This is a genomic window from Sphingomonas sanguinis (genome assembly GCF_001476905.1).
GTDB classification, from domain to species: Bacteria; Pseudomonadota; Alphaproteobacteria; order Sphingomonadales; family Sphingomonadaceae; genus Sphingomonas; species Sphingomonas sanguinis_B.
The window spans coordinates 1-57,671 of record NZ_LDTE01000023.1 but is presented as its reverse complement, the minus strand read 5'-3'; the positions used below and the strand labels follow the sequence as shown (position 1 = coordinate 57,671).

Here is a 57,671-nt window from a genome sequence, read left to right as displayed (position 1 = left end):
AACCCTTCGTTCAGCGGCACCGCCTCGTCGACCAGCAGCCGCAGGACATAGAGGACGGCGGCGCGCGTCACCGCCAGCGGCGCATTGAAATTGGTCGGCCGCTGTTCGCTGGTGCCGGTAAAGTCGATGGTCGCATGACCGCGCACCGCATCGATCGTCACCCGCACCGCGACCACCGCGCCGTCGTCTAGCGCATAGCGGAAGGTGCCGTCCGACAGGGTGGCAATCATCCGCCGCGCCATCGCCTCGGCATGGGCCTGGACATGCGCCATGTAGCGCGTGACCACGCCCTGCCCCTGTTGCGCCGCCAGTTGGCGAAGCCCCTCCGCGCCCCGCGCGCACGCCGCGACCTGAGCCGCCAGATCGGCGATATTCTGGTCTATGTTCCGGGCGGGCCAGGGACCGCTGGCGAGGAGGTCGCGGATCGCCGCCTCCCGCATCGCGCCGTCCTCGACGATCAGCACATCGTCGAACACCACGCCTTCATCGGCCAGCGTTTTGCTGTCGGGCGGCATCGAGCCGGGCGTGGTGCCGCCGACGTCGGCATGATGCCCGCGCGCCGCCACGAAGAAGGCGGGCGTCTCACCCCCCGCAAAGACCGGCATGATGACGGTAATGTCGGGCAGGTGCGTGCCGCCGCGATAGGGATCGTTCAGCGCATGGACCTGCCCCTCGCGCATCGCGCCGCTCCGCGCGCGGATGACGGTACGGATGCTCTCGCCCATCGATCCCAGATGCACCGGGATATGCGGCGCATTGGCGACCAGCCCCCCGTCCGCATCGAACAGCGCGCAGGAGAAATCCAGTCGCTCGCGGATGTTGACCGAGGCCGCACTGCGTTGCAGCGCCGCGCCCATCTCCTCGGCGATGCCCATGAACAGACCGGCGAAGATTTCCAGCCGGACGGGATCGACCGCCTCCTCCGCCGCCTGCTCGCGCCGCGCACCGACGCGTTCGAGCAACAGCGTCCCCTCCGCCAGCACCCGCGCCTGCCAGTCGGGCTCGACCACCACGGTCGACACCGGATCGATGATCAGCGCCGGACCCGACAGCACCGTCGCCGCCGCCAGCCCCTCGCGCCGGTAAACGGGCACATCGTGTCGCTCGCCCGCCAGATACATGGCGACCCGGTCGATCGGCTCGGCGGATCGATCGGGCAAAGCGGGCGTGGGAAGCGCCTGTGCCGCATCCCCGGCGATCGCCTCGACGCGAAGCTGCTCGACCACCAGCCTGTCGTCGCCGACAAAGCCAAAGCGCTGGTGATGCGCGGTCGCGAAATCCTGCGCCATCGTCTCCGGGCGCCCCCAAGTGACGGCGATCGTCTGGTCGTTGCGGGCATAGCGCAGCTGCGCCAGCACGGCGAAACGGATCGTGGCCGGGTCGACGCCCTGCTCGGCCAGCCCGGCCTTCGCCTCGTCCTGCAATGTCGCCAGCGCGGGCGTCAGTGCGTCGTCGCCCAGCGGCAGCGCGACCGTCGCCTCGCGCACCACGCTGCGATCCGCCAGGCCGATGCCGACCGCCGACAACACTCCCGCCAGCGGATGGATCAGCACCCGCTCCATGCCCAGCGCATCGGCGACCAGACAGGCATGCTGGCCACCCGCCCCACCGAAACAGGCGAGCGCATAAGAGGCCGGGTCCTCACCCCGTGCGACCGACACCGCGCGGATCGCCCGCGCCATATTGGCGACCGCGATGGCGACCAGCCCCTCGGCCGCCCCCATCGCGTCCAGCCGCTCGCCGCTCGCCGCCGCCACCTCGTCCAGCAGCGCGTCGAGCGCCCGCACCGCCGCCGCGCGGTCAGGCGGCAGGTCGCGATTGGGACCAAACAGCGCGGGAAAATGCTCCGGCTGGATCTTGCCCAGGATCATGTTGCAGTCGGTAACGGTCAGCGGCCCGCCACGCCGATAGCAGGCCGGGCCCGGCTCCGCCCCCGCCGAGGCCGGGCCGACGAGCAACCGCCCGCCATCGAAGTGGCAGATCGATCCGCCGCCCGCCGCCACCGTATCGATCCGCATCATCGGCACCGCGACGCGCACCCCCGCCAGCACCGCGTCGGAGCGCCGGTCATACTGCCCGGCATAGAGCGAGACGTCGGTCGAGGTGCCGCCCATGTCGAACCCGATGATCCGGTCGAACCCGGCCCCGTGCGCCGTCCGGGCCATGCCGACGATCCCGCCTGCCGGGCCGGACAGCAGCGCGTCCTTGCCATGGAAATGCTCGCCCGCGACCAGCCCGCCGCTCGACTGCATGAACAGCAGGCCGCCGTCCGCCGCACCGCCCAGCCCGGCCTCCAGCCCCCGGACATAACGCCGCAACACCGGCGACAGATAGGCGTCCGCCAACGTGGTGTCGCCGCGCGCGACCAGGCGGATCAGCGGCGCGGTGCGGTGGCTGACCGAAATCTGGGTAAAGCCCGCCGCCTCGGCCAGTCCGACCAGGGCCAGCTCGTGCGCCTGATGCTTCCACCCATGCATCAGGACGATCGCGATCGAGCGCAAACCCCGGGCATAGGCTTGGGCAAAGGCCGCCGCAGCGCCGTCGCGGTCTAGCGGGGTCAGGACGCTGCCGTCCTCCGCCACCCGCTCGTCGATCTCGACCACCTCGGCGAACAGCGGCGCCGGGCGGCGGATGTCACGCGCGAAGATGTCGGGTCGGTCCTGATAACCGATGGTCAGCGCATCGCCGAACCCGCGCGTGATCGCCAGCAACACCGGCTCGCCCTGCCGCTCCAGCAGGGCATTGGTCGCAATGGTCGTGCCGATGCGGATCGCACAATGCGGCAACGGCCCGTCGCCCACGCCGGTCAACTGCCGGATCGCCGCCTCGGCCGCGTCATAACGGCGCTCGGGATCTTCGGACAGCAGCTTGGTCGTGACGAGCGTGCCGTCCGGCCGCCGCGCGACGACATCGGTGAAGGTGCCGCCACGGTCGATCCAGAATTGCCACTGCGCCACCGGTTCCTGCATGTCGTTCCTCCGTCGCCGCCGTTCGTACCATCGGAAACGATCTTTGCCACTGACATGCGCCCTACATAATTGCCACCTATCGGCACGGCGGCGGGGACGGACTTTGGTGATGGCGGGGGCAGCAGCGAGCGAATGATTTTCGGCCCACCGGGCGGGTGGTCATGACGATGCTGGTGGCGACGGCGCTGATCGGGGCGCTGATGACGACGCAGGCCGATCCCCTCCTGTCCATCGATCTTCCCCCCGGGCCCGTCGCTGCGGGGCTGGACCGGCTGGCGCGGCAGGCGGGCCAGGCCGTGGTCGCGCGTCCCGGCGATCTGGCGGGACGGACCGCGCCCGCGCTGAAGGGACGGATGCGCCTGTCGAGCGCGCTCGCTCGCTGGTGCCGTCCGGCGGGTCTTTCCTGTCGTCGGATCGCGGGCGGCATCGTGGTGCGCGCCGCCGGGCCGATACCGCGTCGAGACCCGCCCCCGGTGCACCGGCTCGCACCCGCCCCGCCGGTCGATCCCGTGACCGGCCCGGACGTGATCGTCACCGGCCGCCGGGGCACGACCATACAGGGCGAGTTGGAGCGCAGCTATTCCGCCTCGCATCTCGATGGCGTCGAACTCGCCCGGCGACCGCCGCAAAGCCTGGCGGAGCTGCTGTCCGGCCTGCCCGGCCTGTGGGTCGACAGTTCGGCCGGGGCGTCGGCCAATACCATCCGGGTGCGCGGTATTCCACTGGACGGATATCAGGCGATCGCCGTGCAGGAGGACGGGTTGCCGGTGCAGCATGACACGCTGGCCTGGACCGATATCGACCAGTTCGTCCGCCCCGACCTGATGATCGAGAGTGCCGATTATGTGCGCGGCGGCCCCTCCGCCATCTTTGCGAGCAATGCGCCCGGTGGTGTGCTCAACCTGCGCACGCGGGCTCCCGGCGGCCGGTCTGGCGGGGCGATGCGGATGACGACCACCGACTATGGCCTGGCGCGGTGGGAGGGCTACGCGACCGGACCCGTCGCCCCTGGCTGGCGACTGATCGCGGGCGGCGCGGTCGTGCGGGACCCGACGGTGCGGCGCATCGCCTCGACGCTGGGGGGCGGGCAGATGCGGGTGCGGCTCGACCATGATCTGCCCGGTGGCGGTCTGCTGACGCTCGCCATCCACGCGCTGGCCGACGACACGCTCAACGTCTCGTCGGTGCCGATGCGGGTCGCACATGGCCGGATCATGCCGCTGCCCGGCTTCGATCCCCGGCGCGGCAGCTTTTTCGGGCCGGAACTGACCAGCCTGCGCTTCGCCGCGTTGGGCGAGCGACCGCTGGGGCGCAACAACCATAATCGGATGGGCATGCCGTCGCTGGCTTTGAGCCAGCCGATCGCGGACGGCCTGCTGACGGTGCGCGCGCATGTCCGGACCTCGCGGACCGAGCGTTATGCCCTGTCCTCCTCGGGCAATGCCGTCCCCGCCGCGCAGGCACTGGCGGACGCGATGCCCCGCCTGACCGCCGCCTATCCGGACACGGCGCACGTCGTCCTCACCCATGCGAGCGACGGCAGCGCTTTCGCGGCCCTTCCCGGAAATAGCTTGGTCATCGCGCTCAACCCGGTCGCCGCGGACACGCACCTATCCGAAGGGATTGTCGACCTGTCCTATGCACGGCAGCTGGAGGCCGCGGGACGCCATGACCTGACGCTCGGCGTGTATGCCGTCGGCTATCGCTGGGACTTTCGCCGGGCCGTGGCGCGCGTGCTGGTCGAAGCGCGCGAGCAGGGGCGGCGGCTGGACCTGTCGGCGCTGGACGCCGCCGGGCGAATGCTGGGACGACTGACCGATCAAGGCCTGATCAACGGCGGATCGACCTATGAGGCGATGATCGGGCATCAGCATCTGGTCGCGCTTTACGCCGCCGATGAGTGGCAAGTGGCAAGGGATTGGCGGATCGACTGGGGCCTGCGTCACGAACGCGCGCTTCTATCGGCGCAAGTCGAGCGGCCGGCGACGCGCGACGGCGGCGACCCGACGACGTTGGCCGACGATCGGATCATGGTCGGGTCCGGGCAGTGGGACGCCTATCGCCAGCCGATCGCCCGAACCGCTGCCACGCTGGCGCTCCACTGGCGCGCCAGCCCGGAGACCGGGCTGTTCGCGCGCATGACCCACGCGATGCGGCTGCCCGATCCGGGTGTGTTCCGCGTCGGTGGCGGCGACCCGGCGCGCGCGCTGACCATCGAGCAGGCCGAGCTGGGCCTGATCTGGCGACGGGATCGATGGGGCTTGGACGCAACCGTCTTCGCCAGCCGCTTTCCCGATATCGCGCTGCCCGATCTGTCGCTCGATCCCGTCACCGGTGCGGTGCGGGTGGGTGAGCGCAATGCCGTCGCACGCACGCTGGGCCTGGAACTCACCGCCCATGCCGCGCCACTATCCGGCGTATCGCTGCGCGGGACGGTGACCGTACAGGACCCCAGGCTGCAATCCTATCGCGTGACCAGCCTCAGCGGCGGCCTGCCCGTCGTCACCGATCTCAGCGGCAACATGCCCCGTCGCGTGCCCCGGCTGATGGCAAGCCTGTCGGCCAGCGCCGCCCTGCCCGGCACTGACCTCACGATCGACGGCGATGTCTCGGCGATGGGACGACGCTATGCCGACGACGCCAACAGCCTGGCCTTTCCCGGCTTCGCGATAGTCGGGCTGGGCGCGCGCTGGGCCGCGAGCCCGGCCCTGACGGTGCAGTTGCGCGCGACCAACCTGTTCGACCGGATCGCCATCATGCAGGGCGATGCCGTGGGAGGCGAGGTCCGGGCGGGCAACACGGACGGCATCGTCACCGTCCGCGCGCAGCAGGGCCGCGTCGTCAGCCTCAGCGCGGACTGGCGGTTTTAGGAGCGCGGTAACGGGCCAGTTCGTCGGCCGCAGCGGCCATGTCGCGACGGAAGGCGGCATTGCCATGTTCGCGCGCGAAGACCGCGCTGGCCGCCATATAGCCGCCCTCGACCGCGCTCTGGCTGTGCGAGCCGCAGATCCAGCGGCTGTCGCCATAGTCGCGCCCCCGCGCCAGGATCGCGCTCGCCCGGTCGGGCAGCAACTCGGCCATGATCAGCGCAAAACCCCAGCCATGGGCGGTGTGGCCCGAGGGATAATCACCATTGGCGATCAGACCCGGCGTGCGCGGCTCGCAAATGGGCAGGTCGCTGCCGATAAAAGGGCGCGGCGATTGCCAATGCGCCTTGGCCGCGCCGATCGCCGCCGAGCGATCCGCGTCGAACCGCGCCAGCAGTGCGCGGGTCAGCGGCAACTTGGTCCAGTCGGGCCGGAAGCCCAGCGCATCGGCGAAGCGCGCGCCCAGGTCGCTCGACACGTCCGCCGTCGCTTGTTGCCACCGCGCCATGCCGCGCAGGGCCCGGCTGTCGCGAAATGCCCGTGCATCGGCCAGCGCCCGCGGCGAACCCGGCGTCGGCGGACCCGGCAGGATGGTCGCGAGGTTAACGCCCTCGCCAGCGGCCAGATAGCCCTGCCTGTCCTTGCCCATGGCCCCGGAAGGCGACACCACCATCAAGCCGACCGCCGCCGCCAGCCCCCATCCCCGCATCACCCCGGCCATCCTGTTGATCCCACCCAAGAAACGATCGTTCTTAACGAAGACATCATCTGCCCGCTTTCGGGGACAATGTCCTGCGATATTTATGGCGCCGCCGCGACATCGGGGAGACAGTAACAAAAACGCCATAAATGTCTTAAAACTTTTACAAATTTCCTTGTCCCCGTTTGTCGGCCGCGCCCGTCTTCCCCGCAATCGTCCGTTTGGCCGGGCGAGTGACATGTTTTTTGTCGTGGGGGAATTTTCGTGATGGGTATCAAGCGGACGCTCTTGCTGGCGTCGAGCGCGCTGTGTGTTGCGCAACCGGTTTGGGCGCAGGAACAGGACACGAGCGCGGCGGCCGATACGGGCGGCGAAGTCGTCGTGACCGGCTATCGCACCAGTCTGGCGCAGGCGCGCAATTCCAAGCGGGATGCGACGATCATCAAGGACTCGATCGCCGCATCCGACATCGCCGCCTTTCCCGACCTGAACCTGGCCGAAGCGCTGCAGCGCCTGCCCGGCGTCGCGATCAACCGCGAGGCTGGCGAGGGGCGCCGCATCTCCCTGCGCGGTCTGGGCCCCGATTTCACCCGCGTGCAGCTGAACGGCATGGAAGTGCTGGGTAATGTCGATTCGCCGCAGGACAGCCGCGGCCAGACGACGCGTGACCGCGCCTTCGACTTCAACCTGTTCGCCGCCGAACTGTTCAACCATGTCGATGTCGAGAAGTCGTATCAGGCGCAGCAGACCGAAGGCGGTCTGGCGGGCACCGTCGGCCTCTTCACCGCGCGCCCCTTCGATTACAAGGGCACCAAGATCGCGCTGTCCGCGCAGGGCGGCACCAACACGCTGACCCGCGATTTCCAGCCGCGCCTGACCGGCCTGATCTCCAAGAACTGGGGCAATTTCGGCATTTTGGTGTCGGGCGCCTATAGCCGCCGCAACACCCGCGAAGAGGGTTTCGACACCTATCGCTGGCGCCGCAACAAGGCCAATGGCAGCAACATCAGCGCACTGACTGCTGCCGAGCAGGCCAAGATCAACTCCGGCGACCTGCTGTTCGCGCGCGGCAACCGCCTGTCGGTGTGGGACAGCAAGCAGGAGCGGATCGGACTGACGACCTCGGTGCAATGGGCACCGACCGACAAGGTTCATGTGACGCTCGACGGGCTGTACGGCCAGTTCAAGGGCGACCGGTTCGAGACCCACCTCGCCTCGCGCGGCGGCGGCAGCTCGACCTGGCTCGGCGGCGGCGAGACCTTTGCGGGCACCGTCTATCCGAACTCGCGCGTCAACGCGATCCAGTGGAACGACCGTAACGAAGTGACCTATCTCGACGTGTCGGGCGGCAAGGCCTCGACCGAGACGCGTATCCAGAACACCAAGAACGTCTTCAAGCAGGCAGTTCTCAGCGGCGATGCCGAACTCGTCGACGGGCTGACCTTCACCTGGCTGGGCGGGGTCGAGCGGTCGCGCTATGACATGCCGGTCAACGACAAGTTCACGCTGGAAGGGTTCGGCGACGTCATCTCCGACTATCGCGGCGGCACCTATTCACTGGTCAACACCTACAAGTTCAACACCACCGACCCCAATTTCTGGCACGCCAAACGGCTGTACGTGAACAACACGTACCAGGATTCGGCGTTCGACAATGTCAAGGGGCGCTTCGACTATAAGGTCTCGTCCGACGATACGATCAGCGTCGGTGGCGAATGGCGGCGCTTCGCCAATAGCGGCTATTACGCCGAAGCCGACAATATCGGGACCAGCGGCTTCGTATCGGGCAAGGTCAACGCCAACCCCAGCGCCTATGCCAAGACCTATAACGGCTATAGCGGCCAGTCCTGGACGATCGTCGACTTCCCCAAGATGCTCCAGACGCTGGCCATCAACCGGTCGCAATATCTGACTAATCCGCTCGGCGTGTTCGCGGTCGAGGAGCGGACCGGCGCGGCCTTTGCGCAATATGACTGGAACCACATGCTGGGCGGCGTGCCGTTCCGCGGCAATATCGGCGCACGCTATTACCGCACGACCGTGACGTCGCAGGGCACGGCCAATGTCGGCCCCGTCACCGTGCGCGGCGAATATGAAGGCGTGCTGCCCGCCGCCAATTTCATCTTCGAGCTGAACCCCGGCCTGATGGTGCGCTTCGCCGCGTCGAAGAACATCAATCGCCCGGCGCTGGGCGCGCTGGCGGTCAATGGCTCAGTCACCAACGACAATGGCAATGTCACCGTGTCGATCGGCAACCCGAACCTGCGCCCCTACAAATCGACCGACTTCGACATTTCGACCGAATATTATTTCGGCTCGGTCGGCTATGTCGCAGGCGCACTGTTCTACAAGACGCTGGACGGATACATCTCGACCCAGACGATCAACAACGTGCCCTATTCGCAGACGGGCCTGCCTGACAATGTCTATCCGGGCGTCACCGGTTCGACCGTGGTCGACAGCTATTCGCGCCCCGTCAACCTGGCCAAGACCAATTTGTTCGGCATCGAGCTGTCCGGCCAGACCGACTTCAAGTTCCTGCCCGCCCCCTTCGACCGGCTGGGCACGGCGGTGAACTTCACCTATGTCGACTCGCGGCTGGATTATTCCAAGATCTACCAGGGCAGCATCCCGACCACGCTGGAGGGGCTGAGCAAGTATAACGCCAACGCCACCCTCTATTACCAGGACAAGGCGTTCGACGCCCGTGTCTCGGCCAATTACCGCAGCGGCTATATCTTCAGCGCCTCGCCAGTGCTGACCTCGCTGGGTCCGGACCAGGACGTGACCGGGTTCGAGGGCACGGTCTATGTCGATATGTCGGCGCATTATTCGGTCACGAAGAACGTCCAGCTGACGCTCAACGGCATCAACCTGACCAACCAGCGCGAGAAGCAATATTCGAACAGCACCAAGCGGCTCTATGTCGTGACCCGTTCGGGCACGACGCTGCTGGGTGGTGTGCGGGTCACCTTCTGATCCGCACCGTCTGAATGACCTTGATACCTGCTGCCGCCTGAGTATCTGGATCTGCCGCGCCGTACCCCGACGGGTGCGGCGCGGATCTTTTTTACTGAGGATTGTCCCCGGATGCCCTGCAACCGGCTCTTCCTGAACGACACCGAATGAGCGATCCGATCGCCTGGGCGGTCGAGGGGCGGACGCGCCTGCTGACCTATGTCCGCAAACGCATTCGCGAACCCGAACAGGCGGAGGATATCGTGCAGGAAGCGATCATGCGAGTGATCGAGCAGGAAGGCAGACAGGTGATCGAACAACCGCTCGCCTATGCCTTTCGCGTGGCGGACTCGGTCATCCACAATCGCGGGCGGCGGACAGCCGAGGAAGTCGGCCCGGTCGATCCCGAGATCGCCTGCGCGCTGCCATTGGCCGACCAGATCCTCGACTATCGCCAGCGGTTCGACCGGTTCCAGACCGCCCTGTCCCGCCTGCCCGCCCAGCGCCGCGCTGTCTTTGTCGAGCGGCATATCGAGGGCAAGTCCCGCCAGCAGATCGCCGAGGAAATGGGCCTGAGCATCGAGGCGGTGAAGAAACATCTGGTCCGCGCGATGATCGACCTGGATGGATGCATCGACGACTTGCCTATACGCGGAGCGCGTCGCCATGACTGATCCCGCCGCGTTGCTGGAAGAAGCCGCCGACTGGGCCGACCGCCTCGACACGCTGTCACCCGAAGCGCGCGAGGAGTTGCGCGAATGGCTGAACCGCTCGCCCGCGCACCGGGACGCGTTGTCACGCATGGTGCGACTGCTCGGCGACCCGGCGCTGTTTGCAGCGGTCGAGCAAGCGGAACGGCCCCCTGCGGTCGCTCTGCCACGGCATCAATCGCGTCGCTGGACGCGTGCGATCGCCGGGCCGACCCGGCGGCGTATCGCGGTGGGTCTGGCGGCGGCGCTGGCAGCGGGTGTCGCGACGCCGTTCGTCTGGCACCTCGCCACGACCGGCGAGCCGTCCGTCGAGCGTGTCTATGCCTCAACCACCGGCCAGCAGCGCCAAGTCGCACTGCCCGATGGGTCGGCCATGACGCTGGACGCCGCCTCTCGCGTCGCCATCGCCTTTTCGGGCCACGCTCGCGAGTTGACGCTCCAAAGTGGTGCGGCGCGATTCGAGGTACGGCACGACACCACTCGCCCCTTCGCCGTGTCGACGCCGGAGGGTCAGATGGTCGCGCTCGGCACCAATTTCAGCGTCGATCGCGGCGCGGACCACAGCGAGTTGCGTGTCTATCGTGGCCGGGTGCGCCTGACCGTTCCGGGTCAGCCCGCCGTCGTCGTCACCGCCGGGCATTGGGCGGAGTCGGGTGCGGGACACATCTCCGTCCATGCCTTCGATATCGCTTCCTATCAGGGATGGCAGGACCGCTGGCTGAGCGGCGATTCCATTCGCCTTGGTGATGCCGTTGCTCGACTGGGTCGCTACAGTGCGCGACCGATCCGGTTGACCGACCCCGCCCTTGCACAGCAGAGCTTCAACGGGCGTTTTCGACTGGATCGCCCTGTCGAAAGCCTGACGCTCATTGGCGCGCTGTTCGATCTGCCCGTAACCGATGATGGCATGACCATTTGGCTGGGGCGCCCCAGCGGAATGACCCAGCGCATCCGATAAACTCGGTCTGGGCTGAGAAATTGGCTTAGCCAATTCCCGCAATACCAATTCGGACTCGTCTTTTCCGCGATCGATTCCGCCGAGTTTGGATATTTGTATGCCCTCTGGTCGAGGGGATCGGGGCACCCTTCCGACAATGTGACATAAAGTTCATCACGCTAAGACATTGGAATTGCGTCGCCTTTCCCCGACAGCAAGAGGCCCGACCAATTTTTCAACAAAACCCTTTTTGCGGCCATTGACAGGCATGACCATTCCATGTCACCGATAAGACCATAAGATTACAACACGGCGATGCAGGACGACATTTTCGGTCCTTTGCACCTCTTTGCCGAACACGGGCCAAAGCCCGGGCGGTCAGATGGTCGAGGGATCAGGAAAAGGCTCCGCGTGCCGGCGCAGCAAATGGTCCGGTCCCGACCCGGTCCGTGAACGGCCTGTCCGTTCCGGCCAACGGCGCCCCTTTGCTTCCGCGCCGATCACGCAAGCCCTTTCCGGCAAGTCTTGGGGAAGCCCGGTGCGATGTGCCCGCGCCGGAATGAGAGGGAGGGAAACAACATGATCAAGTCTCCGCGTTGCGGCGCGTCGAATCCTCGGCGCAAAAGCCTGCTTCACACGACGGCCTTCACCACCGCCTGGCTGGCCATGACGATCGGCGCGGCGCCGGCTCTGGCCCAGAGCGTGACCGCAAGCGTGACGGGGGCGGCGACCACCGGACAGGCCACGCCGCAGGCCGACACGGCGGGCGATACCGGCCAGAGCGAGATCACCGTCACCGGCTATCGCCAGAGCATCGCCTCCGCTCTTGCCGCCAAGCGCAACGACATCCGCATCACCGACGGCATCTCGTCGGAGGATATCGGCAAGTTCCCCGCCCAGAACGTGACCGAAGCGATCCAGCGGATCGCGGGCGTCCAGATGTCCAACATCAACGGTCGCGGCTCGACGATCAGCATCCGGGGCCTGGGCCCGCAATATGCGCGCACCACGATCAACGGCCAGACCTTTGCCAGCGCCGACTTCAAGGACGGCTTCCGCTACGACATCATCCAGACCGATCTGGCGAGCGCGATCCAGGTCATCAAGTCGCCGACCGCCGACATGGACACCGGCGGCCTGGCAGGCACCGTCAACATCGATACGGTCAAGCCGCTCGCCTATAAGGGTCCCAGCTTCATCGCCGGGATCAAGGGCTATTATTCCGACTATCGCAAGGACGCGACGCCCAAGGTCAACGCTGCCTATATCAAGCGCTTCGCCGATGACACGATCGGCGTCATGCTCGACCTGGGCTATCAGAAGCTGAAGGATCGCGGCGACTATCTGTTCATCAAGAACTGGTATCAGCCGGGCGCCGTCGCCGGGGCCGCCAATGTCCAGGTGCCGGGCAATCTGCGCTATCGCCGGATCGACCGCGACACCGAACAGCTGATGGGCAGCGGCGCGATCCAGTGGAAGCCGCAGGACAATTTCGAGGTCCTGCTGCAGGGCGAATATTCGCGCGACCATACCCGCTACGACACGCGCCAGATGGTCTTCGGCCGCTGGGCCGCCTCGGCGGTGACGGTCAACAACACCGCCAACGGCATCGCCGACAAGATTTCGATCAGCAACTTCAACGTCGACAACAACGACCAGCCCGAACTGCGCAATCTCCAGACCCAGGCCTATACCGGCACGGTCAACTGGAGCCCGACCGACACCACCCATATCCGCGCGATCGGCCATTATACCCAGGGCGATGCCAAGCTGTACGAATGGGCGACGATCGACGAGGTGCGCTTCGCCAATGGCGGCCAGCTCGACATTTCCGATCCGTTCAACGTCAAGTGGAACACCGCCAGCCTGACCGACGGGTCGATCTACAACATGGCGAACCGCACCTGGTACGCATTCGTCGACGGCGCGACGCATATCCAGTCCGCCCGCGACCGGGCGATCCAGACCGACCTGACCCAGGATCTCGACTGGCACGGGATCAAGGCGCTGGTCATCGGCGCGAAATATCACCACGAAAGCTTCGACACCAAGGCGTATCGCCACGACCGCGACGCCGATGTCAGCGATCCCGTGACCTATCCCGAATTCGCCTGGATTCCCGACCTGTCGAAGACGGGCGTGCTGGTGAACAATTTCCTGGGCGGGTCGATGGGCATCCCCAGCTCGTTCCTATCGGTCAATGCGCCGCTGTGGCAGCAGATCCTGCGCGACAAGGGCATTTCCGTGCCCGACACGCCCGACTGGCCCAATACCTATAAAGTCGACCGCTATATCCCGGCCGTCTACGCGATGGCGAATATCGACGGCACGATCTTCAACATGGCCGTGCGCGGCAATGTCGGCGTCCGCTACGAACATACGCACCAGAACGTCACCAGCAGCCTGACCAACGGCACCGGCAGCGACGCCACCCTGCTCGGCCAGCAGCATGTCGTGCAGGATTATGGCAATGTCCTGCCCAGCGCCAGCTTCGCGCTGGACCTGACGCCGCAGCTCGTCGCGCGTATCGCCGCCGCCAAGGTGCTGGTCCGTCCGCTGCTCAACAGCCAGACGCAGATGGCCGACACCATCACCCGAGTCACCACCAGCCTGCGCCCCAGCGTGTCGGTCGCGCAGGGCGAGAGCCGGTTGAAGCCGCTGACCGCCAACCAGCTGGACATCAGCCTGGAATATTATCACGGCAAGGGGAATTCGATCAGCATCGCCGGTTTCTACAAGGCGGTGAAGAACGGCACATTCACGCAATTCTACTGCCCCAGCTCGTTCGACGGCGTGGCGCTGAACGGCGTGGTCAGCGATTGCCAGTCGGCGGACCTCAAGACCGATTACAGCTTCAGCCGGGTGCTGAACGACAACCGGGTCATCCATATCAAGGGCCTGGAACTCTCGGCGTCGCAGAATTTCGACATGATCCTGCCGGTCAAGGGCTTCGGCGCGGTCGGCAACGTCACCGTGGTCGATACCGATGCCAGCGCGATCGGCACTGGCTTCAACCTGCGCGACCTGTCGAAGCTGACCTGGAACCTGACGCCCTATTGGGAAAACGAGATGTTCAGCGTGCGGTTGTCGGTCAACCACCGCAGCTCCTACGTGCAGGATGCGGCATCGAGCTTCTTCGTCAATGGCGGCCTGACCCATGTCGTACGCCCGCGCACCCAAATGGACCTGGCGCTGGGCTTCAATCCGCTGAGCTATCTCAGCTTCACGGCGGGGATCATCAACCTGAACAACACGCACGAAGACGCCTATCAGACCAACGCGAACACCTTCCAGCTCGCCAGCCGGACGGGTCGCACCGTCTATCTCTCGGCGTCGACGCGCTTTTAAACCTCCCCCCTGAAGGGCGGACGGCCGTGCGGGCCGGTCCGCCCTTCCCTTTTGCCATTTTGCCGGGGACAATGCCGTCCGTGATGACCTCTTCCAAAGCGCTCGGCCTGATCGGCACTCTGTTTTTTGTCGCCCCGGCGGTGCATGCCCAGAGCGATGGCGGGCAGGCGGCGCGGGCCGCGCTCCAGCGGCTGGGCGTGCCCGAGCGGCAGGTGGCGGTGACGATCCGTCCCGCCGCCGATCCGCGCTACCGGGTCCGGGTGGATCATGATCGGCTGAACGTCGAAGCCTCCTCGCCCGTCGCGGCAGTACGCGGGGCGGCGGCGATGCTAAACGCGCAAGGGCGACTATCGGTCAGTTGGGAGGGCAATCGCGTCGGCCCGATGACCCGGCTGACGCCCGACGACAGTGGCTGGGTGTCGTCGCCCTTCAACATCCGCGCTTACCTCAACACCTGTACCTTCGGCTATACCACGCCCTGGTGGAACTGGGCCCGCTGGGAGCGCGAGATCGACGCGATGGCGGTACACGGCGTCGACATGCCGCTGGCCATGGAGGGACAGGATTATGTGTGGCGCCAGCTATGGCGCGAGCAGGGTCTGACCGAGGCGCAACTGGCGCAGCATTTCTCCGGCCCCGCCTTTCTGCCATGGCAGCGCATGGGCAATATCGAGGGCTATCGCGCGCCCCTGCCACAGGGATGGATCGACAAGAAGCATGACCTGCAAAAGCGTATCCTGACCCGGATGCGCGATCTTGGCATGACGCCGATCCTGCCCGCCTTTGCGGGATACGTGCCCAAGGCCTTTGCCGAGGCGCATCCCAAGGCGCGCATCTACAAGATGCGATCCTGGGAAGGGTTCGAGGGGACCTATTGGCTCGACCCGTCCGATCCCCTCTTTGCCCCGCTCGCCAAGCGTTTCCTGCAACTCTACACCGCCGAATATGGGCCAGGGCAATATTACCTGGCCGACGCCTTTAACGAGATGGTGCCGCCCATCGCCGAGGATGGCAGCGACACCGCGAACGCCGCTTACGGCGACGCGACCGCCAACACGCCCGCGCTGGACGCGGCAACGAAGGCGGCGGCCTTGCCCCGTGAGGTCCGCGACGCAAGGCTGGCGGCCTATGGCCAGCGGCTCTACGCCTCGATCGCCGCCGCCGCGCCGGGCGCGACCTGGGTGATGCAGGGCTGGTTGTTCGGGGCCGACAAGAAATTCTGGACGCCCGACGCCATCGCCGCCTTCCTGCGCGACGTGCCGGATGAGAAGATGCTGATCCTCGACATCGGCAATGACCGCTATCCCGGCATCTGGAAGACCACGAACGGCTTCGACGGCAAGAGCTGGGTATACGGCTATGTCCATAATTATGGCGGCAGCAACCCGGCGTACGGCGCGCCGGATTTCTACCGTCGCGACGTCGCCGCGATGTTCACCGACCAGGGGCGCGGGAATGTGCGCGGCTTCGGCATGTTCCCGGAGGGGTTGCACAGTAACAGCCTGATCTACGACTATGCCTATGATGTAGCCTGGCCGGGCGGCGACATGGCGATGGGCCCGTGGCTGATCCGCTATACCGCCGCCCGCTATGGCCGGAGCGATCCGGCGATGGTCGCCGCATGGCAGGATGTGGTCGCGGGTGCCTATGACGTGCGCTACTGGACGCCGCGCTGGTGGAACGAGCGGGCGGGCGCATATCTCTTCTTCAAGCGCCCCGCCGCCGATGCACCGACCTATCCCGCCGAGCCGGGCGACCGGGCGAAGCTGCGCGCCGGGATCGCGGCGATGCTCAAGCTCGCGCCAGCTTACGGCAAGAGCCCGCTCTACCGCTATGATCTGGTCGACCTGACCCGACACACCGCCAGCCTGTCGCTGGACGACAGCGTGAAGGCCGCCGTCGCCGCCTATCAGAAGGGCGATATTGCGACCGGCGACCGAGAGACGGCGCGGGTCAAGGCGCTGGCGCTGGCCATCGACCATCTGATCGGCGGGCAGCAGGAAAGCCTAGCCAGCTGGATCGCCGATGCGCGGGCCTATGGCGACACGCCCGCCGAAAAGACCGCCTACGAACAGAATGCCAAGGCGCAGGTGACGATCTGGGGCGGCCGCGGCCATCTGGGCGATTATGCGTCCAAGGCCTGGGCGGGCATGTATGCCGATTACTACCTGCCGCGCTGGACCGCCTATCTGACCGGGGCGCGGGCCGCCGCCCTCGCCAAGCGGCCGGTCGACGATGCCGCCTTTACCGCCCGGCTGCTCGATTGGGAAAAGGCCTGGGTCGCCGATCCCCGCCCCTACAAGGCCAGCGCCCCCGCCGATCCGGTGGCCGAGGCCAGCGCGCTGATGACGGAGACCGCCCGGTGACGACCATGACCGCCAGACCCGAGCGCTTCGCCTCGCTCGACATGTTCCGGGGCGCGACCATTTTCCTGATGATCGTGGTCAACACGGCGGGCGCGGGCGGGGCCTTCACCCAGTTGCAGCACGCGCCGTGGTTCGGCTTCACGCTGGCCGACCTGATCTATCCCAGCTTCCTGTTTGCGGTCGGCAACGCGATGAGCTTCGCACTGACCCGGCCGATGCCCGAACATGTCTTCCTGCGCCGGGTGTTCAAGCGGGCCGCGCTGATCTTCCTGCTCGGCGTGCTGATGTACTGGTTCCCCTTCGTCACGCATCAGGCGGACGGGAGCTGGGTCGCCAAGCCTTTTGCCGACACGCGACTGACCGGCGTGCTGCAACGCATCGCGCTCTGCTATCTGCTGGGGGCGCTGTGTGCGCGCTATCTGAAGCCCAGCCATCTGGTCGTAGTCGCCATCGGCCTGGTCGTCGCGCACTGGGCGATCCTGGTCGGGCTCAGCCCGGCGGGCGAGGCGTTCGGGCGGTACAAGAATGCGGGTACACTGTTCGACCTATGGCTGATCGGACCGGAGCATCTGTATAAAAAGGACCATGGCTTCGATCCCGAGGGACTGCTCGGCACCCTGCCCGCCACCGCCAATGTCATTGCGGGCTATCTCACGGGGCTGGCCATCCAGCGTTGGGGCAAGCACGCCGCAACGGTCGGACGGCTCGCGGCGATCGGGGCCGGGCTAGTCGTCGTGGCGCTGCTGCTGTCGCCGATGCTGCCGATCGGCAAGAAATTGTGGACCGGCTCGTTCGTCGCGCTGACGGTCGGCATCGACCTGATCCTGCTAGGCGCGGCACTGTGGTTGGTCGAGATACGCGGCGTGAAGGTCGGGCGATCCTTCCTCCAGATGCTCGGGCGCAATCCGCTCGCCATCTACCTGTTCTCCGAGCTGCTCGTCGTGGTGCTGGAGCTGATCCATGTCGATGGTGAGGGACTGTACACCTGGGTCGGCCTCAATGCGTTCCAGCCGATCGCGCCGGGGCCGGTCGGGTCGCTGCTCTGCGCGCTCGCCTATACGCTGATCTGTTGCGCCTTCGGCTGGGTGCTGGATCGCAAGGGGATCATCCTCAAGGTCTGAGACGTCATCGGGTCACCGCTCCCGAACCGAAATCGTCCGGCCCAGGCCGGACGCCTTGCCCGGCACCGCCTCCACGACCAGCACGACCTGCCGCTCGCTCGCCCCGGCGGGGAACGGCACCTCCAGCGGCGCGCCCGCGAAGTCGGTCTTCTCTGCCCGCTTCACCCCGTCGACCCAGGCCTCGGCCCGGCCGACGACCTCGGCAAAGACCACCGCACCACCCTGCTCCGCCACCCGGCGGCGCGGCTTGAAGCTGGTGCGATAAGTCGACCAGACGCCCTCGCCCGGTCCCTCCAGTCGTCCGGGCCGCGCATAGACCAGGCTGTTCATGTCGTTGCCAGCATAACGGCGCAGCGGATCGGGCCGGGTCGCGGTGAAGTCGCTGCGCTTCCAGTCGGTCAGCATCGCCACCGGCCGGGTGGCAGGGAGCGCGGGCAAAGGCTCGGCGGCGATCACGCGCACCGTGGCGCGCGCGGGTTTCAACCCCGGCGCGGTCGCCTCGACGGTCAGCGTCCCCGCCCCCGCCTCGGCACGAACCAGCGCTTGGGCCAGCCCGTGGAACAGGCGACGCGCGGGCACCACCTCGGAATCATGATCATTGGGGTCGCCATTGCCTACCCCGATCACCGCGCCCCGCGTCACCCGGAAACTCACCGGCATATCCGCATCCGGCACCACCCGCCCGCGCGCATCCACCGCCATCACGGTGAAGGGCTGGATGTCGCTTCCCGTGCCCAGCATCCCGCCACGATCCGCCACCAGCTTCAACGCGACCGGCTGCCCCGCCGTCTCGACCGAGGTTCGCGACACCTCGCGCCCGGCGCGATAGCCGACCGCCTCCAGCCGTCCGGGGCTATAGGGCACCTGCCATTCGGGCATCGCCAGCCGGTCGACCGTCTTCACACCCAGGCTCTTGTCGTTCAGGCGCAACTCGACCGTCTCGGCATTGGTCAGCGCCAATACCCGGATCGCCTGCCCCTCACGCCCCGGCCAGGTCCAGTGCGGCGCGATGGCGAGCGCAGGTGCATCGTCCACCCATTGCGCGCGGCGCAGATGGAAGGCCATCTTGGCAAAGCCGCACAAATCCATGATGCCGAACACGCTGCTGGTCGTCGGCCATTCGAACGGCGTCGGCTCGCCATGATAGTCGAAGCCCGTCCACACGAACGTCCCCGCGACGAAGGGCCGCGTGTCGATCATCCGCCAGCTTTCGTGATGGGTCAGCCCCCATTCGGCGGCGTCGGTGTCGTAGGAACTCACTTCGTGCGCGGCCATGTCGGTCTTCCACACACCGCGAGTCATGAACGCGCTGGTATCCTCCGAGCTGGTCATCGGCTTGGTCGGATGCGCCGCATGGAAGCTGTCGTAGCGGCGATGCTGGTAGTTGAAGCCCATCACATCGACCGCATCCGACACATTCAGGGGCGAGAACATTCCGTCGTTCATCGCCGCCGTGACGGGACGCGACGTGTCGAGTTCCTTCACCGCCTCGGCCATGCGGCGGACCATCTCATAGCCCTGCTCGGTGCCCTGCATCGGTTCCTCGTTGAAGACCGACCAGAGGAACACGCTCGGGTGATTGCGGTCACGGCGGACCAGCCACTCCAGCTGGCGCAGATAGTCCGGGCTGGGGTTGAAGTTCCGGTTCTCGTCCATGACCAGCAACCCCAGCCGGTCGCACGCGTCGAGCAGTTCGGGCGCGGGCGCATGGTGCGAGCAGCGCAGCGCGTTGCAGCCCATCGCCTTCAGCCGCCGGATGCGCCAGTCCCACATCGCATCGGGCATGGCGACGCCGACCCCGGCATGGTCCTGATGGACGCAGACGCCCTTGATCTTGGTCGCCACGCCGTTGAGGTAGAAGCCGGTCGCCGCATCAAACCGGATCTCGCGAAAACCGATCCGGGTAGCGCGGGCGTCGATGGGCTTGCCGTCGCGCAGCAGCCGCGTCTCCACCCGGTAGAGCGTCGGCTGGTCGACCGACCAAAGCTGCGGCGCGGCGATCGGGATGGTCATCCGGGCCTCGGCGGTCTTGAGCGGATCGACGGTCACGTCTGTCTCCGCCCGGCCGATGGTGCGGCCCGCCGGGTCGATCAGCACGACCTCGGCCCGCACGGTCGCCGCCGTCTTCTGAATGTTGGAGACGGTCAGCGCGACCGGCACCGTCCAGCCCGTACCCTCGCGACGCGGATCGGCGTGAAGGCCATCGGTGACGATGCTCACCCCGTCGCGCACCGCCAGCCAGTTGTGGCGGTACAGCCCCGCGCCCTCATACCACCAGCCCTCCATCGTGTCGGCATCGACGCGGACGGCCAGCGTGTTCACCTCCTCACCGAACCGGGCATAGGGGGTGATGTCGATCAGGATCGCGGTATAGCCGCTGAAGCTGTGCGCGACGAGAATGCCGTTGAACCAGACGGTGGCGTTGGTCGCCGCCGCGCCCAGCTGTACTTCCAGATAGCGTCCGCGCCATTCGGTCGGCAGCTTCAGCGTGCGGCGATACCAGCCGATCCCGCGCCGCCGATACCCTTGCGCGACATTGGCCTTGGGGTCGACCACCTCCTCCATTGCCCAGTCATGCGGCAGCTCGACGCTACGCCAGTCGCTGTCGTCATAGCTGACGGCGGCGGCCCCTTGTGCGATTCCGGCCTTGGCGTTCTGGTAGCTTTCCTCATGCCCCAGGATCGGCGGCACGGCGATGTCGCCCTTGTTGAACAGCCAGCCGCTATCGAGCCGAAGCAGGCTCGGATCGGAGACGAAGGGCGGTTCGGGCATCGCATCGAAAGGCGCGGGCGCATCGCCGCTGTCGAGTATCACGGGGCGGTTCGCCGCCAGAACGGGCGTGCCCAACGCCGGGGCGGCCAGCCCGCTGGCGAGCAAGGTGCGGCGGGTCACAGTCATCGGGCAGTCTCCGGCGAAGAATCAGAGGGGAGCGGCGCGTAAAGCGGGCGGGCACCGTCGAGCACCAGCTCGACACGATCCAGGATCAGGCCGGGATCGAGCGGCACGATCGCCACCCGGTGATGCCCGGCGGCAAAGCTCTTCAGCGGCAGGTTCGCGACGGCGGTGTTGGTCAGGACATTCTGCCGCCACTGGTCGCTGCGCCCCACGGTCGCGAAATCGACCGTCTGCCACGCGCCATCGTCCAGCTTCACCGCGGCGCGCAGGCCGTGTGCCGGATCGCGCGGATGGGTCGGCAAGGCGACGACGCGCAAATTCGCTCCCGCCTCGGTCATGGTGGCGAAGCGCCAGGTGGCAGGGGTGCCCTGTTCGGCCGATTGGCGGGTGGGCAGGGCCAGCCTGGAGCGAAGCGCGCCCCGCTGGCTGCCAAGGTCCGGGATCGTTTCCCAGTCCGCGCCAAACGTGGCCGACAGCGCGGGCATGGTGACGCGCCGCTCATCCTCCAGCGCCTCGCCGGGATCGAGCTTGGGAGGGGTCAAGGCGGTCGCGTGGATCGTCATCACTTGGTCGTTGCAGTGAAGCGTCACCGGCGCGACCTCGCCCTTGCCGTCATAGGACAGGGTCAGCCGCTGCTCATAACCATTGTCGACGTTCAGCCGCCCCCGCTCCCCCGACAGGGTCAGCCCGTCCGGCCGCTTCGTGACGGCCCAACCGGCAAATTTCGGCTGACGGGTGTAGAGCGTCACCCGCCTTGTCGCGGGCACCCCCCTGGTGAAGGTCAGGACATTCTCGTCCCCGATCCAGGAGCCCCAAAGGCCGAGGCCGCAACCGCTTTGCAGCCCCCATCCGGTACTTGGCCACAGGGGCTCGTCGAAGACCGGCAGGCGGCGCGGCGCGGCATCCATCATCTCGCGCCACTTGCCCCCGGCGGCCGCGTTATACTGGGCGGTCGCCTCGGCGAGCCGCATATAGGCCGTGCGTGCGGCAAAGACATAGGTCTCCGCGCTTGCCCGGTGATCGCGCGCATAGAGTTCGCCGAGATCGAGCGACAGGATACGCCAGTTGAGCAGCGTCGCGCCCTGTATGGGATAGAGCACCAGTTCGTAAAAGGCGTCCTGCCGGTCCTTCGGCATACGCCCCTGTATCGCCGATGCCTGGTTCATCAGCGCGCTGTACGCCGCCAGTCGGGCCTGCGCTTCCTCGCCATCGGACTGGACATAGGCGCTCGGCCGGTTGGGCGTGACCCATTCGGTCTGGCCGAAGCCCATGAACTCCGGCTTCCGCGGCCACGCCAAGTCATAGAAGCGCATCATCAGATCAGCGATCGCGCCCGCCTCCGCCTCGCCGAACTGCTCGGCCATAAAACGGCGCAGATGCTCGCGCGGCGACTGGTCCAGCAGCTTGGCGTCAAAGGCGAGATCGAGGAAATATTGCGAGAGATATTCGATCGGCTTGATGTCGCCGACATTGACCATCCAGATGCGCCGTGCATCCGTGGCCCAGGCGCGCCCCATCTCTTCGCGGATCAGCGCCGGGTGGGTGGTGCCCAGCCACAAATAGTCGTGCGGCCGCCCCCAATAGGACAGGTGGTAATAGACCCCCGCTCCGCCCGGCCGCTTCTGCTCCTCGGGCGTGCTGAGCCGTCGCAGATAGCCGTAATTGTCGTCGGTCCACATCAGCGTCACGTCGCCCGGAAGGGTCAGCCCGGCGTCATAGGCCTCCTGCAATTCGTGATAGGCGACATAAAGCTGCGGAACCTGCGCCGCCGGTTTGCCCAGCGTGTCGGCCAGAAGCCCACGCTGTCGCCCGACCACATCCTCCAGGATGCCGCGCCGCGCCGCCGTGGTCGTCACCCCCTGCATCGGCCCGTCATGCAGGCCGCGCAGGCCGACCGTATAGAACGCCTCCTGCCCCCTGGTCTCGCCCACCCGCTCGCGCCAGTAATCCAGGATCGCCTGAGGCCGCCGGGTGAAGTCGAACCCGCCGCGCTTCCCCTCGTCCCACTCGCGCAAATTGTTGCGGAGCATCGGCTCGGCATGGGAACTGCCGATGACGATCGCATAGCGTTTTGCGAGCGGGGCATTACCCGGATCGCCGAAGAACGGTGTCGAGACCGAGTGCATCGCCGGCCACAGCGTGTTGGCCTTCAACCGCCACATCAGCTCGAAGACCCGCTGATAGGTCTTGGGGCCGATATTGCCCTTGTCCGGGTCGAAGGTCTTGGCAGCCCATGGCTGCAGCCCCCAATCCTCGTCGTTCAGAAAGATGCCGCGATACTTCACCGACGGCTCGCGCGAGACGAAGGTGCGGTCGGAAACGGCAATCCGGTCGGGACGACGCGGCGTGACATCCGCCCACCATTCCCAAGGCGACACGCCCAGCGCGCGCGACAGGTCGGTCACGCCGTACACCGCCCCGCGCGCATCCGATCCGGCGATCAACAGATAGCGCCGCCCGGCGCCCCTCACCCCCGCGCGGACATAGCGTTCCCAGCCGCCCCGCAGCGGCGACAGATCGACACCCCCTGCCCGCGCCAGCCGCTGCACGATGGGCGAGTCCGCCGTGCCGATCACGATACAGGTCGCCGCGCACGTCGCTTGACCCTCGACTATACCGGACGGCTTGCCGCCCAGACTGACCAGATCGCGCACCAGCAATTCGCCGGCGACCCGGCTGGTCCCCTGCCCATCGGCGACAGCCAGGATTCCGGCGCGGGACAGGTCCCAATCCGCCGCGTGAGCGGGCGTCGCGGCAACCGCCCCCGTCAGCATGACCGCGCCGATCAGGGACGACAGCCGACAGGCCCTATGGTGCAATGCCCTACCGCCGATATCCATCTGCTCGCCCGCTCCCCATTTCGGACGGCCAGCTTAGCGAGCGTCATAAGGCTGTAAAGCGAATTTGCCTGACCAATTCAAAACCGATCTCAGACTTTATGACAGCCGTCCGTCCCAGCGGCCGGGGCATCTCATGCGGCGTTCGGGCGTGTGCCGATATAGGTCGCACAACCGATCATCACGAATGCCACGACGATGGCCAGGACGGTATTCGGACGGGCGGTCAAGAGGAAGATCGCATAGCCGATCGCCATGCCGCCACAGGCCATCCCCTTGGCCCGGCGGCTCATGGCGCCGTCACGCCGCCACGCGCGCAAGGTCGGGCCGAAGCGCGGATGATCGAGCAGCCACGCCTCCAGCCGGGGCGACGAACGGGCAAAGCATCCCGCCGCCAGGATCAGAAAGATCGTGGTCGGCATCAGCGGCAACAACGCGCCGACGATGCCCAACCCGACGCAGAATATCCCCAGCGCCAGCCAGCCGAACCGGATCGCCCGCCTCACCCGGCGCGCTTCACGCAAAGCTGTCATCGGCCAGTTTCCGCACATAGAGGAAGGCGTCGCGCGCGCCGTTGAGCATCAGCGCGTCACCCACCTGATCCAGGTCCAGCGCATCGACCGCCGCCGTGAAGCTTTTCCAGGATTTGGCGCGCCCGTCCGGGTGCCCGGCCAGGTGACGCGCTCCGAAGGTTTCGTCGAGCCCCAGGGCCGCCGCGCGCTTCAACAGCGACGCCGCGCCCAGCGTCGATCCCTCGGCGACCCACAGCCAGCCGATCGCCGTGGCGGCGTCGACCCGGGCGATGTGGAGCGGCCGAGCCCCTTTATTCTCCGGCGGCGACCGACCCAGATCCTCCAGATCCTGTCTTACGCGGTCCAGCCGCCGCCGGGCGGGCAAATCCAGCGTCGCCGGGAGCGGCAGTGACCGCGAGTAGAGCCCCTCAATGGCGCGATGAAAGCGATACTGCATCTCCAAAAGCCGGACATAATGATCGCGGTCCTGAAAGGGCTCGGCCGAGATGATCCGGTTGTCCAGCCCGTCATGCGCACTCCGCGTGGCCTGCATCAGCCGCTGCGAACGGGATATCGGCCGGGCGGGCGCGGCCATCGGGACGCTCGGCTGGGATGGGGACGCGATCGGGGTCATGGCGATACTCCTGGAAGAACGGGAAAGGGTCAGCGGTGCAGGGCGAATTCGATCGGCACCTCGACGGTGACCGGATCGCCGGGAACGGCGTCATCGACCGCGGGCAAGGGCGCGGCACGGCGCACCGTGGTCCGCGCCTCCATGTCGAGCAGCGGGTAGCCGCTGCCATGGACGAGTTCGACGGCGATCACCTCGCCCGAACGGTGCAGGGTGATGGCGATGCGGGCGACGCCCTGTTGCCGCGCGGCCTCCGCCTGGCGCGGATAGCGACGATAGCGTTTGAGATGGCCGAGCAGCCGTGCCCGCCAGTCCGCCGCTGCGGCCGCCGCCGAAGCGGCCGGGGCGGTCGTCGCAGGGCTTTCGACCGGCTTCGTCCCGGATGAGGGCGAGGAAGGCAGCGCAACCGCATCCGCCGGCTGAGCCAGCGGCGCGGCGGAAGGCGGTCCGACCGATGACGGGGCGGCGATCACGGATACCGCCGGAGCCATGGTGGACGGGAGTGCCGCCGTCGGACGGGGTGGCGTGGCATCGGGCGGCGGCGGCGCGGGCGGCGGCTCCGCTGGATCGAGCACAGGCCGATCGAGCGGGATCGCCTCCGCGACGAACACCGCCGTCGACCCGGCGTCGGCTACCGGGGTCGGCGGCGCGATCACCCGGACGCTGAGCAACACGATCCCCAGCAGCCCGGTGGCCACCATCGCCCCGGTTCCGAACGCGCGCGCCTGCACCGGCTGGCGATAGCCGCTGGGCCCGGCCTCAGAAGGCATGTTCCAACCTGATGCTCGCGGCGGTGCGATGAAAGGAATAGAGCCAGTCGACATTGCTCTTCACCCGATTGTGCTGGAGAAGGATGTTGGGCGTCAGCCCGGCGAGACGCAGCTTGGGGAGGCGGAGGACGGCGGTCAGGTTCGCCTCTCGGTCGTGGCGGACGGCCTCCAGCAATTCGCTATAGGCCCCGTAATCGCGCTGCCGCACCGACCCGATCAGCGTCAGTTCGGCCCAGTCGGCAAAGCCGTGCACCACCCCCAGTCGCGCCCCGACATGGCGATAGGCATTGGCGCGTTCACCCGCCTGCTTGTCGCCCGCCTCGATACCGGCAAACAGCGTCCAGCCGCGCGGGCGTGACCACCAGCCGGTCAAGGACGCCTCGGTCAGCGCTCCGTCGAGATCGTCGAAGCTCCGGCGATAATCGAAGACCCGGCGCGCGACCTCCAGCCGCAGGGCGGTGTCGGGCGACGGGGTGACCATCGCCTCGGCGCGAAGGCCGGGCGCTGTATAGAGCAGCCGACCACCCAGGCTCGCCAAGTCGATGGTCGGCGACAGGGTCAGGCTCCGCCGGGCAGTCTGACGATCATAGCCGATCTGCGCGGTCAACGTCGCTTGATCGAATGCGCCATGCTCAGGCCAGAGATCGCCATAGACGAAGGCCCGGGCCAACAGCCCGCCCTGCCCCTTCAGCGCGAACCGGCGACTGACGCTCCCCTCGATATTGAGGCCGACGGAGGCGATCGCCGGTGGCAGGGTGCGGTCGATCAGGCAGGTGCCGTCCGCGCCGACCAGCAGGCAGGTCTGGCTGGCGGAGGTCTGGTTGAGGTTGCTGCTATAGCCCGGCCCCGCCGCGATCATGCCCTGCCAGCCACCCCGCCGGTCTAGCGCGGCGAGGAAGGTGTCGACCGTCCGGCGAACCCCGGCGGCCTGCTCGCCCTGACCCGCCAGTTCGTCGCGGATCGCGCGGAACAGGTCCCGGGCCTCCCGGTCCTTCCGGTTCTCGAACAGCACGCGCCCGAGCTCCAGCCGCCCCGGCAGGAAGTCGGGCTGGATCGCCAGCAGGGCGCGGTACTGGCGCTCGGCCTCGCCCAGCCGCCCGTCACTGCGCGCGAGGCCGCCGCGCGCCCAGGCGACCAGCATCGGATCATGGCGGGCCAGTGCCAGATACGGTGGCAGGAAACGGCGGACATCCGCCCAATTCTTGCGCGCTACCGACAGGTACAGCGCCCGGCCCAGATCGTCCGGGTTATGGCCGACCGAATAGACTTGGCCATCTATGGTGATGCGATCCGGCGAACTGCCCCCCTCGATCGCCTCGCGGTCCTGGGCCGTGGTCCGGCGATCGATACCGGGGTCGAGACGCAGGCGGTTATCCTCGCTCCGCGCACTCTGGCCGGAAGCGGGCGCGGCCAGCCACAGCGTGGCGAGCGTCAGGAGATAGGGGGAGACGGCGTGGCGCATCGGATCGGCACGAAGCCGGGGCTCCCGCAAGGGAGAGACGGAAGCCCCGACCCTTCGCGTCAGTTCTTCGTGCCGCCGAAGGCGGTGTCGTGCTGACGCGCACCGTCGAACTTGACGGTCCCGGCCAGCGCCGCGGCACTGGCGCCGAAGAAGCGACCGCTCACCGCGCCGCCCGACGCGACGGTGGCACCCGACTGGGTGGCGACGGCATTACTGCCCGCGAACTCGGCCCCGTTGATCCGCGCCGTACCGATATTGACGCCCGCCCCGGTCGAGGCGTTGGACAGGCTGCCACGCAGCGTACCCGACGAACCCGACGCGAAATTGGCGGTCAGCGTGCCGGTCAGCACGCCCTTGTTGGCATAGTCGCTGATGCCCTTGACCGAATAGGTCGCGGTCCCGCTGGTCGGAACCGTCGTGCCACTGGTGTCTCCGACATAATAGACGGTGTGATCGCCAGCCGAGGCATTGCCGGTCTGCGACCATTCGCCGAACCACAGATCCGTCGACCCGACCTGCGCGAAACGGAAGTCGCCGTAGCTGCTGTGGTCGTTGACGTCGCTGCTTGCCATGTTGAGGTGCCGGACGCCGTTCAGGTCGGGCAGCGCGTACGCGCTGAGACCTTGGAAATCGACCAGCTTCCCATTGGTCCCCGGCACGCCGATTCCCGCGCGTCCGGCAACGTGCGGGCCGCGATTCACGGTACTCTCTCCCACGATCACCTGGGCGTCTGTGGAGCCGCCGACGATCTGGGCCTGGGCCGTGCCTGCAGCCAGGACCGTGGCGAGGCCGGCGAGAACAAGGGTCTTCATCTTGATGGAGGTCATGATATTACTCCTGCGGTTGTGTGCGCCCAATCGCTTCAGGCGCATCGATCCGGCCCCGCCGCGACTGTCCGGCTTTCAGGGAGGACATGGACGGCGGGGTCGAATGGCGGGATCGTCAGAAGCGGCCCGTCAGGCTCAGCCGGACGGTGCGCCCGGGGGCGGGCATCATCGAACGGGTCAGCGGGTCCGCATAATAACGATCGTTGAGGTTGGTCCCGACCAGCTCCGCCGAGAAACGGTCGTTCAGCCGGTATCGGACATAGGCATCGGCGGTGACGATCTCGCCCCAGCTGAACGGCACGTTGAGCGAATAGACGTCGAGCTGCTGCTCGCGCGGAAGGTCGGCGATCTTCTGGAACAGCGGATTGTCGTAGCGGCTATAATAGGTCAGCCGTCCGCCGATCTCGAGCCGCTTGTCGAAGAAGCGTCCGCCGATCGTCCAGTTGACCGTCTCTTCGGGCGTCGCCTGGGTCAGCAGGAAGCCATCCGGGAAGCCATATTTGACGCAATCGGGAATACTGCCGTTCTTTCGGTCGGCGATAGCAGCGACGCTTGCGTCACAGACCCGATTTGTCGTCATGAAGGCCGCGCCAAACTGCGTGTAGAATCCGCCGGTGTCGATCCGCGCCTCCGCCTCGATTCCGGCGATCGTCTGTTCCTGGATATTGCTGAACTGAAGATTGGTCGATCGCTCGACCACATCGGTGATGTGGTTACGATAGAAGGTCAGCTTGACGTCGGCGCGCTGATCCTCCCGGTTCAGCCGCAACAGACTGCGCAGATCGCGGACCAGACCGACCTCGTAGAGCTTGGCGTGTTCAGGCCGCAGGGGTGACGCTGGGTTGAACGACGCCGAAAAGCCCAGCGTGCTTTCGAACATGCTCGGGAAGCGCCACATCTCGATATAGCGGGCATAGGCGCGGGTATGATCGTCGGCATAGACGGTGGCCGAAAGGCTCGGCGCCCAGTTGTGGGCCGAACGACGCGGTGCAGCGATCGGGACGGTCGTTGAAATAATGCTGAGATTGCAGGTCGTAGCGCCCGGTATGCTGTTCATTGTCCCGTTCAGGCAGGGATTGTCTGCCCGATTGTAACGCCCCTGCGCGTCGGGTGCCCAGACCGGGCCAGCTTGATTGAACGTGATCGAATGAGGGTTTGCCAGATAGTCCGGCAGATCCATCTCGGTAAACGCTTCGATATCCGATGCGGGAAAGCCTTCAAACAGGGACTTGTAGTATCGCCGGAAAAACGCCTCCCCAATACCCCGGACTTTGAACGATGACTTGTAGCCTTTGAAGAGGACAGATTTCAGGTTCGGATTCCCCTTGGCGATCTGTTCGCGTGCGAAATCGTCCACCGCCCAATATCCGGCATAGCTCAGCCCGGCGTTCAGCTTCAGGAAGCTCGCGGGCCGCCACTCCCCGTCCAGCCGGACCAGGAACTCCTCGCGCCGTCCCGCGCGGGGGAATTGCCGCCAGCCCTGGAAATTCGCCGCATTGTAGATGTCGTGCGACGCCAGCGTCTCATGCTGCCAGTTGCCGCTGAGCGTCAGGTCGAGCTTCGTGCCGAGGCGCAGGGTGTTGCTGGCGTTGAAACCGTAGCGATCGTTCATCGCATTGGCGCGGGCATTGTCGATGATGATCGGATCGTCAAAGGTCGCGAAATTAGGCATCCCGCCGGAATTATAGGTGTCGCTCCTTGTGTCGGTGGCCCAGAGATTGGCCTTCAGGTCGATCCAGCGACTGTCCGGCTGCCACTTATATTCCGCATTATAGGCGCGGGCATGGACCTTGCTGAGCGGCCATTGGACATTGCCCGTGTCGATCGGGATGCGCGACGGCATAATCTCGCCATAGCGGGTGACGCTGTCGCGTAGGCTGACCAGCAGATACTGGTCGTCGGCGATGTGCCAGGTGGCCTTCAGCAGCACCGACTCCAGATCGCTGGAGGTGTTGGGCACTTCGTTGCCGGGCGCGAAACCCAGCGCCATCCGGCGGATACGATTGAGGTTCCGGGACGGCAGGCTCGACTGCTCGTAATAATCCGCCCCGGTCGTGCCGGAGAAGTAATTGCCCCGCTCGCGAAAGGCATAGGCCGCGAAGAGGTCCAGCCCCTCGATCCGCACCGCGCCGGCGACACGCACGGCACGGTCACCGAACGACAGGAAATGGTTATCCGATCCGGTCCGCGGCACGATCCGCAGATAGGGATCCTTCAGCGCGAAGCTGGGCGACGTCTGAGGAAAGCCGGGCACGGTGCGATAGTCGCGCCCCGTCAGCAGCGTCGGCAGGCGCGGATCGGTCGAGTTATCGCCCCCCTCCAACCGCAGGTCGAGGCCGAAGGTGCGCCCGGGCCGCAGCACGTCGTCGGCGTCCAGCGTGTTGATGACGACCGTACCGCCGGTCGAGCTGCGGATATTCCCCTTGTCGGTCGGCCCGCGCAGCACCTGAAGGCCCGAGATCAGGTTGGGGTCGACATAGGCCCGGTTGCTCGCGCCATTATAGCCGCGCCAGACGGTCAGGGCCTGTTCGGTGCCGTCGATCACCACGGGCACGCGCCCCGGCCCCTGGATGCCGCGAATGCTGGGATCGAGCGCGCCGCTGTTGCGCGCATCGCCGCTCAGGACGTTGACCATGCCGGTCAGCAGGTCCGACGTCGTGACGCCCTTGTAGCGTTCGATCTCCGCACGGTCCTTGTACCCGCTGGAATAATCGGCGTCGAACACCGTGTCATGGCCGCGCTCGGCCCGCGCCTCCGCGACATCGCGTGGGGTCTCGTCACCGTCCACCTGAAGCGCATCGGTGACGAGAGGCGCCCCCGGCTTGGCGGCGCGCTCGGGCCGCTTTTGCAGCGTCACTACACCGTCCGCCAACCGCCAATCGAGCCCCGATCCCGACAACAGCCTGTCCAACGCCCTGGCACGGTCCATCCGACCCGCCACCCCGCCGGACCGCAACCCGGCCACCAGCGCGGCATCGACGCCGAGCTGCACATGCGCCTGTTGTGCAAACTGGGCGAGCGCATCGCCCAGCGGCTGCGCCGGAATGTTCACCTCGACCGCCGCCCGTTGTGCCTGTGCGGCCAGCGGCGTTGCCAGAACTGGAAGCGACGAGGCGCTCAGCAACATCGCCAACGCCATTCGCTTCCAGCGAAAGATCCCAGATTCGTTCGTCACCCTGTTCCCCCGATAATTCCACGAATAAAATGCTATTGCGTATCGTTCGCATTCACAGGGTAGACGCTGGCCGCTCCGGTTTTTTCGAAAATTTTTGAGGTCGGATGAAAAAGAGACGTTTCAGTCGATGCTGACGATGGTGAGCCATGGCGTGGTCCGCCGCATGGTCACGCCATGCGCCCGAGATAGGGCGGCCAGAGCGCGGTCGGGGTGACGCAGGTCGTAGACCCCTGTCACACGTCGCGCCATCCCGGCTCCCCGCGCCACCAGAAGCCCGCGATGCCAGGGACGCAGCGCCTCCATCACCTCGCTCAACGGCCGGTCGGTGACGCGCAGCATTCCTTGCGTCCAACTCGCCACAGCCGAAGGTGGCACTTTGGATGTGCGATAGCTTCCAGCGAAACAGTCGAGCGCTACCCGGTCGCCTGCCCCCAAATCGACCGGCACGATGGCAGGATGGCGGCAGGCCGCTCGTACGCGCCCCTCGCGCACCGCGATCCGCGCCCCATCATCGTCGCGTCGCACTTCGAAGGCGGTGCCGAGATCGGTCGCCACCACCTTCCCCACGACGACGCGAAACGGATGGGTCGCATCATGGCGGACCTCGAAAAAGCCGGTGCCGCGCAACAGTCGCACCTGTCGCGCGGAGCGACCGTCCACGGTGATGGCGCTCTGCGGCGCCAGAGTGATGCGGCTCCCATCGGCCAGACGCATCACCCGGACCTCGCCGGTCCCGGTGCTTTGGTTGCCCAGAGCCTGCGGCAGGACGGCCCGCCCCACAAAAATGCCCGCAAGACAGGCGGCCATCGCCAGGGGCAGGCCCCTTTTCCAGCGGCGCAGAGCGGCGACCGGCGGCGCACGTTTCGACGCATCGACCTGCCGGATCAGGTCGCGGACATGATCGAGCTCGCGCCAAGCCGCATCACAGGCTGGCGCGTGCCGCCATCGTCGGAACGCCGCCTGTACCGCCTCGTCATCAGGCCGCTCCTGCAACAGGATCATCCAATCCAGCGCCTCGCGTCGGCCGTCACCGCCCTCCATCATCCCCGCCCCCTCTGTTTCTTGCAGGGAGGACGAACGACACGGACCCATTTTCGGAAGGCGATCAGTGTCGGCTCCCGCGCACGGATTTGCGACACCGCTCCACGCCTTCGGTCACCAGGGCATGGGCACCGGTGACGGATACGCCCAACTCTGCGGCAATCTCTCGCAAGGGCGCTCCCGACAGGCGATGCAGTTCGACGGCGCGGCGCATCCGTGGCGGCATGCGAGCCAGTTCGGCGACGACCAGCGCCAACTCCTGCCTGGCCATCAAGGCACGATCGGCCCCTGCGGTATCGGCCATCTGCGTTTCGGCGGCATCGCCTGCGTCGGATGACATCACCCGCTCGCGCCGCTGCCGCTGTCTATATTCATCGAGCGCCAGATTGCGCACCACCCGACGGATATAGCCGACCGGTTCGGCAATCTGGGTGTCGCGGGCGTTCTGCGACAGACGCAGCCAGGCATCCTGCACCACATCCTCTGCGGACGCCCTGTCACCGGTCATCCGTGCCGCCTCGACAATCAGCCGCGAGCGTTGATGGGAGAACAGGGCCAGAAGGCGCGCGGATCGCCGCATCACCGGTGTCCGCCCGTGCCACGGCCCGTCCCGCCACAGGATGCTGCCGGTGTCGGCGCGAGGGTGTTCCAAGGGTTCTGCATGCCTCCTCTGGCGACACCCGTCGCGGCCCGCATAGCAAGGACCATGGCTGCTAGATTACGTGTTATTGCGAGTCAAATTCATTAATTTCGTGATGCGGTATGGCGGATGGACTTAAGATAGTCCTGCCCAGCACATTACGATCCCCAAGCGACGCCAAATTCCCATCGCGTGATGAGCGGACCAGACCACGGACCGAACCCGACTACGCGACTCACTTGCGATTCGTTGTCAGTATCATTAGCAGCGCGATAAATCATAAGGGGACCCATCATGAAATCGTCGATCCTGGCTGGCGTCGCGCTGGTCGCGCTAACTGGAACTCCCGCTCTGGCGGCCATCCCGGAGGATAGCGACCGCCGCCCTTCTGCGGAGGCCTCGACCGAACAGCACGGCGATATCCTGGTGGAGGGGCGTCGCGACCAAGTGTTTGCGGGAACCAAGACCGATACGCCGCTGATCGAGGTGCCGCAGCCGATCTCCGTCATCACCGACGATGTCTACCTGGCGCAGGGGGCGATCAACATTTCCGACACGGTCCGCTATGCCGCCGGTGTTAATTCCGATGCCTATGGCCGCGACACCCGCGTCGACAGCTTCACCATCCGCGGCGTCAATGCGCTGCAGTTCCGCGACGGCATGCGGGACATCTTCAGCTATTATGCCAGCATCGCCTCCGACCCCTATAATTTCTCGCGGGTCGAGGTGGTGCGCGGCCCCGCTTCGGTGCTGTTCGGCCAGGGTTCGATCGGCGGCATCATCAACCTCGTGTCCAAGACGCCGCTGTTCACCAACAGTGCCGACATGAGCCTCGTTTATGGCAGCTATGACCGCAAGGAAGCGATGGCCGACGTCAACGGGGTGGTCAATGACACGCTGGCCGCACGGATCGTCGCGCGGGTGCGCGATGCCGATACCTATGTAGACCATGTTCCCGACGACCGGGTGATGATCGCGCCGTCCGTGACTTGGCGGCCGGGTGCCCGCACCGATGTGACCTTGCTCGGCCTGTATCAGGACGATCACACCGGATCGACCGCGAACTTCCTGCCGATCATCGGCACGCTTCGCGACAATCCGGGCAACCCGCGCCTGCCGCGTTACCTGTTCGTCGGCAAGCCGGGATACGACCGTTACGACGGACGGCTGCTTCAGGGGTCGGGGCTTGTCACCCACCGCTTTACCGACGATCTGAAGCTCAGCCTGAAGGCGCGTTACATCGACAGCCATGTCGATTACTTCACCCATTATCCCGACAGCTACAGCAATCCGACCGACCCCTATATTCCGGGCAGCAACGGGCGGCGCATCGGCCTGTACGCGGGTTCTTCGGTGGCGAAGCTCCAGGTCTTTTCCACCGACAACAACGTGCAATGGCGTGTCGGCGACAGTGCGACCATGGAGCACACGCTGCTCGCGGGTGTCGACTATAGCTGGAACCAGGTACGCAAGAGCAACAATTACGGTTATCAGGTCATCGACCTGTACGATATCGACTATGCCTCGATCGTCGAGCCGCCGCTTACCGCCCCCTTCACCCGCGACACGCAGAAGCAACTCGGCCTCTATGTGCAAGACCAGATCCGCATTCGAGACCGCATCTCGGTGGTGCTGGGCGCACGCCGGGACTGGGTGCACGGCACCCGTCTGGATCTGGCGAGCGGCCTGACCAGCCGCACTTCCGACACGGCAACCACCTTCCGCGCCGGTATCATCGGCGAGGTTGGGGCGGGCCTATCGCCGTTCTTCAGCTATACCGAAAGCTTCCAGCCACTGGCCGGCCAGACCACGTCCGGCACGCCCCTGCGCCCGCAGACCGGCAAGCAGTTCGAGGGCGGCGTGAAGTGGCAACCCGATCGCGCGACGCTCGTCACGCTGACCGGCTTCCACATCAAGGAACGCAACCGCCCGATCCCCGACCCCCGCAACCCGCTGGGCCAGATCCAGGCCGGGGAGCTGACCACCAAGGGCTTCGAGCTGGAGGCGACACGCACCCTGCCCGGCCATTACGACCTGTCGCTCGCCTATGGTTTCAACGACGTCGATGGCGACACGGGCGAGGTCGGCTATCTGTCGCGCCATACCGCCTCCGCCTGGGGGACGAAGACGTTCGAGGGCAGCTGGGCGACGCTGCGGCTGGGCGCGGGCGTGCGCTATCTCGGTCAGCAGGTGTCGGGCAACGCCGCCTGGACCATCGTCACCCCGGCGCGCACCATGGTCGATGCGCTGGTCGAGCTGGAGCGCGACCGCTGGCGCCTGCGCCTCAACGCCACCAACCTGCTCGACAACCGCGCCTATGCCGCCTGCTTGGCGCGTGGCGACTGTTTCGTATCGGCGCCGCGCAACGTGATGTTGTCGCTGGGATACCGGCTATAGCGTCTGCCACCTGATGGACGACGGCAGGCTCTCGCTCGCCGTCGTCGGGGACGGGCGTTACGCATGGCAACCGGGACCGACTTGCAGGATGAGGTGCCCCTCTCCGAATCATGTCGTCCAGCGCGATCAGATGGTTCGCTCCGGGGTAATAGCCGCGACCGATCCCCGTGCGATCCTGAGCCCGACGGCGACCTGCGACGCGCGTATCCGGTTCGGCCCCGCCACGACATGACCAAGTCGCCATATGCCCGGCCTAAACACCTGGTCAGCTACTCCCGGCGTCATATGGGGTACGCCGCACCCAGAGCACGGCGATCACGATGATGGCTGTCAGCACACCGCATAACGCCCAGGCAGCGTTGACGGCAGGAACGAGCGCGGCTTTCTCTACCAGCGGCCGCACCATCTCCACCGCGAAATCGTCGAGCGGCTGGCCACGTTGTTCGAGAAAGGCATCCCGGGGAATGCCGATGCGCAGCGCCGTGTCGAGGTCGCCCGCCTGCAGACGGCTGGCGATGTGGCGCCCCTCCGTCGCGGCGCGGCTGAAGATCGTCGTGTCGACCAGCGCCAGGCCGACCGCCCCACCCAGATTGCGCATCAGGTTGAACAGCCCGCTGCCATCCGCAACCAAATTGCGGGGCAATCGACCGAGCGCCATGCGGGTCGGCGGCAACAGGCAGAACATGATCGCCGCCCCGCGCACGATCTGGGGCAGGATCATCGCATGGAAATCGGTCTGCGCGGTCTGTCCCATGCTCATCAGCAGGCCGATGGCGAACAGCCCGAAGCCGAAGGCCGTCAGCCAGCGCGGATCGACGCGCCGCTCGGCCCAGACCGCGATGGGCGCGGTGACCAGCTGCGCAATGCCGGTGACCAACATGATCTCACCGATGCGCAGCGCTCCGTGTCCGCGCACCAGCCCCAGGAAGAAGGGCATCAGATAGGTCGAGCCGAAGAGGCCGAACCCCAATACGAAACTGAACAGGCATCCAATGGCGAAATTGCGGTCGGCAAAACAATGAAGCTCGACCAGTGGCACTGCCGCACGCCACGTCCGCACGGCAAAGCCGATCCCGCACGCGACAAACAGCGCCAGCAAACCGAGCACCCAAGCATCACCCCAGCCGCGCGTCGGCGCATCCTTCAAACCGATTTGAAGCGCCACGAGCGCGACGGCAAGCAGAACCAAAGCTACCAGATCGATGGCACGAGCAACGCCTGACCGCTCGACCGCTGGCTCGCCGCGCAACAACCAGCCGACACCCAGGGCGGCAACGACACCCGGAACGATATTGATGCGGAACAGCCAGTGCCAGGAAAAGGATTGCGTCACCCAGCCGCCGACAATCGGCCCGATGGTCGGTGCCAGCACGGCCGCAACCCCGGCGATCGTGGTCGCCAGTCCCTGAACCCGCACGGGGAACAACAGGAAGACGGCGGAAAAAACGATGGGGATCAGCGTTCCGCCCGAAAATCCCTGTACGACCCGCCACAGGATCAGGCTTTCGAAACTGCCGCTCATGGCGCAACCGATGGAGGCCAGGGTGAACAGGCCTACCGCCCCGACGAACAGCCGCCGCATGCCCAGCACGTCGGTCAGATACCCCGTCAGCGGGATCGCGACGATCTCGGCGGTGAGATACGCGGTCTGTATCCACACCATCCGATCGGGCGGGATGCGCAGCGCCGCCTGTATGGTGGGCAGCGAGGTCGCGACGATCTGGACGTCCAGGATCGCCATAAACATGCCCAGACACATGAAGGTGAACCCCGCCCAGGCAGCGAGTCCGGCCGTCTGCGTCACAGGGCCGGGGGACGCGTTCGATGGTGTCATATCGTCGCTTTGCATGATATCACTTTGCCCGGCTCTCTATTTCGCGACAGGTTGAACCAGCCGCAACGCCGATCGTTGCGCCTCAGAATCATTTCCGCCGGTTCGCCGGCTACTCGGACGGTGCATGTCTTCCTCGGTTGCCCTTCTGTCGCTTGCGACGCGCACGCCCCACCATCGACTGTCCCAGGATCAAGCCCTCGCCACCGCGCGTGAGCTGATCGGTGACCGCTTCGCCGATTTCGACCGGCTCGCCCCGGTTTTCGACCATGCGGGTATCGCCGAGCGTCAACTGGCCATGCCACTCGACTGGTATCGCACCCCCCGCTCGTTCGAGGAGCGCAGCGCCGCCTATCTCAACGTCGCGCTCGCCTTGTTCGTCGCGGCGGCCAGCGATGCGCTGAAGGAAGCAGGCCTGGAGGCTGGGGATGTCGACGCGATCGTGACCGTTTCCTCGACCGGAATCGCGACGCCGAGTCTGGAGGCGCGGGCGATGGCCCATCTTGCGTTTCGCAACGACGTGAGGCGGGTGCCGGTCTTCGGCCTGGGCTGTGCCGGCGGGGCCACGGGCTTGGCACTGGCCGCCGATCTGGCGCGGGCACGACCGGGCTCGACTGTGCTGTTCGTGACGGTCGAGCTGTGCAGCCTGGCGCTTCGGACCAGCGGCGCGGACAAGGCCGATCTGATCTCGACCGCCCTTTTCGGCGACGGCGCGGCGGCATGCCTGTTGCGCACGGGCCAAGCTGGCTTCGCGCGCATTGTCGGCAGCGCGGAAAAGACGTGGAGCGACACGCTCGACATCATGGGATGGCGGACCGAGCATACGGGCCTCGCGGTGGTTCTCAATCGCGCGATTCCCAGCTTTGTCGAACGCGAGATGCGGCAGGCGGTCACCGAGATGCTCGCCACGCAGGGTTTGGCCCTGTCGGACATCGACCGCTTCATCTGCCACCCGGGCGGGGCCCGCGTGCTGGATGCGCTGGAGAGCGCCCTTGGCCTGGAGCGCGGCGCGATGGCACAGGAACGCGCCGTGCTACGCGATCATGGCAATATGTCCGCGCCGACCGTGTTGTTCGTACTGGACCGATATCGCCGAGAAGGCCTGCCGCCCCGCTCCCTGCTCAGTGCGCTGGGACCGGGCTTCACTGCGTCCTCGCTGGTCCTGGAGTGCGACCGATGAACCTGCCCTATGCCATCATGGCATTCGTGACGCTCCAGCGGCTCAGCGAGTTGGTCATCGCCAAACGCAACACTGCCCGGCTGATGGCGGCGGGTGCGCGGGAATATGGCGCGAACCACTATCCCGTGATGGTGACGATGCACACTGCATGGCTGCTCGCGCTGTGGTTCAGCGTCGGCGACCGCGCGGTGTCCTGGCCGCTGCTGCTGGTCTTCGCCATGTTGCAGGGGATGCGGGTCTGGGTGCTGGCGACTCTGGGGCCGCGTTGGACGACGCGGATCATCGTCCTGCCCCGCGCATCGCTCGTCGCCAAGGGGCCGTTTCGCTTCCTGCGCCATCCCAATTACGCCGTGGTCACCGCGGAGATTGCCGTGCTGCCCCTGACCTTCGGATTGGTCGGCATCGCCGCGCTGTTCACGGTCCTGAACGCGGCGATGCTGTACGTCCGTATCGGCGCGGAGAATCGCGCGCTGGGGATCAGCGGCGGGGCGTCGCCGCCTCCCGCTCAGCCTTGATCCGCAACATCGCGGCATGACAGGTCGGCGAGGTCTGATCGATCTTTTGGATCATGCACGCCTCCACCTTCTTGCGGCTCATCGATTTCATCTCCATCGGGCATAACCGCCGCGCCTCGGCGACACAGGCCTTCTTTCCGGAATCGGGCTGGGCTTGGGCTCGTACCTCGGTTGCCCCAAGGGTCAGGGGCAACAGGAGAGTGGCGAAGGTGAAAACGGCGTAGGTCATCCTGCTTGCTCCAGATGGGTTTGCGCTAAAACGCGCTTACCAAACGCATGACGCTAGGGAAAAGCGCGCCAAGGCGCATCCTCTGATACGTTGCGCATTGGCTGCGCGTCCGCATGTGATCGCCGGCCGCCTCAACGAGTGACGCTCAACGAGTGACGGGCGCGTACGACATTTGGGTTGAGACCGCCGCTTCCTGATCGACCGCCGAACCATGCCCGGTGTCGCGTTCCTGTAAAGAAGCAGACCTACACGCCGCTCCGATCCCCGGAGCATGTGTTGAGCTGGCTGCGCGAAATAGACCGTTGGTTCATGGCCGAGGTGCTGCCCCACGCAGCCGCCTATCGGGCCAGGGCGGCCTATTTCTGCGGGCGGGACGAGGCGGACGACCTGGTGCAGGAAGCCTATGCCCGTGTCCTGAACACCGCAGATCATCGTTCGATATCCTCACCACGGGCCTTTGTCCTGACCATCGTCCATCATCTGGCGTTGGAACGGATACGGCGGGCCAATGTGGTCCGCATCGACGTGCTGGCGTCGCTGGAGATGCCCGACATCGCCGATCCCGCGCCGGATGCCTTTGCGGTCGCCGCCGGACGATCCGAATTGCAGCGTCTGGCCGGCTGGATCGATGCCCTGCCCCCGCAATGTGCGCGCGTCGTCCATATGCGCAAGGTTCAAGGCCTATCCCCCACCGCGATCGCCCAGTCGCTTTCCTTATCCGTCTCGACCGTGGAAAAGCATATCGCTAAGGGTCTTGCCCTCATCACGAAGGCGCGTCGCGAAAGCGAGTCCCTGGCGGAGGAATTTTGTCCAGCCATTGCCCAGACCAGCCGCGCGACGCTGACCTGACCGACGAAGCTGCGGCATGGCTCGCTGCGCTCGATGCGGGCTCGGCGGACCTTGCGGCATTCGAGGCGTGGCGCGATACGGACGTGCGCCACGCCATCGCCTTTGCCGAGGTCGCCAGCACCTGGCGTGACCTCGATCGCCTGCGGGTGGCGCGTGGAGATGTGCAGCCCCAGCCCGAGACGGCGATACCGGCCGGGCCCGACCGGTCTGACCGGCGGCACATGCTGCGCGCGGCCGCGTCGGTCGCCGCCGTCATGGTTGTGGGCGGCGGCTGGGCCTATCGCGCCAATGCCCGCGACAAGGCCATGACCCAAATCGGCGAACGGGCGACGGTAGCGGCAGCGCCCGGCCTTTCGCTGAAACTCAACACCGACAGTTGCGTCTATTGGAAGGATGGCGCGCCGGATCGCCTCTGGCTCGAACGGGGCGAGGTCGCGATCCAGCTCGGCTCGCCGCATCGGCTGGAGCTGATCGCGCCCGATGGCCGGTTCGAGCTGGCACCGGGCCTGTATAATGCGCGACTGCGGCCGACCGGATGCGAACTGGCGGTCCTGCAGGGCCAGATTTTCGACGGTGCGAAAAGACAGCTGGAACGGGGCGAGGTCGCGGTGGCGACCGCAGGCCAATGGACCGTCCATTCGCGCGACGGCAGCGATATGGCCCGGGTAACTGCGTGGCAGCGCGGCACGCTGGTCCTCAACGGCGAGAGCCTGGATTATGCGCTGGCGGAAATGAACCGCTATCTCACCAACAAGATCGTCATCGGCGACCCGGCGCTTTCGCGCCTGCGCATCGGCGGTACATTTGCGACGACCAACCCGCAGGAATTTCTGCAAGCGCTCCATAGTTCCTTCGACGTGCAGGCAATTTCGGGTGCCAATGGCGGTATCGTCCTGTCCCGCACTTAAAAAAATTTTCGGGCGAGTAGCGGTTTTTCCGCCGCCATCCATCCCTGCACCGACCATCGCATCCAAACAGGGATCAACCATGTTCAAGTTCATGACGACGACCGCCATGCTGGCGGTCGCGATGCCGGCTGTCGCGCAGACGCGGGACAGCGCGCCGATCCGCTTCGACATACCAGCCAGCGACACCGCCACTGCGCTCAACCAGTTCGCGCGGCAGGCGGGCATCCACGTCATATTTCCCTATGATGCGGTGGCGAACCGGCATGTCACCGCCCTGCGCGGACGGCTGACGCGCAGCGAGGCACTGCGTCGGTTGATCGCGGGTCAGGGCCTGGCCATCGCGAGCGAGACGCCGTCGATGATCTCGCTAAAGGCCTTGGTCGATATGTCGACGGCCACCGCCGTCGCGGCAGAGGCCAGCGCGAACCAGGATATTGTTGTCCTGGGCCGGGGCCAGTCGCGGCAGGTGCAGACCGTGTCCGCCAAGGCGATGGAGAAGACCACGCCCGGCACTTCGCCCCTTCGATCGCTGGGGCGGCTGCCCGGCGTGAATTTCGACTCCTCCGACGCGCATGGCACCTATGAGGCGGCAACGCAGCTGTCGATCCGCGGCTTCCTGACGGACCAGATGGGCTATACGCTTGATGGCGTGCCGCTTGGCAACATGCAGTATCGCAACAACAACGGCCTCTCGATCAACCGCGCGCTGCTGACCGAGAATAACGGCGCCGCGACGCTGTCGCAGGGCAGCGGCGCGCTGGGCACCGCGTCCACCAGCAACATCGGCGGCACGGTCGACTTCACCTCGATCGATCCGACCCACATGTTCGGCGTCGACCTGGAGCAGAGCTATGGCAGCGCCCAGTCCTGGCGCAGCTTCGGCCGGATCAACACCGGCGATCTGCCCTGGGGTGGTCGGCTGGCCATCTCCTATGCACATGACCGGCAGGGCAAATGGCGTGGCTGGGGTCAGCAGGTCCAGGATCAGATCAACGCCAAATATATTCAGCCGCTGGGCGATGACGTCACCTCGACCACCTTTCTCGACCTGATCGATCGGCGCGAGGACGATTATAACGATACCTCGCTCAGCCGACTGAAGACCTATGGGTGGCGGTTCGACAATATCCCGACCTTCGCGCTCGCCGAGCAGCTGGCGACGATCGTTCAGAACGGCGGCACCCCGCCCGCCCCTTATATCAACGCCGATGACGCGGTGTATCAGGGTGGTGGCGTGCGCCGCGACCTGCTGGCCTATGAAAAGCTGGCCTATCGCCTGGGGTCGCGGCTGTCGGGTTTTACCACCGGCTACATCCATCTGGACAAGGGCATCGGCACTTGGGCCGATCCCTACGACCCGACCCCTGCCGCCTTTGGCGGCTCGCCAATCTCGGTGTCGGCCAATCGCTACAATATCGACCGCAAGGGCGTCATTTCCCGCCTGACCTTCCAAGCTGGTCGCCACAAGATCGAGGGCGGCATCTGGTACGAGCATAACGCCTTCGACCAGGCCAATTACCTCTACGGTCTTCAGGCAGGCAAGGCGCCGGCGGAATTCCAGCAATTTTACACCAACCCCTTCTTCACCAATTATCAGAACGAATATCGGACCGACACGGTACAGCTCGACCTCAGCGATACCTGGCAGGTAACGGATGCACTGCGCCTCAACGCCGGGGTGAAGGGCGTGGTCTCTACCAACAACGCGCACAGCATCGTCAGCCGCAAGCCGATCGATGGTTCGATCCAGGCGAAGAATTGGTTCCTGCCGACCATCGGCGTTCTCTACACGCTCGATCCGCATAGCGAGTTGTTCGGCGACTATACGCGCAACATGGCCGCGTTCGTCGCCTCGACCTCGGCGGGCCCCTTTTCCAGCAGTTCGCAGGCCGGGTTCAACTATATCCGGGGCGACCTGAAGCCCGAGATGACCAATACGTTCGAGGCGGGTTACCGCTTCCACGACCGCGACGTGCAGCTGTCGCTGACCGGCTATTATGTGAAGTTCACCAACCGCTTGCTCGCCTCGTCGATCAGCGCGACAATCGTCGGCAACCAGAACGTGCTGCAGAATGTCGGCAGTGTATCGTCACGTGGTGTCGAGGCCGCCGCGACATGGGGCTTCGCACCCCATTGGTCGGCTTATGGCAGTTGGGCGTACAACGACGCGACCTATGACGACAACGTCCAGCCGCTGGGCGGCGCCATCGTTCCCACCAAGGGTAAGCAGGTCGTCGCCTCGCCCAAACAGGTTGCCACGGCCGAGCTGAACTATGACGACGGCACCCTGTGGGGCGGTGTGAATGCGCATTATCGCAGCAAACGCTATTACAGCTATCTCAACGACGCGGTCATTCCCGGCGCGGTCAACGTCAACCTGTCGGCGGGCTATCGGTTCAGTCCGATGTTCGAGGTTCAGCTCAACGTGATGAACCTGTTCGACAAGCATTATATCGCCTCGACGGGCACGGCCGGGTTCGTGACCTCCGACCCGAATGGCACCTACACGACCTTGCAGACGGCGGCGCCCCGGCAGGTGTTTGGTACGGTGCGCGTCCACTTCTGATCCTGGTTCCTCGGGGGGGCCGCGCCATCACGTGCCGCCCCCCCATCCCACTGCCTTCCCCATCCTCCGACATCTGGTGCCGCATGGAACGACGCGATCTCCTGAAGCTGGCCACGGCCGCCCCGCTGCTCTCGCTCGGCACGAAGGCGCACGGTAGGACGGCGCAGCCCGACTTCACCTTTGCCTTTGTGGGGGATTGTCATATCCGACCCGAACTCGACGCGGATCGCGCCTGCGCGATGTGCTTCGAGCAGATCTCGGCTTCCAACGTCGATTTTGTCGTGCAGGGTGGCGATATGATCGAAGACGCGCTGGAAGCCAGCCGTGAGCGCGCAATCATGCTGATGGACCTGTACCAGCGGACCGAGCGGCAGCATCTGCGCAAGCCCGTGCGTCATGTGCTCGGCAATCACGATTGTCTGGGCGTGTTCGCGAAGAGCGGAATTGCCCCCACCGCCCCCGACTTCGGCAAGCATTTCTATATCGATCGCTTCGGCCCGACCTATTATTCCTTCGATCACAAGGGCGTGCATTTCGTCGTGCTGGACTCGGTCGGCATCACGGCAGACCGGAATTATGAAGGACGCGTGGACGCCGCCCAGCTCGACTGGCTGCGTACCGATCTCGCCGCCCAGCCCCAAGGCGCGCGGATCGTCGCCATCACACACATTCCCCTCGTGACCGCGATGTACTGCTACGAACCGGAAAGCTGGCTGAACACGCCCCACAACTGGACCTTCGTGACGAACGGGCGGGAGGTCCTGCGCATCCTTAGCGAGCATGGCGTCATGGCCGTGCTTCAGGCGCACAGCCATGTCTACGAAAGAATCGAACTGAATGGCATGTCCTTTATCACCACCGGTGCCGTCGCGGGGGCCGATTGGCGTGGATCGTTTTTGGGGACGCCGGAAGGCTATACCGAAATCACCCTGTCCGGGCGCAAGGTGGAAAGCCGCTATCGGACCTACGGCTTCACCAGCATCAGTCGGGAAGATGTGCCGATCTGAAATGTCCGCAAGGTGCCGTGCTCACGCAGCTCGCCTATGATCTGGTCCTTGGTAAAACGGCTTCGCTGCATTGCTCGTCTTCGCCCGACGAGCTGCCTTATCAACGGTATGATGTCCGGGGAGCACGGCAATGCTTATCTCCTTCACCGCGCGGGGTTTTATCTGCCGTGAAGCATGACAAGGTCGGCGTATGTTCTTCTAATTCAGTGAAAAACCATTATCATACCACCTTATCGCAAAGTCCTGTCCTTTTAACGCCCCGGTAACTTCGTGGGTGATAGGCGCCCGCCTAACGCTGTGCCGGTTCATGGCGAGCGGGGTAGCCGCGACGCAGGTCGCCGCTGCATCACAGGGGGGTAGAGCTAAGTGACTTCGATGAATTCCGCATTCGGTAAATTGCGCCTGGGGATTTCGACCGCGGCATTGCTGACGGCGATTGCGGCTCCGGCCTATGCGCAGGAAGCCGCACCGGCTCAGACGGCCGACGCCGCCGACCAGAACGCTGCCGCATCCGTGAAGGCGCAGACGAAACAGGACGTCCAGATCAAGCAGGCAGCCCCCGCACCCGCCACGGCGGAAGGGACGACGGTCGTCGTTACCGGCACGCTGTTCCGCGATTCCAACGCCAGCTCGATCTCGCCCGTGACCGTGGTGAACTCCAACGTGCTCCAGCGCGCGAACATCACGACCGCGCAGGAAGCGATCCGCTCGGTATCCGCCGACAGCGCCGGTTCGATCTCGACCGGCTTCAAGAACGGCTTCTCGGCCGGTGGCGCGGCGGTTTCGCTGCGCGGCCTGGGCGTGTCGTCCACCGTCGTGCTGATCGACGGCCTGCGCTCGGCCAACTTCCCGCTGAACGACGACGGCCATAACGCCTATGTCGACCTGAACTCGATCCCGTTCAGCACCATCGAGCGTGTCGAAGTCCTGAAGGACGGCGCCTCCTCGACCTATGGCGCGGACGCCATCGGCGGCGTGGTCAACCTGATCAGCAAGAAGAACGTTCAGGGCATTTCGGGTTCGGTCCAGGGCGGCACCACCGAAAAGGCCGACGGCTCGCACTACCGTGCCACACTGACCGCCGGTATCGGCGATTATCGCGAGCAGGGCTTCAACTTCTACGTCAACGGTGAATATACCTATGACGGTTACATCACCAATAACTCGCGCGGCTATCCGTTCAACACGCTGGACCTGAGCCCGAGCGGCTTGCAGGATCGCAACCGCAACGACGACTCGCTTCTGCAAGCCAACCCGCAGGCGGTCGTCACCCGCGTCCAGCAGACCGACCTCAACAATCCGCTGGCGGGCCAGGTCGGTTCGCCGCCGACCAACCAGTATCGCCTGCTCAACCCGAACGCCTGCCCGTTCGGCACCTTCACGGTGACCTCGGGCGCGGCGCAGGGTACGGGCTGCAAGCACAACCTGCCCGACGAATATGGGATCATCCAGCCGCGCCAGGAGCGCTATTCGACCACGGCGCGCCTGAACGTCCGCCTCGCGGAGGGCTGGGAAGCCTTTGCCAGCGGCAGCTATTCGCATTCCGAAGTCGACATCCGCGGCACCCCGGCGGGCATCCGCCAGACCCAGCCGTTCGGCGGTTCGGCCGCGCTGGCGTCGAGCAGCCCGGGTATCGTGTTGCCCATGTATGTCTGTTCGGCGGGCGTGAACTGCGCCTCGGCTGCGGATCGCCGCCTGAACCCGAACAATCCCTATGCCGTGGCCGGTGCCAACCCGGCCGAGAACGCCGCGCGCATCTTCTACCTGTTCGGCGACATCCCGGCAGGCAGCCATCGTTATGTCGACGTGTTCCGCGCGACCGGCGGCATCTCGGGCGATCTGGGCAACGGCTTCAAGTTCCGCCTGAACGGCGTCTACGCCCGCGACAATTTCGCGGTGACATCGCGCGGCTTCATCAACATCCAGGGCCTGCTGAACGCGGTAAACACGGGCGCGTACAACTTCGTCAATCCGGAGCAGAACACGCAGGCCGTGCGCAACCAAGTTTCGCCGGACCGGACGACCCCGTCCTATTCGACGATCGCGACGATCGGCGGCTCGCTGCTGAAGTCGCTGATGGAATTGCCGGGCGGCGACCTCAATGTCGGTGCAGGTTTCCAGGTCCGTCGCGAAACGCTGATGAACCGCAATCAGAATTTCGACCTGTCCTATTACAACCTGAACACCTCGTCGGCCCAGGGCCGCCAGACCGTGACCGCCGGATTCTTCGAAATCGATGCGCCCTTCCTCCGCTCGTTCGACCTGAACGTCTCGGGCCGTTACGATCACTATTCGCAGGGCTATAGCCACTTCTCGCCCAAGATCGGTGCGAAGTTCACGCCGGTCCGCGAATTCTCGCTCCGCGCCACCTATTCGCAGGGCTTCCGCGCGCCGACCTTCGCCGAATACAACCCGGCGAGCAGCTATTCGGGCTTCTCGACGTTCAACCCGCCCGCCAGCTTTATCGCGGCGCATCCGGGCAGCCCCGCGTACACCACCTCCTACAACATCGGCAGTGGTGCGCAGGGCAATCCCGACATCCTGCCGGAAGTGTCGCGCAGCTTCACCGTCGGTACGATCCTCAACCCGACGCGCTGGCTGAACGTCACGGTCGACTATTATAATATCCGCAAGTCGAACCTGATCGTCAGCGGACCGCTGCGCTCAGAAGCGATCAATGCCTATTACGGCCAGACCAACGCGACCGATGGTTGCGCCGCGCTGGCCAAGGTGAATCCGGGCTACAAGTGCAACGTCATCGATGCGCCGGATCCCGTCAACCCGAACGCCCTGCCCCGTCTGCTGGTGTTCGACGTGCCTTACGTCAACGCCAACTATATGGTCAGCTCGGGCATCGACATGCAGGCCAATGCCAATGTCCAGCTTGCCAATGGCGTGAAGTTCATCAGCCGCGTCGACGTGACCCGCGTGCTTCGCCTCGACCTCGTCACCCCGGCTGGCGTCGTGCAGAAATATGCGGGTACGCTGGGGCCGTACGAGCTGTCGTCGGGCGGCGGCACCCCGCGCATCCGTGGCAACTGGCAGAACACGATCGAAGTCGGCAATTTCTCGCTGACCAGCACGACTTATTATGTCGGCCGGATCAAGCAGGTGGCGGCCGATCGTATCCAGCCGGTCAACGGCGTGATTGATCTGGGTTGCAAGAACACGCTGGTTCCTATCATCGCCGGGAGCGATGTGAACAATCAGTGCTTCGTCCGCCCGTTCATCTACACCGACCTGAACCTCGGTGTACGGGTCAACGATGACTTCCGCTTCTTCTTCAGTGTCCAGAACCTGACCAATGCCCGCGCTCCGCTCGCGGCGGCAGCCTATACCAGCAATCCGAACTATCTGAGCAGCTGGCATTATGCAGGTCTCGTCGGTCGTAACTTCAGCGCCGGCGCGAACTTCAACTTCTGATCCGGCCTGACCGGGTGATGCGCCTCGGGATGGGCTTTCCTGTCCTCCCGGGGCGTATTTTCCCAACCACTCTCCCAGTGTCATAGGCGACCGATGCAGCCGGAGCATTCCAATACCATGTGTCCGGGTTCGGATGGTCCGCCCGCACACCCGAGCGAACTGTACCGACAGTCGCTGGTCATGCGGGCGATCGGCACACCGTTCGTGGCCGATCTGCTGGCGGCCGTGGACCGGCAACTCGACAAGGCCCCGCTCAGCGCCGCGCTGATCCGGTCATGGGGCAGCACCGCGGCATCCTCGGCGATCGCGATGCGGATCAATGCCGCTCTCCATGCCTTGGCGCGACGCAGGGTCGAGCCGCAACTCACGGCTCTTTATGCCGGGACGCATGACCGCTTCGACGAGGCGGTCGCTCTGGCTCTGGCGAGCCATGACGAGTTTCTGGTCGACTGGTTGCTGCGCGTGCCGCAGACCAACGAAATCGGTCGAGCGGCCGCCTTTCACGCCGCCCTGATGGTCCTGGCGCAAGACTATGGCCATGATTTCGACCTTTTCGAGATCGGCGCCAGCGCTGGGTTGAACCTCAATCTGGCGCACTATGCCTATGATCTGGGCGGGGTCCGGACGGGCAAGTCGGACTCGACGGTGCGGATCGCTCCCGAATGGCGTGGTCCACCGCCGCCCGATACCGTCGTGACCGTGAGCGAAGCGCGCGGCGTCGATCTCCACCCGCTCGACGTTAACGATCCGGCGGCGTGCGAGCGGCTCGCGTCTTTCATCTTCGCCGACCAGCCCGAGCGCGCCGAACGGCTGGACCGGGCGCTGGCGATTGCGCGTCGGCATCCGCCCCGACTCGACACCGGCGATGCGGCAACCTGGCTGGCGGCGCGCCTTGCGACACCGGGCACGGATCGTCGGCATCGCATCCTATTGCATTCGATGATCCTGCAATATCTCGGCGCGGAGAGCCGTTCGTCGATCGAGGCGAGCTTGCGACAGGCCGGAGCGGCCGCGACACAAGCCAAGCCCTTGGCTTGTATCGGTTTCGAGTGGGACGACGCGCGGGAGCGGGTCGAACTGCGACTACGCTCCTGGCCAGACGGCCGCGACTGCGTGCTCGCCCACTGCCACCCGTACGGGGCCTGGATCGAATGGTTACCCGCGTAATGCCGGATCGGGGCGGAAGGCGATCGACGAATTCACCCATAATTAACCGGGTGATCTTAGCACTTGTCCGACGAAATCGAAGGTTAACATGGCATGATGGCGACCAAGCATTGGGCGACAGTGCGACTGTGTTTTGCGCCATCCGTGATCGCTTGGGGCATTCCTGTCCCCGGCCTCGCTATCGCGTCCCCGCCAAACAGACGGAATGGTCAACGGCATTCCTACGGCTCCGACACCGACAATCGGACTGATCCTCGCGCATCGCCTCTGGCCCGACCTTTTGAGAGAAACGCATAATGCTCACGAACATGAACATTCCCAAGAAGCTGGGGGTATCGTTCCTGATCGTCAGTCTGTCGGCCGCGATCATGACGATCGTGTTCTTCGCCAACATCTGGGAAATCCGCGACGCCACCAAGCGCAACAATCATGCCCAGGAAGTCTATGCCAAGGCACTGACCCTGGAGACGTCGATCCTGCGTGAGAACAGCCAGTTGCGGGGTTTCCTGGTGACGGCGGACAAGAGCTATCTCAAGTCCTACGAGGAAGCGCGCAAGGAGTATGACACGACCAGCCGCGAGCTGGCCGCGATGCTGAGCGACCCGAATGAGCTGGCGCTGCTGACCAAGTCCAATGCCGAGAAGACCAAGTGGCGGCGAACGTGGAGTGACCGGTTGACCGATTGGGTCAAGGCGGGGCGGCGCGACGAAGCGCAGCAGGCGGTCCGCGACGCCGGCAAAGCCGTATTGACCAGCGACATCGTGCTACCCCTCCGCGCCATTCGCGACCAGGAAACGGCGGCGATCGCCCGCAATGCCGCCTCGCAGAATACTGCGATCGGTACCGCCATCGTGGCCCTGCTCCTGGGCGGGGTGATGATGATCGGCGTCGTCATCACCCTTCTGATCGTACTTAGCCGCAGCATCGCACAACCGATCACGACACTGACCCGCCTGATGGCCGAGCTGGCACGCGGTCGCAACGATATCGAAGTACCGGGCAGCGAGCGCGGTGATGAGCTGGGCGACATGGCCCGCGCTGTCGTCGTCTTCCGTGATGCCGCCAAGGCCAAGGTCAGCGACGACCGCGAGCGCGAACTGGCCTTGCAGGCAATCGGCTCCGGTCTGCACAGCTTGTCCGAGGCGGACCTGACCGTTCGCCTCACCGACCTGCCGCCCTCCTTCCACCAGTTGGCCACCGACTTCAACCGCGCCGTCCAGAACCTTTCCGGCCTAACCAGCGATGTGCGCGGCAGTGCTGGCACCATCCGCTCGAACATCGAGGAAATTCGTCAGGCCACCGACCATCTGTCGGCGCGCAGCGAGCAGCAGGCCGCCAGCCTGCGCGAAACGGCGGCTGCGGTCGGCGAAATCACCCAGGGCGTTCGCGAAGGGGCCGTCAGCGCGGGCGAGGCCAATCGCGCCGTGACGGAGGCGCGCGACGAGGCGGAAAAGGGCGGCGAGATCGTCGCCAAGTCGATCACCGCCATGAACGGCATCGACCAGGCCAGCCGCGAGATCGTGGACATCATCACCGTCATCGACGGCATCGCCTTCCAAACCAATCTCCTTGCGCTGAATGCGGGCGTCGAAGCGGCGCGAGCGGGTGATGCGGGCAAGGGCTTTGCCGTCGTCGCGTCCGAAGTCCGCGCACTGGCGCAACGCTCGGCCGATGCGGCCTCGGACGTCAAGGCGCGAATCCTTTCCGCCATCGAGCACGTCCGCTCGGGCGTGGTGCTGGTCGACGAAACCGGCAATGCGCTGCAACGGATCATGGGCAAGGTTTCGGACGTCAGCACCGTCGTCAACGTGATAGCCCGCTTCTCGGAACAGCAGGCGCACAGCCTGGGCCAGGTCAATATCGCGATCGGCGAGATCGACTCCGTAACCCAGCAGAACGCCGCAATGGTCGAGGAGTCGACCGCAGCGGCCAGCGTGCTGGCGCAGGAATGCGAGACGCTGATGGCGTCGGTGATGCGGTTCAACGTCGATGCGGCTTCTCCTTCACGATCCCAGGCCCACCACCGCACAGCCAATTTCCGCCACCCACCGACCAGCCGGGCAGCCTGATCGACATCCAGCGATCCTCTTGAAGACCGTGCGATCGTCCCCTGGATCGGCGGGTCAGCCGCTCAGACCTGCACTGGCGGAATTGCCGCGCCCATTCGCAACGCGGTGACCGCAGGTTCTTTGCGTCCGACATGTCCAAGCCGCCGACCTCGGCCGCCCGTTCGAGGTGGTGACCGACGCCTCGGCTTCACGCCGTTCGAGCGGCTGCGGGCCGAACGAATGATCCCGTAAGGGTCGGAGCAGAACGGCGCGAGACAGGTTTCGTCGCGGTCGCTATGCTGCCCCCATGCGTATCACCCTCGTCCTGATCGCCGCGACCATGGGGGCATCCGCGCAGGCGCAGGCCCAGGCGCCGTCGCTGACCTTCGCGGCGGCGCGGGCGCGCCTGGATGCATCGTCCCCGGCGCTTGCCAGCGCGGACCATGCAATCGCGGCGGCGCGGGAGGCGGCCGCCGCCACCCGCACCCTCCATCGCCCGACCGTCACCGCCTCTGCCCAGCTGCTGGAATATCAGAAGACGCTGGCCGTCGATCTGTCGGACGCGCGGGCCGGTGCGCTGGGTGCGACGCAGGATTTCCTGTCCACCGTCCCGGGATCGCTCCCCCCCGCCTTTCAGCAGATTGCCGGTGAGGTGGTGGGCCGCATCGACCGGGCCCTGCCCGGCCTTTTCGCCCTGATCCCGGACAGCCTGTCCTATCGGTATCGCGACACGGTGTTCCGCCCGACCGTGCAGGCCGCCTTGCCCATCTACACCGGCGGCGCGATCCCGGCCATCCAGCGCGGCGCCCGTGCGGGCACGACCATGGCGGAGGCGCGCGCCGGGCAAGCCCGCGACTTGGCGCAACTGAACCTGGTCCGGGTCTATTTCGGACGGCTGGCGGCGCAGGCGCTGCGCGATTCGGCACAGCAAAGCCGGGAGGCGCTGGGTGCCCTGTACGAGGATGTCCGCAAGTCGGAAGCCGCCGGAGTGACGCCGCACGCCACCACGCTGGAGGCGGCTGTCGCCCGCGACACGGCCGAGCGGGGCCTGCAGCGCGCCCTGTTGGCGGACGACGCGGCCGCCCGCGATCTGGGCGACGCGCTCGACCTGCCCGAGGTCGCGCCGTCCACGCCCCTGTTCGTCTCCAGCCGGGTCCTGCCGCCGGTCGAGACGTTCCTGGGCCGCGAAGGCGACGTGCCGCTCGCCCGCCAGGCGGATGCGTCGCGCGAGCTGGCCGGGGCGGCGGTCGATCTGGCCAAGGCGCGCTATCGCCCGCAGGTCTTCGGCTTCGGCGAGTATAACGCGAACAGACGCGACGCACTGCTCACCGAGCCGGACTGGGTGGTCGGTGTCGGCGCGCGCCTGACGCTGCTGTCGAGCCTGGATCGCGGCCACACGCTGGCCGCCGCGCGCGAGGGGGAACTGGCCGCCGCCGATGCGGGACGCGCGGCCCGCAAGGAAGCGAGCGAGGCGATCCGTCGCGCCTGGAACCTGGTGGAAGGCGCACGCCGGTCCTTCCTGCTGCTCGACAGCTCGATCGCGGCCGCCACCGAAAATCTGCGCGTGCAGCGTATAGCCCTGCGCGAAGGCGAAGGAACGGTGACGCGCGTCGCCGGTGCCGAGGCGGCGCTGGCCGCAGCACGAGCACAGCGCGTCGCCACCGCCTACGAATATGATCTGGCACTGGCGGGATTACTGACGGCAAGCGGACGGATGCACGAGTTCGAGGACTTTCTTCGCCGCGCCGATCAGCATGTCACGGCGGGAGGGGCGCAATGACAGAGGACGTGCAGGAAGCGCCGCCCACGCGGCGAAACCGTTTGATTCTTTACGCCGCATTGGCGGTGATCGTCGTATTGCTCGCCATCGGCCTGTGGCTCGCCAGCCGTCCGGCGATGCCGCCGCTGCAGGGTGAGGTGGAGGCGGACAGCGTGAATGTCGCGACCAAGGCGCTGGCCCGCGTCGACCGGTTGCTCGTCGAGGAGGGGGACCGGGTTCGCGCGGGCCAGGTCGTCGCCACCCTGTCGAGCCCGGAACTGGGCAATGCCGCGGCGCAGACCGCCGCCACGCTGGATGGCGCACGCGCCACCCGGTCGCTGACCGACGAAGGCGCGCGGCAGGAAGACGTCGCGACGCTGAAATCGACATGGCTGGCGGCGCAGGCCACCGCGGACCTGGGCGCGGTCAGTGCGCGTCGCGCCGACACGCTCTATGCCCAGGGCGTGATCGCCGCGCAGCGTCGTGACGAGGCGCGCGCCGCACGCGACAGCAGCGCCCGCGCGGCGGAGGCGGCCAGGGCCCAGTATCGCAAGGCGCTGGTCGGTGCCCGGCCGCAGACCCGCCGCATTGCCGAGGCGCAGGTGCGCGTCGCGGAAGCCGCCGACGCCACGGCCCGCGCCCTGCTGGGCGAAACGCGGCTGGTGTCCCCGATCGCGGGCCAGGTGTCGCGCCGTCTGCTCCAGCCCGGCGAGATCGTCAGTCCGGTGCTGCCTGCGCTTCAGATCGTCGATATCGACCACCCCTATGTGCTGTTGACCGTGCGCGAGGATGCGCTGCATGGCCTGACCGAGGGACAGGTGCTCCAGGGCCGGGTCCCCGCGCTCGACCGGACGGTGGCCTTCCGCGTCCGCCATCTGGCGATGCAGGGCGAGTTCGCGACCTTCCGCGCCGATCGCCAGTCGCGCGGCTATGACGTGCGGGGGTTCGAGGTCCGTCTGGTCCCGGTGGGCCGGGTCGAAGGGCTGCGGCCGGGCATGAGCGTGCTGTTCGACCGATGACGCCGGGCTCCGCCATGGCGCGCGGCTGGTGGGCGGAGATCGCGCGGCTCGGGCGGTCTCGGGTCGACCTGATCCTGTTGACGCTGATGCCCGCCCTTCTGCTCGCGCTGATGGGGGCGATGATCTCGGGCGGGTCGTTGCGCGACGAGCCCGTGGTGATCGTCGACCGCGACGGTAGCGCGGTCGCCCGCGCGATCCGGCGGACGATCGACGGCTCGCCGATGCTGAAGGTCGTTGCGGTCCTTCCCGACATCGCTCATGCCATGAGCATGATCCGGTCCGAGCGCGCGCTGGCGGTGCTGGTCATCCCGCGCGGCGTGGGGGAGGCCGACGCGCCGCCGGTCGAAATCCTCTACCAGGCCCAGTTCCTGGCGTCGGGATCGATCGCGCAAGCGACAATGCGCGCCGCCGCGACCCAGGCCATCGCACAGGCGACGCCTCGCCTGGTCGGAGCGAACGGTGTAGTGTCGCTGCCCATCCCGCTTCCCGGCGTACGCGTGACGCTGCTCGGCAACCAGACCGTCAGCCTGGGATGGTATCTGGGGTTGCTGCTGGGCCCGGCCGTCATTCACCTGCTGTTCGCGGTGTCAGCCATCGGCGCGGTCGCGCCGCTGATGGTCGATCGCGCCTTCGCCAGCCACGCCCGCGCCACGCCGCACGCGCGCTGGAATCTGGTCGGGCGGCTTGGGCCCCATGCGGTGGCATGCTGGCTGTGGGGCATCGTCTGGATCGTCGCCCTGACGCTGCTCGGCGACTATCGCTTCCTGGGCAGCATCTGGGCGGTGGCGGCCGGACTGGGGCTGCTGTCGCTGGCGACCGTCGGCGTCGCGCTGTTCCTGATCGTCGTCACCCGCGAGGTCGCGACCGCGCTGTCCGCCGCCGTCATCGTCGCGGGTTCGGCACTCGCCTATTCGGGGGCTTCGCTGCCGATCGACGGGGCGCCGTGGTTCGCGCGCGTCTGGAGCGCGGTGCTGCCGCTCACTCATTATGTCCGGTTCGAGATGGACGTGATGATCGGCGCGCATGCCGGGCCCCTGCTGGTCGAGGCGGGGGTGATGCTGCTCTATCCCGTGTTGGCCGGGGGAGCCGGGCTTTGGCTGTTCGGACGGAGCGCGCACGCCCGATGACGCTGCGCGACGCCTTTGAGCGAACGCTGATCGAGGTCGCGACGACCCGCGCGCTGCTGTCGCTGGCGATGCTCTCGGTCCTGCTCTACGCCTTTTATTATCCGGCGCCCTATTCGCAGCAGGAATCGGTCGGGATGCGACTGGTCGTGGTCGATCAGGGCCATTCGCCGCTGGGCCGTTCGATCGTCCGGGCACTGTCGGCCAGTCGATCGGTGCGCATCGTCGGCATGGCGCCCGACATGGCGACGGGCGAGGACCGGCTGCTCGATCGTAGCGCCGACGGCATATTGCTGCTGTCACGCGACCTGGACCGCATCGTCACCAATCCCGCCGCCGCCCGGCCCGGCGCAGGCATCGCCCTGGTCGTCAACGCCGCCTATTTCACGCGGGCCGAGGCAATCGTGCAAACGCTGGTCGACACACTGCGCGCACGGTTGGCCGAGCGCGCGCGGACGATCGATCGCCGCTTGCCCGATCCCGGCCGACTGGTGCGCGTGCAGCCGCTGTTCAACACCACCGCCGGGTATCGCGACTATATCTTTCCCGCCGTCGCCAATATCATCCTGCAACAGACGCTGCTGTTCGCCGCGGCACGACTGACGGCCGAGCGGCGGCGGCGGAACGCGCCCTTCACCGGCCTCTCCGCCGCGCTCGGGACCTGGGCGGCGATGATCCTTATCGGATTGCTGGCACAGGCCTTCTTCTTCGGCTTCGCCTATTGGGTGCAGGATATACCGCGCGGCGGCAACATGGCCGGATTGGCGCTGGCGATGCCGCTGTTCGCGGCCGCCGTGTCCGCCCTGGGACTGGCCATCGGACATGCGGTGCGTGACGGTGATGCCGCGTTGAAGCTGCTGATCCCGACATCCGTGCCGCTCGTCTTCCTGGCGGGCTTCGCCTGGCCACTCGACCAGATGCCCGGCTGGCTCGCGACGCTGGCCTGGGCGTCGCCAGCGACGCCCGCCATGCACCTTTTCGTCCGTTTCAACCAGATGGGTGCCAGTACGGCCGAAGCGATCGGCCCGCTATCGGTCATGGCCGTCTTGGCGGTTCTCTATGGTGTGGTAGCGCTGAGGCTGTTGTCGACGGACGCCGCAAAACCATAACGCATCATTCCTGATCCTGGGATAGAGGCTCCGCCGGAGGAGCGGCAGGCGGTGAACGCGGCCTGTCAAAATTCCTCTTTAATGTGCCGCACCGGGGCAAAGGATCGATACCGCACTGCCCTGCGCAGCAAATGCCAGCGTGAAGCCGTGCAGATCGGCAATCGCCTTGACCAGCGGCAGGCCCAGCCCGACCCCCGGCTGGTCGGCACGCCCGCGATAGAAGCGTTGCAGCACGAGCGCGCGTTCGGCGGGGGGCACGCCGATGCCGTCGTCGGCGACGCTCAGCATGATGTCGCGACCATCCACGGACAGCGTGACGCGCACCGTGCCGCCGACGGGCCCGAATTTCATGGCATTGTCGATCAGGTTGGATACCGCCTCGATCAGCAGGCTGGCATCGCCCTCGACCGGGGGAACGGCAGCGACCGCATAGGACAAGGCGATGCCGCGATCCTCGGCGGTCGGGCGGTGGAGATCGCACGCATCCTCGACCAGCTGCGCCAGGTCGACGGGTGCGAAGCGGCTGCGGCGGGCGTGGTCCTCCAGCTCGCGGATGCGCAGCAGCGCGGCGACGATACCCAGCAGCGTGTCGACATCCGCCAGCGTCGCCTCCGCCGTCGCGGCGAACGCATCGCGATCGGCATCGTCGCGCATCCCGCGCTCGACCCGTGCACGCAGGCGCGTCAGCGGTGTCCGCAGCTGATGCGCGATATCGTCGCCGATGCCGCGCATGTCGCCGACCAACAGTTGGAGCCGGTCGAGCATCTGGTTGATGTCGGCGCACAGCAGCCCGAAACTGTCGGGATCGCGCGCGACGGGCAGCCGTTCGGACAGGTCGCCCGCCATGATCCGCTCGGTCAGGCGGCGGACGGCATCGACCTGCCGCGCCGCGCGCCGCCCGGCGATCAATCCGAAGACCAGCGCCAGCAGAATGCCCGGCACCAGTCCGACAAACAGCGACTGGCCGACCAGCCGCATCGATTCCACCGTATCGTCCAGATCGACGCCGACGAGCAGACGGGTGCCGTCCGGCATCGCGCACAGCTGCACCCGCGCCTCGTCGCTGCGCTTGCCCGGCAATTCGGTGGGTGCGACGGTGGCGACGAACGATCCGCCCGCCGGCGCACCCGGCGGTATCCGCGCGACATTGCCCGCGATCCGTCGCCCGTTCGGGTCGAACAGCGCCAGGAACAGGTCGCGGTGCAGATCGCGGTCCAGCTTCTCCCGCAGCTCCTCGGACCGTTCGGCGGCGGGGGTCAGGCGGAAGAAGGTGCAGTCGTCGCTCAGCCGATGCTCGATCTCGCGCCGGTGATTGTCGCCCGCCAGCACCCAGAAGACCGCCGCCAGCGCCAGCGACTGCAGCACCAGCATCGCCGCCAGCGCACCACCCCAGCGCCACGTCGCCCGCGCGCGCGGATCAGTGAAGATCAAAGACATAGCCCTGCCCCCGGACGTTGCGGATCAGCGGCGCCTCGCCCTCGCCGTCCACCTTGCGGCGCAGGCGGCCCATATGGACGTCGACGACATTGGTATTGGGCTCGAAGGTATACCCCCAGACATCCTGGAGCAGCATCGAACGGGTGATGATCCGCCCCGGTCGCCGGACCATGTAATCCAGCAGTTTCAGCTCGCGCGGCAACAATTCCAGGTCCCGCCCCGCGCGGGTGGCGCGTCCGGTGAGCAGGTCCAGGTCGAGCGGACCGACGATCAGTCGCGTTTCGCGCGTGTCGTTGGGACGGCGCAGCAGCGCCTCGACCCGCGCGGTCAGTTCGAC

The 57,671-nt window shown here is 66.2% G+C and carries 37 protein-coding genes (1 of these 37 running past the window's edge); 21 read left to right on the top strand and 16 right to left on the bottom strand.

The genetic code is table 11. The features are described from left to right. On the bottom strand, nucleotides 1-2,969 hold the 5' portion of the coding sequence (locus tag SB4_RS04870) for a hydantoinase B/oxoprolinase family protein (protein WP_058751651.1). It extends 619 nt beyond the left edge of the window; only the first 2,969 of its 3,588 coding nucleotides appear in the window; it begins with the start codon at nucleotides 2,967-2,969; the stop codon falls past the left edge of the window. A 161-nt stretch (nucleotides 2,970-3,130) separates the two neighbouring features. Between SB4_RS04870 and SB4_RS04865 the strand changes: the two genes are divergently transcribed. Beyond that, a complete protein-coding gene (locus SB4_RS04865) occupies nucleotides 3,131-5,839 on the top strand; it encodes a TonB-dependent receptor (RefSeq protein ID WP_153006072.1) in 2,709 nt (902 codons plus the stop codon). On the opposite strand, the gene SB4_RS04860 is transcribed toward SB4_RS04865, so the two are convergent. Next, complete coding sequence (locus SB4_RS04860; RefSeq protein ID WP_241488487.1) at nucleotides 5,817-6,545, bottom strand: acid phosphatase; 729 nt, start codon at nucleotides 6,543-6,545, stop codon at nucleotides 5,817-5,819. The two genes, SB4_RS04865 and SB4_RS04860, sit on opposite strands and share 23 nt — an antisense overlap. Before the next feature lie 258 nt (nucleotides 6,546-6,803). Between SB4_RS04860 and SB4_RS04855 the strand changes: the two genes are divergently transcribed. From SB4_RS04855 to SB4_RS04830, 6 genes are all read left to right on the top strand, one after another. Continuing rightward, on the top strand, nucleotides 6,804-9,515 hold the full coding sequence (locus tag SB4_RS04855) for a TonB-dependent receptor (protein WP_058751648.1): 2,712 nt from the start codon (nucleotides 6,804-6,806) through the stop codon (nucleotides 9,513-9,515). A 146-nt stretch (nucleotides 9,516-9,661) separates the two neighbouring features. Next, nucleotides 9,662-10,168: a sigma-70 family RNA polymerase sigma factor gene (locus tag SB4_RS04850; RefSeq protein WP_058751647.1), complete on the top strand. Its 507-nt coding sequence runs from the start codon at nucleotides 9,662-9,664 to the stop codon at nucleotides 10,166-10,168. After that, nucleotides 10,161-11,162: a FecR family protein gene (locus tag SB4_RS04845; RefSeq protein ID WP_058751646.1), complete on the top strand. Its 1,002-nt coding sequence runs from the start codon at nucleotides 10,161-10,163 to the stop codon at nucleotides 11,160-11,162. The genes SB4_RS04850 and SB4_RS04845 overlap by 8 nt, the downstream gene beginning before the upstream one ends. Nucleotides 11,163-11,720: 558 nt before the next feature. Next, nucleotides 11,721-14,489 carry a TonB-dependent receptor gene (locus tag SB4_RS04840; protein WP_058751645.1) on the top strand — a complete coding sequence of 923 codons (2,769 nt, stop codon included), beginning with the start codon at nucleotides 11,721-11,723 and terminating at the stop codon, nucleotides 14,487-14,489. Nucleotides 14,490-14,572: 83 nt separating this feature from the next. After that, nucleotides 14,573-16,855 carry an alpha-N-acetylglucosaminidase gene (locus SB4_RS04835; protein ID WP_241488485.1) on the top strand — a complete coding sequence of 761 codons (2,283 nt, stop codon included), beginning with the start codon at nucleotides 14,573-14,575 and terminating at the stop codon, nucleotides 16,853-16,855. A gap of 5 nt (nucleotides 16,856-16,860) precedes the next feature. After that, the gene (locus tag SB4_RS04830) at nucleotides 16,861-17,976 is read left to right on the top strand and encodes an acyltransferase family protein (RefSeq protein WP_058751672.1); all 1,116 of its coding nucleotides are present in this window, start codon (nucleotides 16,861-16,863) and stop codon (nucleotides 17,974-17,976) included. A gap of 12 nt (nucleotides 17,977-17,988) precedes the next feature. Here the strand turns inward: SB4_RS04830 and galA are convergent, their stop codons facing one another. The 10 genes from galA to SB4_RS04780 form a co-directional block, all read right to left on the bottom strand. Then, a complete protein-coding gene (gene galA, locus SB4_RS04825; protein ID WP_193753738.1) occupies nucleotides 17,989-20,874 on the bottom strand; it encodes a beta-galactosidase GalA in 2,886 nt (961 codons plus the stop codon). Continuing rightward, nucleotides 20,871-23,711, bottom strand: a complete 2,841-nt coding sequence (locus SB4_RS04820) for a glycosyl hydrolase 115 family protein (protein WP_082669971.1) — start codon at nucleotides 23,709-23,711, stop codon at nucleotides 20,871-20,873. The genes galA and SB4_RS04820 overlap by 4 nt, the downstream gene beginning before the upstream one ends. 131 nt (nucleotides 23,712-23,842) lie before the next feature. Continuing rightward, complete coding sequence (locus SB4_RS04815) at nucleotides 23,843-24,241, bottom strand: YbaN family protein (protein WP_082669970.1); 399 nt, start codon at nucleotides 24,239-24,241, stop codon at nucleotides 23,843-23,845. Then, the gene (locus SB4_RS04810) at nucleotides 24,225-24,854 is read right to left on the bottom strand and encodes a biliverdin-producing heme oxygenase (RefSeq protein WP_241488484.1); all 630 of its coding nucleotides are present in this window, start codon (nucleotides 24,852-24,854) and stop codon (nucleotides 24,225-24,227) included. Before SB4_RS04810 ends, SB4_RS04815 begins: the two co-directional genes overlap by 17 nt. A gap of 29 nt (nucleotides 24,855-24,883) precedes the next feature. Continuing rightward, nucleotides 24,884-25,621 (bottom strand): energy transducer TonB, encoded by a 738-nt coding sequence (locus SB4_RS04805; RefSeq protein ID WP_058751641.1) that lies wholly within the window; start codon nucleotides 25,619-25,621, stop codon nucleotides 24,884-24,886. Further along, entirely contained in the window at nucleotides 25,611-27,083 is a 1,473-nt protein-coding gene (locus tag SB4_RS04800; RefSeq protein ID WP_058751640.1) for a surface lipoprotein assembly modifier, read from the bottom strand. Before SB4_RS04800 ends, SB4_RS04805 begins: the two co-directional genes overlap by 11 nt. A gap of 59 nt (nucleotides 27,084-27,142) precedes the next feature. Beyond that, entirely contained in the window at nucleotides 27,143-27,910 is a 768-nt protein-coding gene (locus SB4_RS04795) for a Slam-dependent surface lipoprotein (protein WP_241488483.1), read from the bottom strand. A 115-nt stretch (nucleotides 27,911-28,025) separates the two neighbouring features. Next, nucleotides 28,026-31,037, bottom strand: a complete 3,012-nt coding sequence (locus SB4_RS04790) for a TonB-dependent receptor (RefSeq protein WP_241488482.1) — start codon at nucleotides 31,035-31,037, stop codon at nucleotides 28,026-28,028. 168 nt (nucleotides 31,038-31,205) lie between these two features. Further along, a complete protein-coding gene (locus SB4_RS04785) occupies nucleotides 31,206-32,129 on the bottom strand; it encodes a FecR family protein (RefSeq protein WP_058751638.1) in 924 nt (307 codons plus the stop codon). A 61-nt stretch (nucleotides 32,130-32,190) separates the two neighbouring features. Further along, complete coding sequence (locus tag SB4_RS04780) at nucleotides 32,191-32,778, bottom strand: sigma-70 family RNA polymerase sigma factor (protein WP_241488481.1); 588 nt, start codon at nucleotides 32,776-32,778, stop codon at nucleotides 32,191-32,193. 282 nt (nucleotides 32,779-33,060) lie between these two features. On the opposite strand from SB4_RS04780, the gene SB4_RS04775 reads away from it, so the two are divergent. Then, nucleotides 33,061-35,163 carry a TonB-dependent siderophore receptor gene (locus tag SB4_RS04775; protein WP_058751637.1) on the top strand — a complete coding sequence of 701 codons (2,103 nt, stop codon included), beginning with the start codon at nucleotides 33,061-33,063 and terminating at the stop codon, nucleotides 35,161-35,163. Nucleotides 35,164-35,428: 265 nt separating this feature from the next. On the opposite strand, the gene SB4_RS04770 is transcribed toward SB4_RS04775, so the two are convergent. Then, nucleotides 35,429-36,997 (bottom strand): DHA2 family efflux MFS transporter permease subunit, encoded by a 1,569-nt coding sequence (locus SB4_RS04770; protein WP_058751667.1) that lies wholly within the window; start codon nucleotides 36,995-36,997, stop codon nucleotides 35,429-35,431. Nucleotides 36,998-37,121: 124 nt separating this feature from the next. Here SB4_RS04770 and SB4_RS04765 point away from each other — a divergent pair, with 124 nt between their 5' ends. Further along, nucleotides 37,122-38,174, top strand: a complete 1,053-nt coding sequence (locus SB4_RS04765) for a type III polyketide synthase (protein WP_058751636.1) — start codon at nucleotides 37,122-37,124, stop codon at nucleotides 38,172-38,174. Further along, nucleotides 38,171-38,689, top strand: coding sequence for an isoprenylcysteine carboxyl methyltransferase family protein (locus SB4_RS04760; RefSeq protein WP_058751635.1), 519 nt, complete (start codon nucleotides 38,171-38,173; stop codon nucleotides 38,687-38,689). The genes SB4_RS04765 and SB4_RS04760 overlap by 4 nt, the downstream gene beginning before the upstream one ends. Here the strand turns inward: SB4_RS04760 and SB4_RS04755 are convergent. After that, nucleotides 38,652-38,918, bottom strand: coding sequence for a hypothetical protein (locus SB4_RS04755; protein ID WP_240954722.1), 267 nt, complete (start codon nucleotides 38,916-38,918; stop codon nucleotides 38,652-38,654). The genes SB4_RS04760 and SB4_RS04755 overlap by 38 nt on opposite strands. A gap of 276 nt (nucleotides 38,919-39,194) precedes the next feature. Between SB4_RS04755 and SB4_RS04750 the strand changes: the two genes are divergently transcribed. The 11 genes from SB4_RS04750 (at nucleotide 39,195) to SB4_RS04700 (ending at nucleotide 55,897) form a co-directional block, all read left to right on the top strand. Further along, the gene (locus SB4_RS04750; protein WP_153002997.1) at nucleotides 39,195-39,767 is read left to right on the top strand and encodes an RNA polymerase sigma factor; all 573 of its coding nucleotides are present in this window, start codon (nucleotides 39,195-39,197) and stop codon (nucleotides 39,765-39,767) included. After that, the gene (locus SB4_RS04745; RefSeq protein ID WP_058751634.1) at nucleotides 39,725-40,675 is read left to right on the top strand and encodes a DUF4880 domain-containing protein; all 951 of its coding nucleotides are present in this window, start codon (nucleotides 39,725-39,727) and stop codon (nucleotides 40,673-40,675) included. Before SB4_RS04750 ends, SB4_RS04745 begins: the two co-directional genes overlap by 43 nt. Before the next feature lie 79 nt (nucleotides 40,676-40,754). Next, nucleotides 40,755-43,241: a TonB-dependent receptor gene (locus SB4_RS04740; protein WP_058751633.1), complete on the top strand. Its 2,487-nt coding sequence runs from the start codon at nucleotides 40,755-40,757 to the stop codon at nucleotides 43,239-43,241. An 83-nt stretch (nucleotides 43,242-43,324) separates the two neighbouring features. Further along, nucleotides 43,325-44,248 carry a metallophosphoesterase family protein gene (locus SB4_RS04735; RefSeq protein WP_058751632.1) on the top strand — a complete coding sequence of 308 codons (924 nt, stop codon included), beginning with the start codon at nucleotides 43,325-43,327 and terminating at the stop codon, nucleotides 44,246-44,248. A 375-nt stretch (nucleotides 44,249-44,623) separates the two neighbouring features. Beyond that, on the top strand, nucleotides 44,624-47,671 hold the full coding sequence (locus SB4_RS04730) for a TonB-dependent receptor domain-containing protein (RefSeq protein ID WP_058751631.1): 3,048 nt from the start codon (nucleotides 44,624-44,626) through the stop codon (nucleotides 47,669-47,671). Nucleotides 47,672-47,764: 93 nt separating this feature from the next. Next, nucleotides 47,765-48,838, top strand: coding sequence for a DUF2332 domain-containing protein (locus SB4_RS04725; RefSeq protein WP_082669966.1), 1,074 nt, complete (start codon nucleotides 47,765-47,767; stop codon nucleotides 48,836-48,838). Between the two features lie 296 nt (nucleotides 48,839-49,134). Continuing rightward, complete coding sequence (locus SB4_RS04720) at nucleotides 49,135-50,907, top strand: methyl-accepting chemotaxis protein (protein WP_241488480.1); 1,773 nt, start codon at nucleotides 49,135-49,137, stop codon at nucleotides 50,905-50,907. Nucleotides 50,908-51,193: 286 nt separating this feature from the next. Continuing rightward, entirely contained in the window at nucleotides 51,194-52,666 is a 1,473-nt protein-coding gene (locus SB4_RS04715; RefSeq protein WP_058751630.1) for a TolC family protein, read from the top strand. Next, complete coding sequence (locus tag SB4_RS04710; RefSeq protein ID WP_058751629.1) at nucleotides 52,663-53,664, top strand: HlyD family secretion protein; 1,002 nt, start codon at nucleotides 52,663-52,665, stop codon at nucleotides 53,662-53,664. Before SB4_RS04715 ends, SB4_RS04710 begins: the two co-directional genes overlap by 4 nt. Further along, a complete protein-coding gene (locus tag SB4_RS04705) occupies nucleotides 53,661-54,791 on the top strand; it encodes an ABC transporter permease (RefSeq protein WP_241488479.1) in 1,131 nt (376 codons plus the stop codon). Before SB4_RS04710 ends, SB4_RS04705 begins: the two co-directional genes overlap by 4 nt. Beyond that, nucleotides 54,788-55,897, top strand: a complete 1,110-nt coding sequence (locus SB4_RS04700; protein ID WP_058751628.1) for an ABC transporter permease — start codon at nucleotides 54,788-54,790, stop codon at nucleotides 55,895-55,897. Before SB4_RS04705 ends, SB4_RS04700 begins: the two co-directional genes overlap by 4 nt. Nucleotides 55,898-55,975: 78 nt before the next feature. On the opposite strand, the gene SB4_RS04695 is transcribed toward SB4_RS04700, so the two are convergent. Both SB4_RS04695 and SB4_RS04690 read right to left on the bottom strand, forming a co-directional pair. After that, nucleotides 55,976-57,334 carry a sensor histidine kinase gene (locus tag SB4_RS04695; protein WP_058751627.1) on the bottom strand — a complete coding sequence of 453 codons (1,359 nt, stop codon included), beginning with the start codon at nucleotides 57,332-57,334 and terminating at the stop codon, nucleotides 55,976-55,978. Next, nucleotides 57,315-57,671 (bottom strand): winged helix-turn-helix domain-containing protein (locus SB4_RS04690; protein WP_193753737.1); only part of this gene is annotated, 357 nt, incomplete at its 5' end. The genes SB4_RS04695 and SB4_RS04690, both read right to left, overlap by 20 nt.

What these genes read in the sequence shown, in the direction of transcription:
- SB4_RS04860 (WP_241488487.1), bottom strand. Translation starts at nt 6,545, where the DNA reads ATGCGGGGATGGGGGCTGGCGGCGGCGGTCGGCTTGATGGTGGTGTCG.
- SB4_RS04865 (WP_153006072.1), top strand. Translation starts at nt 3,131, where the DNA reads ATGACGATGCTGGTGGCGACGGCGCTGATCGGGGCGCTGATGACGACG.
- galA (WP_193753738.1), bottom strand. Translation starts at nt 20,874, where the DNA reads ATGACTGTGACCCGCCGCACCTTGCTCGCCAGCGGGCTGGCCGCCCCG.
- SB4_RS04705 (WP_241488479.1), top strand. Translation starts at nt 53,661, where the DNA reads ATGACGCCGGGCTCCGCCATGGCGCGCGGCTGGTGGGCGGAGATCGCG.
- SB4_RS04815 (WP_082669970.1), bottom strand. Translation starts at nt 24,241, where the DNA reads ATGACAGCTTTGCGTGAAGCGCGCCGGGTGAGGCGGGCGATCCGGTTC.
- SB4_RS04770 (WP_058751667.1), bottom strand. Translation starts at nt 36,997, where the DNA reads ATGACACCATCGAACGCGTCCCCCGGCCCTGTGACGCAGACGGCCGGA.
- SB4_RS04730 (WP_058751631.1), top strand. Translation starts at nt 44,624, where the DNA reads ATGAATTCCGCATTCGGTAAATTGCGCCTGGGGATTTCGACCGCGGCA.
- SB4_RS04725 (WP_082669966.1), top strand. Translation starts at nt 47,765, where the DNA reads ATGCAGCCGGAGCATTCCAATACCATGTGTCCGGGTTCGGATGGTCCG.
- SB4_RS04715 (WP_058751630.1), top strand. Translation starts at nt 51,194, where the DNA reads ATGCGTATCACCCTCGTCCTGATCGCCGCGACCATGGGGGCATCCGCG.
- SB4_RS04835 (WP_241488485.1), top strand. Translation starts at nt 14,573, where the DNA reads ATGACCTCTTCCAAAGCGCTCGGCCTGATCGGCACTCTGTTTTTTGTC.
- SB4_RS04760 (WP_058751635.1), top strand. Translation starts at nt 38,171, where the DNA reads ATGAACCTGCCCTATGCCATCATGGCATTCGTGACGCTCCAGCGGCTC.
- SB4_RS04855 (WP_058751648.1), top strand. Translation starts at nt 6,804, where the DNA reads ATGGGTATCAAGCGGACGCTCTTGCTGGCGTCGAGCGCGCTGTGTGTT.
- SB4_RS04810 (WP_241488484.1), bottom strand. Translation starts at nt 24,854, where the DNA reads ATGACCCCGATCGCGTCCCCATCCCAGCCGAGCGTCCCGATGGCCGCG.
- SB4_RS04775 (WP_058751637.1), top strand. Translation starts at nt 33,061, where the DNA reads ATGAAATCGTCGATCCTGGCTGGCGTCGCGCTGGTCGCGCTAACTGGA.
- SB4_RS04700 (WP_058751628.1), top strand. Translation starts at nt 54,788, where the DNA reads ATGACGCTGCGCGACGCCTTTGAGCGAACGCTGATCGAGGTCGCGACG.
- SB4_RS04785 (WP_058751638.1), bottom strand. Translation starts at nt 32,129, where the DNA reads ATGATGGAGGGCGGTGACGGCCGACGCGAGGCGCTGGATTGGATGATC.
- SB4_RS04820 (WP_082669971.1), bottom strand. Translation starts at nt 23,711, where the DNA reads ATGGATATCGGCGGTAGGGCATTGCACCATAGGGCCTGTCGGCTGTCG.
- SB4_RS04800 (WP_058751640.1), bottom strand. Translation starts at nt 27,083, where the DNA reads ATGCGCCACGCCGTCTCCCCCTATCTCCTGACGCTCGCCACGCTGTGG.
- SB4_RS04740 (WP_058751633.1), top strand. Translation starts at nt 40,755, where the DNA reads ATGTTCAAGTTCATGACGACGACCGCCATGCTGGCGGTCGCGATGCCG.
- SB4_RS04845 (WP_058751646.1), top strand. Translation starts at nt 10,161, where the DNA reads ATGACTGATCCCGCCGCGTTGCTGGAAGAAGCCGCCGACTGGGCCGAC.
- SB4_RS04850 (WP_058751647.1), top strand. Translation starts at nt 9,662, where the DNA reads ATGAGCGATCCGATCGCCTGGGCGGTCGAGGGGCGGACGCGCCTGCTG.
- SB4_RS04840 (WP_058751645.1), top strand. Translation starts at nt 11,721, where the DNA reads ATGATCAAGTCTCCGCGTTGCGGCGCGTCGAATCCTCGGCGCAAAAGC.
- SB4_RS04805 (WP_058751641.1), bottom strand. Translation starts at nt 25,621, where the DNA reads ATGCCTTCTGAGGCCGGGCCCAGCGGCTATCGCCAGCCGGTGCAGGCG.
- SB4_RS04790 (WP_241488482.1), bottom strand. Translation starts at nt 31,037, where the DNA reads ATGTTGCTGAGCGCCTCGTCGCTTCCAGTTCTGGCAACGCCGCTGGCC.
- SB4_RS04735 (WP_058751632.1), top strand. Translation starts at nt 43,325, where the DNA reads ATGGAACGACGCGATCTCCTGAAGCTGGCCACGGCCGCCCCGCTGCTC.
- SB4_RS04695 (WP_058751627.1), bottom strand. Translation starts at nt 57,334, where the DNA reads ATGTCTTTGATCTTCACTGATCCGCGCGCGCGGGCGACGTGGCGCTGG.
- SB4_RS04720 (WP_241488480.1), top strand. Translation starts at nt 49,135, where the DNA reads ATGCTCACGAACATGAACATTCCCAAGAAGCTGGGGGTATCGTTCCTG.
- SB4_RS04795 (WP_241488483.1), bottom strand. Translation starts at nt 27,910, where the DNA reads ATGACCTCCATCAAGATGAAGACCCTTGTTCTCGCCGGCCTCGCCACG.
- SB4_RS04755 (WP_240954722.1), bottom strand. Translation starts at nt 38,918, where the DNA reads ATGACCTACGCCGTTTTCACCTTCGCCACTCTCCTGTTGCCCCTGACC.
- SB4_RS04765 (WP_058751636.1), top strand. Translation starts at nt 37,122, where the DNA reads ATGTCTTCCTCGGTTGCCCTTCTGTCGCTTGCGACGCGCACGCCCCAC.
- SB4_RS04830 (WP_058751672.1), top strand. Translation starts at nt 16,861, where the DNA reads ATGACCGCCAGACCCGAGCGCTTCGCCTCGCTCGACATGTTCCGGGGC.
- SB4_RS04710 (WP_058751629.1), top strand. Translation starts at nt 52,663, where the DNA reads ATGACAGAGGACGTGCAGGAAGCGCCGCCCACGCGGCGAAACCGTTTG.